General features: G+C 53.0%; 59 protein-coding genes and 1 tRNA gene (2 of these 60 cut by a window edge). 25 read left to right on the top strand and 35 right to left on the bottom strand.

What is annotated here, in order from left to right:
• The 3 genes in view from ABFZ83_RS12935 to ABFZ83_RS12945 are tightly spaced (each overlapping or abutting the next) and all read left to right on the top strand, a layout consistent with a single transcriptional unit that may run on beyond the window.
• On the top strand, positions 1 to 481 hold the 3' portion of the coding sequence (locus tag ABFZ83_RS12935) for a hypothetical protein (protein WP_411816970.1). Its footprint begins 20 nt before the window's first position; the window shows 481 of its 501 coding nt (coding positions 21-501); the start codon falls outside the window, past its left edge; the stop codon is at positions 479 to 481.
• The gene (locus tag ABFZ83_RS12940) at positions 466 to 852 is read left to right on the top strand and encodes a hypothetical protein (protein WP_411816971.1); all 387 of its coding nucleotides are present in this window, start codon (positions 466 to 468) and stop codon (positions 850 to 852) included. The genes ABFZ83_RS12935 and ABFZ83_RS12940 overlap by 16 nt, the downstream gene beginning before the upstream one ends.
• A complete protein-coding gene (locus ABFZ83_RS12945; protein WP_411816972.1) occupies positions 816 to 1,337 on the top strand; it encodes a hypothetical protein in 522 nt (173 codons plus the stop codon). Before ABFZ83_RS12940 ends, ABFZ83_RS12945 begins: the two co-directional genes overlap by 37 nt.
• Here the strand turns inward: ABFZ83_RS12945 and ABFZ83_RS12950 are convergent.
• Positions 1,334 to 1,684, bottom strand: coding sequence for a hypothetical protein (locus ABFZ83_RS12950; RefSeq protein WP_411816973.1), 351 nt, complete (start codon positions 1,682 to 1,684; stop codon positions 1,334 to 1,336). The genes ABFZ83_RS12945 and ABFZ83_RS12950 overlap by 4 nt on opposite strands.
• Positions 1,685 to 1,875: 191 nt before the next feature.
• Here ABFZ83_RS12950 and ABFZ83_RS12955 point away from each other — a divergent pair, with 191 nt between their 5' ends.
• From ABFZ83_RS12955 to bioB, 4 genes are all read left to right on the top strand, one after another.
• Positions 1,876 to 3,015, top strand: coding sequence for a glycosyltransferase family 4 protein (locus ABFZ83_RS12955; RefSeq protein WP_411816974.1), 1,140 nt, complete (start codon positions 1,876 to 1,878; stop codon positions 3,013 to 3,015).
• Positions 3,015 to 3,542 carry a GNAT family N-acetyltransferase gene (locus tag ABFZ83_RS12960; protein WP_411816975.1) on the top strand — a complete coding sequence of 176 codons (528 nt, stop codon included), beginning with the start codon at positions 3,015 to 3,017 and terminating at the stop codon, positions 3,540 to 3,542. Before ABFZ83_RS12955 ends, ABFZ83_RS12960 begins: the two co-directional genes overlap by 1 nt.
• 123 nt (positions 3,543 to 3,665) lie before the next feature.
• Complete coding sequence (locus ABFZ83_RS12965) at positions 3,666 to 4,094, top strand: SET domain-containing protein (protein ID WP_411816976.1); 429 nt, start codon at positions 3,666 to 3,668, stop codon at positions 4,092 to 4,094.
• 118 nt (positions 4,095 to 4,212) lie between these two features.
• Positions 4,213 to 5,169 (top strand): biotin synthase BioB, encoded by a 957-nt coding sequence (bioB, locus tag ABFZ83_RS12970; RefSeq protein ID WP_411816977.1) that lies wholly within the window; start codon positions 4,213 to 4,215, stop codon positions 5,167 to 5,169.
• A 66-nt stretch (positions 5,170 to 5,235) separates the two neighbouring features.
• On the opposite strand, the gene rplS is transcribed toward bioB, so the two are convergent.
• The 4 genes from rplS to ABFZ83_RS12990 are packed head-to-tail and all read right to left on the bottom strand — an operon-like array spanning position 5,236 to position 8,191.
• The gene (rplS, locus tag ABFZ83_RS12975) at positions 5,236 to 5,625 is read right to left on the bottom strand and encodes a 50S ribosomal protein L19 (protein WP_411816978.1); all 390 of its coding nucleotides are present in this window, start codon (positions 5,623 to 5,625) and stop codon (positions 5,236 to 5,238) included.
• A complete protein-coding gene (trmD, locus tag ABFZ83_RS12980; protein WP_411816979.1) occupies positions 5,622 to 6,365 on the bottom strand; it encodes a tRNA (guanosine(37)-N1)-methyltransferase TrmD in 744 nt (247 codons plus the stop codon). Before trmD ends, rplS begins: the two co-directional genes overlap by 4 nt.
• Positions 6,366 to 6,389: 24 nt before the next feature.
• The gene (rimM, locus tag ABFZ83_RS12985; RefSeq protein ID WP_411816980.1) at positions 6,390 to 6,935 is read right to left on the bottom strand and encodes a ribosome maturation factor RimM; all 546 of its coding nucleotides are present in this window, start codon (positions 6,933 to 6,935) and stop codon (positions 6,390 to 6,392) included.
• Positions 6,932 to 8,191 (bottom strand): multidrug effflux MFS transporter, encoded by a 1,260-nt coding sequence (locus ABFZ83_RS12990; RefSeq protein ID WP_411818838.1) that lies wholly within the window; start codon positions 8,189 to 8,191, stop codon positions 6,932 to 6,934. The genes rimM and ABFZ83_RS12990 overlap by 4 nt, the downstream gene beginning before the upstream one ends.
• Positions 8,192 to 8,290: 99 nt before the next feature.
• Here ABFZ83_RS12990 and ABFZ83_RS12995 point away from each other — a divergent pair, with 99 nt between their 5' ends.
• Together ABFZ83_RS12995 and ABFZ83_RS13000 are read left to right on the top strand one after the other, a co-directional pair.
• Positions 8,291 to 8,566 carry a DUF4212 domain-containing protein gene (locus ABFZ83_RS12995; protein ID WP_411816981.1) on the top strand — a complete coding sequence of 92 codons (276 nt, stop codon included), beginning with the start codon at positions 8,291 to 8,293 and terminating at the stop codon, positions 8,564 to 8,566.
• 8 nt (positions 8,567 to 8,574) lie between these two features.
• Entirely contained in the window at positions 8,575 to 10,335 is a 1,761-nt protein-coding gene (locus ABFZ83_RS13000) for a sodium:solute symporter family protein (RefSeq protein WP_411816982.1), read from the top strand.
• Here the strand turns inward: ABFZ83_RS13000 and ABFZ83_RS13005 are convergent.
• The 6 genes from ABFZ83_RS13005 to ABFZ83_RS13030 all read right to left on the bottom strand — a co-directional run bounded on the left by ABFZ83_RS13005 (position 10,332) and on the right by ABFZ83_RS13030 (position 15,093).
• The gene (locus ABFZ83_RS13005) at positions 10,332 to 11,609 is read right to left on the bottom strand and encodes a hypothetical protein (protein WP_411816983.1); all 1,278 of its coding nucleotides are present in this window, start codon (positions 11,607 to 11,609) and stop codon (positions 10,332 to 10,334) included. The two genes, ABFZ83_RS13000 and ABFZ83_RS13005, sit on opposite strands and share 4 nt — an antisense overlap.
• Positions 11,610 to 11,677: 68 nt before the next feature.
• The gene (gene zapE, locus ABFZ83_RS13010) at positions 11,678 to 12,814 is read right to left on the bottom strand and encodes a cell division protein ZapE (protein WP_411816984.1); all 1,137 of its coding nucleotides are present in this window, start codon (positions 12,812 to 12,814) and stop codon (positions 11,678 to 11,680) included.
• A gap of 46 nt (positions 12,815 to 12,860) precedes the next feature.
• Positions 12,861 to 13,877 carry an ACR3 family arsenite efflux transporter gene (gene arsB / locus ABFZ83_RS13015; protein ID WP_411816985.1) on the bottom strand — a complete coding sequence of 339 codons (1,017 nt, stop codon included), beginning with the start codon at positions 13,875 to 13,877 and terminating at the stop codon, positions 12,861 to 12,863.
• Between the two features lie 12 nt (positions 13,878 to 13,889).
• The gene (locus ABFZ83_RS13020) at positions 13,890 to 14,321 is read right to left on the bottom strand and encodes an arsenate reductase ArsC (RefSeq protein ID WP_411816986.1); all 432 of its coding nucleotides are present in this window, start codon (positions 14,319 to 14,321) and stop codon (positions 13,890 to 13,892) included.
• Entirely contained in the window at positions 14,321 to 14,767 is a 447-nt protein-coding gene (locus ABFZ83_RS13025) for an ArsI/CadI family heavy metal resistance metalloenzyme (RefSeq protein ID WP_411816987.1), read from the bottom strand. Before ABFZ83_RS13025 ends, ABFZ83_RS13020 begins: the two co-directional genes overlap by 1 nt.
• The gene (locus tag ABFZ83_RS13030) at positions 14,767 to 15,093 is read right to left on the bottom strand and encodes an ArsR/SmtB family transcription factor (protein WP_411816988.1); all 327 of its coding nucleotides are present in this window, start codon (positions 15,091 to 15,093) and stop codon (positions 14,767 to 14,769) included. Before ABFZ83_RS13030 ends, ABFZ83_RS13025 begins: the two co-directional genes overlap by 1 nt.
• Before the next feature lie 188 nt (positions 15,094 to 15,281).
• Here ABFZ83_RS13030 and ABFZ83_RS13035 point away from each other — a divergent pair, with 188 nt between their 5' ends.
• Complete coding sequence (locus ABFZ83_RS13035; RefSeq protein WP_411816989.1) at positions 15,282 to 16,025, top strand: hypothetical protein; 744 nt, start codon at positions 15,282 to 15,284, stop codon at positions 16,023 to 16,025.
• A gap of 50 nt (positions 16,026 to 16,075) precedes the next feature.
• Here ABFZ83_RS13035 and ABFZ83_RS13040 read toward each other — a convergent pair whose 3' ends face one another.
• On the bottom strand, positions 16,076 to 17,425 hold the full coding sequence (locus tag ABFZ83_RS13040; protein WP_411816990.1) for an ammonium transporter: 1,350 nt from the start codon (positions 17,423 to 17,425) through the stop codon (positions 16,076 to 16,078).
• Positions 17,426 to 17,797: 372 nt separating this feature from the next.
• On the opposite strand from ABFZ83_RS13040, the gene ABFZ83_RS13045 reads away from it, so the two are divergent.
• Positions 17,798 to 18,064, top strand: a complete 267-nt coding sequence (locus ABFZ83_RS13045; RefSeq protein WP_411816991.1) for a hypothetical protein — start codon at positions 17,798 to 17,800, stop codon at positions 18,062 to 18,064.
• Positions 18,065 to 18,066: 2 nt separating this feature from the next.
• Here the strand turns inward: ABFZ83_RS13045 and ABFZ83_RS13050 are convergent, their stop codons facing one another.
• The 3 genes from ABFZ83_RS13050 to ABFZ83_RS13060 form a co-directional block, all read right to left on the bottom strand.
• Positions 18,067 to 18,894 (bottom strand): succinate dehydrogenase iron-sulfur subunit, encoded by an 828-nt coding sequence (locus ABFZ83_RS13050; RefSeq protein WP_411816992.1) that lies wholly within the window; start codon positions 18,892 to 18,894, stop codon positions 18,067 to 18,069.
• A gap of 47 nt (positions 18,895 to 18,941) precedes the next feature.
• A complete protein-coding gene (gene creD, locus ABFZ83_RS13055; protein WP_411816993.1) occupies positions 18,942 to 20,309 on the bottom strand; it encodes a cell envelope integrity protein CreD in 1,368 nt (455 codons plus the stop codon).
• Between the two features lie 92 nt (positions 20,310 to 20,401).
• Complete coding sequence (locus ABFZ83_RS13060; RefSeq protein WP_411816994.1) at positions 20,402 to 21,238, bottom strand: enoyl-CoA hydratase-related protein; 837 nt, start codon at positions 21,236 to 21,238, stop codon at positions 20,402 to 20,404.
• Positions 21,239 to 21,456: 218 nt separating this feature from the next.
• Between ABFZ83_RS13060 and ABFZ83_RS13065 the strand changes: the two genes are divergently transcribed.
• Positions 21,457 to 22,665 carry a TonB family protein gene (locus ABFZ83_RS13065; RefSeq protein ID WP_411816995.1) on the top strand — a complete coding sequence of 403 codons (1,209 nt, stop codon included), beginning with the start codon at positions 21,457 to 21,459 and terminating at the stop codon, positions 22,663 to 22,665.
• Here ABFZ83_RS13065 and ABFZ83_RS13070 read toward each other — a convergent pair.
• The 4 genes from ABFZ83_RS13070 to sdhC form a co-directional block, all read right to left on the bottom strand.
• Entirely contained in the window at positions 22,662 to 23,744 is a 1,083-nt protein-coding gene (locus ABFZ83_RS13070; protein WP_411816996.1) for a dipeptidase, read from the bottom strand. The genes ABFZ83_RS13065 and ABFZ83_RS13070 overlap by 4 nt on opposite strands.
• 63 nt (positions 23,745 to 23,807) lie before the next feature.
• Positions 23,808 to 25,595: a succinate dehydrogenase flavoprotein subunit gene (gene sdhA / locus ABFZ83_RS13075; protein ID WP_411816997.1), complete on the bottom strand. Its 1,788-nt coding sequence runs from the start codon at positions 25,593 to 25,595 to the stop codon at positions 23,808 to 23,810.
• Between the two features lie 3 nt (positions 25,596 to 25,598).
• Positions 25,599 to 25,934 (bottom strand): succinate dehydrogenase, hydrophobic membrane anchor protein, encoded by a 336-nt coding sequence (sdhD, locus tag ABFZ83_RS13080; protein ID WP_411816998.1) that lies wholly within the window; start codon positions 25,932 to 25,934, stop codon positions 25,599 to 25,601.
• Position 25,935: 1 nt separating this feature from the next.
• Positions 25,936 to 26,355, bottom strand: coding sequence for a succinate dehydrogenase, cytochrome b556 subunit (gene sdhC / locus ABFZ83_RS13085; protein ID WP_411816999.1), 420 nt, complete (start codon positions 26,353 to 26,355; stop codon positions 25,936 to 25,938).
• A 234-nt stretch (positions 26,356 to 26,589) separates the two neighbouring features.
• Here sdhC and ABFZ83_RS13090 point away from each other — a divergent pair, with 234 nt between their 5' ends.
• Entirely contained in the window at positions 26,590 to 27,093 is a 504-nt protein-coding gene (locus ABFZ83_RS13090) for a YbjN domain-containing protein (protein WP_411817000.1), read from the top strand.
• On the opposite strand, the gene ABFZ83_RS13095 is transcribed toward ABFZ83_RS13090, so the two are convergent.
• The 3 genes from ABFZ83_RS13095 to ABFZ83_RS13105 form a co-directional block, all read right to left on the bottom strand.
• Entirely contained in the window at positions 27,090 to 28,049 is a 960-nt protein-coding gene (locus tag ABFZ83_RS13095; protein WP_411817001.1) for a hypothetical protein, read from the bottom strand. The genes ABFZ83_RS13090 and ABFZ83_RS13095 overlap by 4 nt on opposite strands.
• Positions 28,050 to 28,172: 123 nt before the next feature.
• On the bottom strand, positions 28,173 to 29,225 hold the full coding sequence (locus ABFZ83_RS13100; protein ID WP_411817002.1) for a YeiH family protein: 1,053 nt from the start codon (positions 29,223 to 29,225) through the stop codon (positions 28,173 to 28,175).
• A gap of 33 nt (positions 29,226 to 29,258) precedes the next feature.
• Positions 29,259 to 29,516 carry a DUF6356 family protein gene (locus tag ABFZ83_RS13105; protein ID WP_411817003.1) on the bottom strand — a complete coding sequence of 86 codons (258 nt, stop codon included), beginning with the start codon at positions 29,514 to 29,516 and terminating at the stop codon, positions 29,259 to 29,261.
• Between the two features lie 126 nt (positions 29,517 to 29,642).
• On the opposite strand from ABFZ83_RS13105, the gene ABFZ83_RS13110 reads away from it, so the two are divergent.
• Positions 29,643 to 30,101 (top strand): Lrp/AsnC family transcriptional regulator, encoded by a 459-nt coding sequence (locus tag ABFZ83_RS13110; RefSeq protein ID WP_411817004.1) that lies wholly within the window; start codon positions 29,643 to 29,645, stop codon positions 30,099 to 30,101.
• A gap of 50 nt (positions 30,102 to 30,151) precedes the next feature.
• Here ABFZ83_RS13110 and ABFZ83_RS13115 read toward each other — a convergent pair whose 3' ends face one another.
• Positions 30,152 to 31,462 carry an amidohydrolase family protein gene (locus ABFZ83_RS13115; protein ID WP_411817005.1) on the bottom strand — a complete coding sequence of 437 codons (1,311 nt, stop codon included), beginning with the start codon at positions 31,460 to 31,462 and terminating at the stop codon, positions 30,152 to 30,154.
• A gap of 43 nt (positions 31,463 to 31,505) precedes the next feature.
• Positions 31,506 to 32,471, bottom strand: a complete 966-nt coding sequence (locus ABFZ83_RS13120; RefSeq protein ID WP_411817006.1) for an aspartyl protease family protein — start codon at positions 32,469 to 32,471, stop codon at positions 31,506 to 31,508.
• A gap of 403 nt (positions 32,472 to 32,874) precedes the next feature.
• On the opposite strand from ABFZ83_RS13120, the gene rpmI reads away from it, so the two are divergent.
• From rpmI to ABFZ83_RS13170, 10 genes are all read left to right on the top strand, one after another.
• Complete coding sequence (rpmI, locus tag ABFZ83_RS13125; protein WP_369312894.1) at positions 32,875 to 33,075, top strand: 50S ribosomal protein L35; 201 nt, start codon at positions 32,875 to 32,877, stop codon at positions 33,073 to 33,075.
• Positions 33,076 to 33,087: 12 nt separating this feature from the next.
• Positions 33,088 to 33,444: a 50S ribosomal protein L20 gene (gene rplT, locus ABFZ83_RS13130; RefSeq protein ID WP_411817007.1), complete on the top strand. Its 357-nt coding sequence runs from the start codon at positions 33,088 to 33,090 to the stop codon at positions 33,442 to 33,444.
• A gap of 177 nt (positions 33,445 to 33,621) precedes the next feature.
• A complete protein-coding gene (gene pheS, locus ABFZ83_RS13135; RefSeq protein WP_411817008.1) occupies positions 33,622 to 34,698 on the top strand; it encodes a phenylalanine--tRNA ligase subunit alpha in 1,077 nt (358 codons plus the stop codon).
• A 7-nt stretch (positions 34,699 to 34,705) separates the two neighbouring features.
• On the top strand, positions 34,706 to 37,114 hold the full coding sequence (gene pheT, locus ABFZ83_RS13140) for a phenylalanine--tRNA ligase subunit beta (protein WP_411817009.1): 2,409 nt from the start codon (positions 34,706 to 34,708) through the stop codon (positions 37,112 to 37,114).
• Positions 37,115 to 37,191: 77 nt separating this feature from the next.
• Positions 37,192 to 37,267: transfer RNA gene (locus ABFZ83_RS13145), tRNA-Thr, on the top strand.
• Positions 37,268 to 37,445: 178 nt separating this feature from the next.
• Positions 37,446 to 38,885 (top strand): hypothetical protein, encoded by a 1,440-nt coding sequence (locus ABFZ83_RS13150; RefSeq protein WP_411817010.1) that lies wholly within the window; start codon positions 37,446 to 37,448, stop codon positions 38,883 to 38,885.
• A 483-nt stretch (positions 38,886 to 39,368) separates the two neighbouring features.
• Positions 39,369 to 39,917 carry a hypothetical protein gene (locus ABFZ83_RS13155; RefSeq protein WP_411817011.1) on the top strand — a complete coding sequence of 183 codons (549 nt, stop codon included), beginning with the start codon at positions 39,369 to 39,371 and terminating at the stop codon, positions 39,915 to 39,917.
• Between the two features lie 40 nt (positions 39,918 to 39,957).
• Positions 39,958 to 40,320 (top strand): SOS response-associated peptidase family protein, encoded by a 363-nt coding sequence (locus ABFZ83_RS13160; RefSeq protein ID WP_411817012.1) that lies wholly within the window; start codon positions 39,958 to 39,960, stop codon positions 40,318 to 40,320.
• Entirely contained in the window at positions 40,236 to 40,616 is a 381-nt protein-coding gene (locus ABFZ83_RS13165; RefSeq protein ID WP_411817013.1) for an SOS response-associated peptidase family protein, read from the top strand. The genes ABFZ83_RS13160 and ABFZ83_RS13165 overlap by 85 nt, the downstream gene beginning before the upstream one ends.
• 556 nt (positions 40,617 to 41,172) lie before the next feature.
• Positions 41,173 to 42,072 carry a hypothetical protein gene (locus ABFZ83_RS13170; protein WP_411817014.1) on the top strand — a complete coding sequence of 300 codons (900 nt, stop codon included), beginning with the start codon at positions 41,173 to 41,175 and terminating at the stop codon, positions 42,070 to 42,072.
• A gap of 185 nt (positions 42,073 to 42,257) precedes the next feature.
• Here ABFZ83_RS13170 and ABFZ83_RS13175 read toward each other — a convergent pair whose 3' ends face one another.
• Positions 42,258 to 42,851, bottom strand: a complete 594-nt coding sequence (locus ABFZ83_RS13175) for a hypothetical protein (RefSeq protein WP_411817015.1) — start codon at positions 42,849 to 42,851, stop codon at positions 42,258 to 42,260.
• A gap of 325 nt (positions 42,852 to 43,176) precedes the next feature.
• Between ABFZ83_RS13175 and ABFZ83_RS13180 the strand changes: the two genes are divergently transcribed.
• Positions 43,177 to 43,422 carry a hypothetical protein gene (locus ABFZ83_RS13180; RefSeq protein WP_411817016.1) on the top strand — a complete coding sequence of 82 codons (246 nt, stop codon included), beginning with the start codon at positions 43,177 to 43,179 and terminating at the stop codon, positions 43,420 to 43,422.
• A 710-nt stretch (positions 43,423 to 44,132) separates the two neighbouring features.
• On the opposite strand, the gene ABFZ83_RS13185 is transcribed toward ABFZ83_RS13180, so the two are convergent.
• The 10 genes from ABFZ83_RS13185 to ABFZ83_RS13230 all read right to left on the bottom strand — a co-directional run.
• Positions 44,133 to 44,345, bottom strand: coding sequence for a helix-turn-helix domain-containing protein (locus ABFZ83_RS13185; protein WP_411817017.1), 213 nt, complete (start codon positions 44,343 to 44,345; stop codon positions 44,133 to 44,135).
• Positions 44,346 to 44,433: 88 nt separating this feature from the next.
• Entirely contained in the window at positions 44,434 to 45,129 is a 696-nt protein-coding gene (locus ABFZ83_RS13190) for a hypothetical protein (RefSeq protein ID WP_411817018.1), read from the bottom strand.
• A gap of 92 nt (positions 45,130 to 45,221) precedes the next feature.
• Positions 45,222 to 46,409, bottom strand: a complete 1,188-nt coding sequence (locus ABFZ83_RS13195; protein ID WP_411817019.1) for a tyrosine-type recombinase/integrase — start codon at positions 46,407 to 46,409, stop codon at positions 45,222 to 45,224.
• Positions 46,410 to 46,913: 504 nt separating this feature from the next.
• A complete protein-coding gene (locus ABFZ83_RS13200) occupies positions 46,914 to 47,315 on the bottom strand; it encodes a TadE/TadG family type IV pilus assembly protein (RefSeq protein ID WP_411817020.1) in 402 nt (133 codons plus the stop codon).
• Positions 47,312 to 47,785 carry a TadE/TadG family type IV pilus assembly protein gene (locus tag ABFZ83_RS13205; RefSeq protein ID WP_411817021.1) on the bottom strand — a complete coding sequence of 158 codons (474 nt, stop codon included), beginning with the start codon at positions 47,783 to 47,785 and terminating at the stop codon, positions 47,312 to 47,314. The genes ABFZ83_RS13200 and ABFZ83_RS13205 overlap by 4 nt, the downstream gene beginning before the upstream one ends.
• A 3-nt stretch (positions 47,786 to 47,788) precedes the next feature.
• Positions 47,789 to 49,054, bottom strand: coding sequence for a TadE/TadG family type IV pilus assembly protein (locus tag ABFZ83_RS13210; protein WP_411817022.1), 1,266 nt, complete (start codon positions 49,052 to 49,054; stop codon positions 47,789 to 47,791).
• Positions 49,055 to 49,253: 199 nt separating this feature from the next.
• Positions 49,254 to 52,016, bottom strand: a complete 2,763-nt coding sequence (locus ABFZ83_RS13215) for a TonB-dependent receptor plug domain-containing protein (RefSeq protein WP_411817023.1) — start codon at positions 52,014 to 52,016, stop codon at positions 49,254 to 49,256.
• 346 nt (positions 52,017 to 52,362) lie between these two features.
• Positions 52,363 to 53,361 (bottom strand): N-acetyl-D-Glu racemase DgcA, encoded by a 999-nt coding sequence (gene dgcA, locus ABFZ83_RS13220; protein ID WP_411817024.1) that lies wholly within the window; start codon positions 53,359 to 53,361, stop codon positions 52,363 to 52,365.
• Positions 53,334 to 54,362: an N-acetyltransferase DgcN gene (gene dgcN / locus ABFZ83_RS13225; protein ID WP_411817025.1), complete on the bottom strand. Its 1,029-nt coding sequence runs from the start codon at positions 54,360 to 54,362 to the stop codon at positions 53,334 to 53,336. The genes dgcA and dgcN overlap by 28 nt, the downstream gene beginning before the upstream one ends.
• Positions 54,363 to 54,471: 109 nt before the next feature.
• Positions 54,472 to 55,006, bottom strand: partial view of a LysR family transcriptional regulator gene (locus ABFZ83_RS13230; protein WP_411817026.1) — the 3' portion only. The gene runs 356 nt beyond the window's last position; 535 of the gene's 891 nt are visible here — the last part of the coding sequence; the start codon falls outside the window, past its right edge; its stop codon occupies positions 54,472 to 54,474.

Genomic DNA, 55,006 nt, shown 5'->3' on the forward strand with positions numbered 1-55,006 from the left:
TATTTACGGGCTAACTTCGCTCGCGACATTGGTTTTTCTTGGGCTATGCGAGCGGGCCTCGGCACAGAGTTCAGGCAATTTGCTCTTTGACGGGCTCATTCTTGATGTTTGTGTTTTGACGATCTCGTCATCGGGAACGCTAACGCCCAATAGTACCTATACCGAGCTTTCAAGTTCAAATGGTGGTGGTTCGCCCGGCGGCGCGACGGCAGTGACAACCAGTTCCGATTTCAATCTTGTGATTGATGCGCCTGCCGGGTTTTCTGCAATGCCGTCCGGTGGTGACGCGAATGTAACCTATGACGCGTCGGTCGATGCTTCGGGGGTGACGATTTTAGGCGGTGTTGGCACGGGTGTTCTTTCGAGCTTGGGTTTGGGGCTGACTAATCTTTCGATCAATGCGAGCGCAACCAAAGCGGCCGGTGTATTCCCCGCGGGGTCCTATCAGCTACCGGTGACGATACGATGCGTTTCATCCTGATCGTCATTACGTTGATGACCTATGCCGGACCGAGCTATGGGCAGGCGCTGTCACCAATGAAAGGCAATATCAAAACCTATACGGATGTTTTTGCCATTCAGTTGCAAGCCATAAACCCCTATGACACCGCGCAGACATTTTCGGTGACGCTGTCAGATGAAGAGGGCAATCCGGTCACTGATATAGAGTTGTCTCCGCGTGTTCTGCAAATCCCACCCAATGGCGCGCGGTCATTCTTCGTCTGGGGGCTCGTCAATAAAGAGCGGCGCGTCATGGTTTGCCTCACATCAGCCTATTTCACAAATGGCGTCGGCGCACAAATAAGGGGAGAAGTATGCGGAAAATATCAGGTCTCACGATTGGCGCTATAAGTGCGGCGGGGCTCCTATCGGCGGCTCAAGCACAGGACGCGTCACCGCAATATTACCCACCCTATGTGCCGCCATCACAAAGCTCGATTTATAATCAGAGCAGCGTGTTTTTGCCGACCCCGCCGGTGGCGCATGGTCAAGACAGTGTCCGCGGGGCGTCCGGTCTTTCATGCCAGTCGGCTGTGGCGAGTGGTGGTCCTTATCTCGATATTGGTATGATCGGCGCGCAGGATGTTTTTGACCGCGAGACGGCCACGGTCTATGGGCGAATAGTTGTGCCCCTCGGAAAACGGCCGGACCGACCGGATTGCACCAAGCTTTATGATCTTGAAATCGCACGCTTGCGGATGGAGCTTGAGCTTCTGCGGATGGGTCTTCCGCCCGGTATGATGGCGCAGCAACCTTCACCAGATACATCGGGTGAAGCTGTAATGGTCGATCCGGTTGGTGCGCAGCCGGTAACCTTGATTTCGCGTGAACCCTAACGGCCTGAACTATAGAACCCTTGAGTGTATCGGCGTGTCGGATAGGCGTCGCCCGAATAAAATCCTTGGGTCCTTAGATGGCGAAAGCTGCGCCATGTGTGCCGGATCTCGATTTTCTTCACGACCATCTGTTTCCCGGATGGTCGCGGTGCGGCTTCATCCCCCAAAAGCGCAGTTGAGCCGCGAAATACATGCACGCCATTCACATCTTCATAGCGAACACCGCTGGTCATTGCCTGTTTGGATACGCCGCCAGCCGTTGTCAGAATTTTTGATCCCGGATGGGCGAACGCCGTGCTGCCCGAAAAAGCGACCAAAACACCAAGAAACATTACCAATTTACGCATCACACTCACCATACTCAGTTCGTTCTGGTTAATGGTGATCTGCCGCGCAGCGATCTGCAACTTTAATTCTTGCGATTGGTCATGATTTTAGGTGTTCATACGCCCGCAGGATGTAAGCTTAAATTGCCACTCTCTTAACGGGCGATTTTCCGGGTAGAAATTTTTACGTGCATCAGGATAAAAACCGCAGAATGAAGTATCTTTATTCTCATCGAACCCGGTCTGCTGACGGGCAATATGTTCATATTGCATCGCTGACCCATGCGCTTCAGTCGCGGGGCGCAGAGATTGTCATGGCGGGGCCGGATGACGGTAAGCGCCGGCAACTTGATGCGGATAATAGCGGTGGCGGTCTTAAAGCACTTTTGCCAGCGCCCGTTTATGAATGTGCCGAATACGGATATTCTTATATTGGTTATCGGCGACTCGCGAAACTTTTTGCAGAGCACGCGCCGGACATTCTCTATGAGCGGTACAATCTTTTTTATCATGCGGGGGCTTGGCTCAAACGCCGGAAAAACCTGCCCATGATTCTTGAGGTTAATGCGCCTTTGGCGGATGAGCGCGCGGCCCATGGCGATTTATCGCTTCGTGCCTTTGCCCGCAAAAGCGAAGCTGCGATCTGGCGAGCCGCGAACGCGGTCTTGCCGGTGACAGATGTATTGGCAAGACGGGTTGCGGCTGCCGGTGTTGATGAAGCAAAAATTCATACGATCCAAAACGGGGTCGAGCCGGCATTTCTCGATACGCAAAACCCCAAGATCATCCGTGCGCAATATGGTTTGAGCGATAAGCTCGTGCTCGGTTTCACCGGTTTCGTGCGGGCCTGGCATGGCGTCGATAAGGTTGTGCGTTATCTGGCGCAATCGCCGCGCTCGGATCTGCATTTGTTCATTGTTGGCGATGGGCCTGCGCGCAACGACCTGGAGCAATTGGCGCAGGCGCTCGGTGTGGCGAACCAGGTCACCTTCACCGGTGTGGTCCAGCGTGACGCAATGCCGGCGCATGTCGCGGCGTTTGATATTGCACTACAACCCGCCGTGGTCGATTACGCCTCGCCCTTGAAACTTTTTGAATATATGGCGCAGGCGAAGCCCGTGGTTGCTCCGCTTGCGGCAAATATCCAAGAGGTCGTGACCAATGGCAAAGACGGGATATTGTTTGAACAAGATGGTCTTGAAGCTGCGCTTACCGAGGTGATCAATGATCACGATCTCCGCCAGCGCATCGGTGCCGCGGCGCGCGAAACAATCGTCAAAGGCGATTACACTTGGGCCGGAAATGCCCGTAGGGTTGAGGCGATCGCCGATAGTCTGCTCGGAGTAAAATAATGACCATTCGTATAGAAACAGAACGATTGATTTTACGCCCTTTGGAGCCGCGCGATTGTGAAGATCATATAGCGATGATGTCTGATCCATTGGTGGCTGAAACCCTAGGTGGACTGCAACCTCGTGACCTTTTGTGGCGGCAATTCGCATCTTATCTGGGACATTGGTCGATCCGCGGCTATGGTTGGTTCTCAGTCGAGGAGCGCAATTCTGGCGCATGGCTTGGCCGGGTTGGTCCGTGGATGCCAGAAGGCTGGCCGGGCCTCGAATGTGGCTGGACAATCGCGAGTTCCGCCTGGGGCAAGGGCTACGCGCCGGAAGCGGCGATTGGCGCGGCCAAGTGGATTTTCGCTCAATTTCCTGACCTGCCGCGCATCATCTCAACCATCGATCCAAGCAACACAAAAAGCCAAGCCGTGGCCAGAAAAATTGGCGAGTCAAAAACTCACGAGACTTTCGATTTTAGCGGATTTACGTTGGACGTGTGGGCGGCTGATCGCGCGTCATGGTTGTCCCGGTTCGGATGATTGAACCTTTCTGAAAAAATTCGCTTGAAATTTTCTTCAATATAGCGATTTGATTTGTCGCCGTCGGCCGTTCGAACGCGCGGGGCTGCCGTCCCCATTGTCCGGCTTGGAGATATATCTCAAATGATGCTTGTACCAACCTTTGTCGCCGCGAGCGACGTTGAAGGCGTGGGCGTTTTTGCCGCTGAACCGATCAAGAATGGGGCATTGATCTGGCGCTATGAGCCGGATTTTGACCGATTGGTGCCAGCGTCATGGCTCAACGACCAAACGCCGATGATGCAGGATTTTTTGCGGAAATATGCTTATCCCGCGCATGACCGTCCGGACATGCTGGTCATTGAAATCGACAATGGACGGTTCATGAACCATACGCTTGAGCCGAATACGGACTTTACAAAAGTCGTCGAAGGCTATGCGATCCGGGATATTCGCGCAGGCGATGAGCTATTGTGCAATTACCACGAATTCGACCCGGAATTTACCTTATTGCCGTCGCTGGTCGCCAGCTTTTCGGTTCAGGCGGCGAAACCTAACGGCCATATCGCCTGACCCGCTGTGGCGGGTGGTGGTTTCAAATTTCGCCACCCGTAACATTCCGCCGTAATAGGCGTGACCTTGCCTTCGCAACCCGCTATGAAAAGCGCAGTTGTGAAGGTAATCGAGGCTTATGGACGGCGAAACAAGACCAAAAACCGCACGGTGGATGCGCGAAGACGTCGAGGCGTTAATGGCGCTTCCATTCGCGGAGCTGATATTCCGCGCGCAAGAAGTTCATCGTGAAAATTTCAACCCCAATCAGGTTCAGGCCTCGCGGCTCCTGTCGATCAAGACAGGCGGTTGCCCTGAGGATTGCGGCTATTGCAGCCAGTCTGCACATTTCAAAACCGGCCTTAAAGCGTCCAAATTAATGGACAAAGAAAAGGTTCTCGCGGAGGCAAAACGGGCCAAGGCCGAGGGTGCCTCGCGCTTTTGCATGGGCGCGGCATGGCGCTCGCCAAAAGACCGTGACATGCCCGAGCTATGCGACATGGTGGCGGAAGTGAAATCGCTCGGTCTCGAAACCTGCATGACCTTGGGCATGTTGAGCGAGGATCAGGCGACCTCGCTGAGTGATGCGGGGCTGGATTATTACAACCACAATATCGACACCTCGCCCGAATATTATGGCAAGGTGATTTCTACACGCACCTTCGAGGACCGTATTGAAACCCTCGACAAGGTCCGTGGCGCGGGCATGAAGGTTTGTTGTGGCGGCATCGTCGGCATGGGCGAAAAAGTCGAAGACCGCGTGGGCTTTTTGCTGGCGCTTGCGAATATGTCACCGCCGCCGGAATCGGTGCCGATCAATTCGCTGATGCCGATCGAAGGGACCCCGCTTGGTGACAGCGAACCTGTGTCTGCCCTTGATTTTGCGCGGCTTATCGCCGTTGCGCGGATATTGATGCCGACATCCTATGTTCGTTTATCGGCTGGCCGTGAGCATATGAGCGACGAAGCGCAGGCGCTTTGTTTCCTTGCCGGTGCCAATTCGATTTTTGTTGGTGATGAGTTGCTGACGACGAATAATCCGGGTCAGGACAAAGATAGCGCGCTCTTTGACCAACTCGGCTTAGAGCTGATTTAATCGTAAACCTCACGCACAAAAAACGGGGCCACAGGGCCCCGTTTTTTTAACCGTAATTGCCTGAGCTTATTTCTCGGCTTTTTTCTTCTTCGCAGTTTGGCGGCGATCAACCTTCTCTGCGATACGTGCAGATTTACCGCGACGCTCACGAAGATAGTAAAGTTTCGCGCGGCGAACTTTACCGCGGCGGATCACTTCGATTGAATCGACGAGCGGTGAATAGATCGGGAATACCCGCTCAACGCCTTCGCCAAATGAAATTTTACGAACGGTGAATGCTTCGTTCAGCCCGCCGCCTTTGCGTGCAATGCAAACGCCTTCAAATGCCTGAATACGCTCGCGCTCGCCTTCTTTAATGCGGACATTGACTTTAACTGTGTCGCCGGCACCAAACTCAGGGACAGTTTTGCCAAGCTCTTCGATGTGCTCTTTTTCGAGCTGTTCGATGATGTTCATGTCTTCGGTTCCTTGTTGTTGCTGCGCCGGATAGGACCGTCAGTAGAAAACCTCTCCCAGAGGTCCGGTCGTCTCGTTCGCGTTATTTCTTTCCGTTTTTCGTCCCGCCACTCGGCAATTCTTTTGTGATCACCAGACAGCAAAACTTCCGGGATAGCCCGGCCTTCAAATTCTCTCGGGCGCGTATATTGGGGATATTCCAACAACCCGCCTTCAAAGCTCTCTTCCCCAAGGGAAGAAGCGGAGCCCAATACCCCGGGGATCAGCCGGACGCAAGCCTCTATGAGCGCCATTGCGGCGATTTCTCCGCCTGCGAGCACAAAATCTCCGATTGAGACCTCTTCGACCTGTCTCGCCTCGAAAATTCGCTCGTCCAGCCCTTCAAAACGACCGCAAATGGCGATCAGGCCCGGCTCTCGGCTCAGGTCATGGGCCATAGCCTGCGTCAGGGGCTTTCCGCGGGGCGAAAGATAGATAATCCGGCGATCGTTTCGGGGGACGCTATCAATGGCATTGGCCATGATATCGGCCCGCATCACGAGCCCGGCCCCGCCGCCGGCGGGCGTATCGTCAACCGAGCCATATTTATTGTCGGAAAAGTCCCGAATATTGACTGTATCGAGCGCCCAATGGCCTTCGGCGGCCCCGCGCCCCAAAATCGAGGCGTCGAGCGGGCCGGGAAATAGCTCAGGATAAAGGGTTAATACTGTCGCGCGCCACATAATGGCGTCAGATGACATGGCGGCGGCGTTGGCGCAAGTCGCCTAGGATTTTTGAGGTTCGGGCGCAGGGTCTTCCGGATCGATGGCGACGCGCGCGACGACCACCCGTCCACCTGCGATATCAACTTCTGGCACCATGGCCTTGGTAAAGGGCACCAGCCTTACGCCCTTAATGCCGGGAATTTTGGTCAGTTCGATCATGTCGTCAGCGCCAAAATTATAGACCGCTTTGATGCTGCCCAGGGGCGCGCCGGTTTCGTCTTCGGCGCGAAGGCCCACGAGATCATCGAGGTAAAACTCATCTTCCTCAGGGGCGGGAAGGGCGTCTCGATCGACGTAAAGACGGCTTCCTTTGAGGGATTCCGCGTCCTCACGAGATTTTATCTCTGGTGCGCGCACCAGAACGAAATCACCTTTCATCTGGCGAATGACGGTCAGGGTGAAGCGTCGCTTGCGATCTTCGGTCTCGACCGGGCCATAGGCCGAAATGCCGTCCGGTTCAGCCGTAAATACTTTGACCTTGGCTTCCCCCCGAACGCCATGGGCACCTGCAAGGGCCCCCAGGCAAACACGCTTATCTGTCGTCATGGCGTGCTCTCTGCCTCTTCGCCGACACCGAACAGCTTTCCTTGTTCGGTCCACAAAGCGAATGCGAAGGCAATCAAGCCGAGCAAGGTGAAACCAAAAATGACAGGCATGGTCGTTCCGTCATAGAAATGACCAATCAGCCCGCCTAAAAAGCCCGCAATGGTGGTTCCCGCAAAACCATTTGCTGCCGCTGCGGCTCCGGCATTATGGCCCATGGGCTCCATCGCCAAAGCGGTCGCATTCGGGCCAATCAGGCCGAGCGAGAAGAACGAGATCACCATAAAGGCCATGAATAGCATGAAGCTTTCGCCAAATAGGATGGCGAACAATAAATGTAACGCATTCGAAATGACAAAGGCCAATAGCGCCCCATGCGTGAGGCGGCGCATGCCGAATCGCGAAACGATCCGCGCGTTGAGTAATGTCGCGGCCCCGAGCCCGCTGGCGATGACCCCAAACGCCAAAGCGAAGTTTGATCCAATATCAAAGGTCTCAAGGAAGATCTGCTCAGACGCGCTGATATAGCCAAAAAGCGCCCCAAAGCAGGATGCGGCCGCGAGCGTATAACCGATCGAAATTCGGTTCGTCACAAATTCAACGTAAGAAGCCGTGATAGGGCCGGCCCGTAGCGGCTTGCGGTCCTCTGCGGCCATGGTTTCCGGCATCCGTAACCAAGTCCAGATCGCCAGAATGAACCCATAGATCAGCAGCGCGACGAAAATCCCGCGCCATGGGGCAAATGCCAGAACAATCTGACCAAAACCCGGTGCCAGGATCGGCGCGGCCATAAAGACGGTCATCGCCAGCGACATGACTTCCGCCATTTTGCGGCCAGAGCACTGGTCCCGGACAATCGCTATCGCTGCGACGCGGGTCGCCGCCGTCGCAACGCCCTGAAAGGCGCGGGCTGCGAGAAGTAGTGTAAAGGTAGAGGCGACCACGCTGAGAAGCGAGCCGACAATATACCCACCCAATGAAATCATCAGGACCCTTTTGCGCCCGAAACGGTCAACAATCGGTCCGAAAAATAGCTGGGCAATCCCATTCCCAAGGACATAGACAACGACGATGAGCTGCCGGTCATTGTCATGCGTGGCTCCCAGTTCGTTTCCAATCTGCCCAAGTGCAGGCAGCATCATATCGATCGCCAGCGCATTCAATGCCATTGCCGCAGCGATGAACGCTACGAGTTCAACATAAGGGATTGATGCACGTATCGCGGATGTTTCAACGGAGGGTTTTGATTGGATATCCATCACAGCGGGTTACTCGTCGCATATCGATTTGGCAACAAGAAGATAGGCAGGGGCGTTAAACACCACTAATCTCTACCAAAAAATAGATATGGGGTGGTTATGCAGAATGAACCGGAAGCGGCAAAATTGACGGCTGCGGGTTACTGGCGAGAAAACATAAAACTTCTTTGCGGGTTATTGGCGATTTGGTTCGCCGTGTCTTTCGGTGCGGGAATAATATTCGTCGATCTACTGAACCGTATCGATATTGCGGGCTTCAAGCTTGGCTTCTGGTTTGCGCAGCAAGGGTCAATCATCACCTTTGTAATCCTCATTTTTGTTTATGCGGTACGTATGCGCACGATTGAAAAGCGCTATGGCGTAAGTGACGAATAGGTCAGGTCATGGACGCACAAATTCTCACTTTTGTTTTTGTTGGGCTTTCATTCGCGCTTTATATCGGTATTGCGATCTGGTCGCGCGCACGGTCAACCTCAGATTTTTATGTGGCTGGCGGGCATATTCATCCGGTGGCGAATGGCATGGCGACCGCCGCGGACTGGATGAGCGCGGCGTCATTTATTTCAATGGCAGGGATTATTGCCTTTGCCGGTTACGACGCCAGCGTTTACCTGATGGGGTGGACTGGCGGGTATGTTTTGCTGGCATTATTGCTCGCGCCATATTTGCGTAAATTCGGTCAGTTCACCGTACCTGATTTCATTGGTGAACGGTATTACTCGCGAACCGCGCGGGTCGTTGCAGTGATTTGTCTTATCGTCGTTTCGTTCACCTATATCGCCGGGCAGATGCGCGGGGTGGGGGTTGTCTTTTCGCGCTTTCTGGAAATGCCCATTGAATGGGGCGTTATCGTCGGTATGGGTGTTGTGTTTTTCTATGCGGTGCTGGGCGGCATGAAAGGCATTACCTACACGCAAGTCGCGCAATATTGCGTGTTGATTTTCGCCTATATGGTTCCCGCGATATTCATCTCTATGCTGATGACAGGAAATCCTGTGCCGCAATTGGGACTTGGGTCGAATGTTGCAGGGGAGTCGGTTTCGGTTCTCGACAAGCTTGATTTGGCGCTGACTGATCTTGGTTTTTCCGCCTATACCGAGGCGGTAAAGTCCAAAATCGATATCTTTGCAATTACCCTTGCGCTTATGACCGGGACTGCGGGTCTGCCCCATGTGATCGTACGGTTTTTCACGGTGCCCAAGGTTTCTGATGCGCGCAGGTCTGCAGGCTATGCGTTGGTGTTTATCGCCTTGTTATATACGACGGCACCGGCGGTGGGTGCATTCGCGCGGTTAAACTTTATCGATAGTGTGCACGAAAAGTCCTATGCTGAAGCGCCGCAATGGGTGAAGAGTTGGGAGCAAATCGGGCTTATCGCTTGGCTCGATAAGAATGAGGATGGTGTCATTCAATATGGTCCCGGTGCACCCTTTGAAGGGCGTTCCGAATATGTCGAAGGGGTAGGGCCGCATGGCGAGCGGCTCCTCGCGAATGCGCCAACCGTAAGCGCAAATGAGATATCCGTTGATCGCGATATTATGGTATTGGCCAATCCCGAAATTGCGCAATTGCCCGGCTGGGTGATTGCACTGGTTGCGGCCGGCGGCGTTGCTGCGGCATTGTCCACTGCCGCGGGGCTGTTGTTGGTTATTTCAACGGCGATTAGTCACGATCTATTAAAGAAAACATTCCGCCCACAGATCACAGAAAAAACGGAGCTTATGGCGGCGCGAGCGGCGGCCACTGTGGCGATTATGATTGCCGGCTATCTGGGCATTAATCCGCCAGGTTTTGTGGCGCAGGTTGTTGCCTTGGCGTTTGGCCTTGCGGCCGCGTCGCTCTTCCCGGCGATACTGATGGGTATTTTCTTTAAGTGGATTAATCGCGAAGGGGCCGTTGCGGGAATGGTTGGCGGCTTGGTCTTTACCCTTGGCTATATCATCTATTTCAAATCGCCCTGGTTTGGCGCGGTGAATAGCGCCGAGAATTGGCTGTTCGGCGTTTCGCCAGAGGGTATCGGGTCCATCGGTATGGTAATTAATTTCGCCGTGGCGATTGTCGTGTCACGATTTACCGCGCCGACACCAGAAAAGGTTTGCGCCATGGTCGAAGATATACGAATGCCCGTGACGAAAATCGCTTAATCGTCGATGTCGGTCTCAACGCCAATGCTTTCGAGGGCGCGGCGTCGATCATAATCACTCGAAATACCTGCCGCCGCAGCCTTATAGGCTTCGGTCAGCATCGGCATGTTGCGGGCGTCGCTGGCGAAATTTTCGAGCGCAAGCCGCCGGTCATGATCGCTGTCGATTTCATTGGTGGCGTCAATCAGCGCGCGGGTGATTTCGGGCGGTAGATCCTCATCCGCCGCATCCGCGAGGGCGAGGCGTTTGTCGTGATCGGAGTCTATTTCTGCGAAAGCGCCTAACCAGGCGTCAGCGACTTTGTCATTACCGGACAAAAGGGGTGCCGCATCGACAAGCAGAAGACGCAGGTCATGGGCGCTATCCATTTGATCGCGTGCGATCAACAGTAATTCGGCAATGTTTTTTGGCGACGCTTCCGGATGCGCCAAGATGACTTCTCCGGCCAGACGAAGATCATGGTTGCTATCGATCGTTTCAATCAATTCAAGAGAAAGGTCGATCGCGTCCGCATTCATCGAATGTTCGCCAACCGTCTCGATCAGTCGCCGCATGTCGTAATCGCTGTCGATGTTCGAAGCTGTTTTAAGAAAATGCGGAATGTCTTCGGCGCGAATAGTTTCCTTAATGAGTATCTCGCCGAGAATGGTCCTTAGGGTGCTATCGGAATCGATCGATGAAAGCGCGTCGAGAAGCGCATGAAGTTCCTCTTGATTGAGATCGGCTTGTTTCAAAAGCTCCGTTGAATAACGTTCGCGCGTATGATCGCCATAAAGCGTATCGAATATTGAAAGAACTTCAGAAACCCCACCTTTTTCCAATAAAGCAGCAACGCGTTCTTCTGCGCGCACGCCGCTCGCGCTTAAAAAGCTGGTCAGCAGCTCGCTAATGGAAGCATCGGTCTCAGGGCCATTTTCCTGTTCGTCCTCGCCAATGTAATAAAACTTTTTGACGTCACCGCCATCAGGGACAAAGACCGCCTTTTCGGAGAGGCCGTCTTTTTCACGGATGATCGCAAGCTTATGGTCGAGTGATTTGATGTCATCGGCAGTTTCATTGAGCATGAACGAGCCTCGCCAAAAGGCTTCCATGCGCAAATCGTCACGGCGCAAAGAGAATGCGCCACGGTCGCCGGTGACGACGAGCTGGTTTCCTTCGGTTTCGGTCATATCAAAATCTATGGCGGGTTCGCTGTTGTCCAGCGTCACGCCGTAAATGATCGATATAAGTAACGAGCCCCCAACAAGCGCGCCCAACGTTCTCAGGCGATCCATTGCTCTGCTCCTGCAAGAACTAAAACTGAAAGAGAATATAATGGCTTATTCAATAAATCCATTGGCCCCTAGTCCAAATCGGGATCAACCGAAGCGGTTCTGAGATATTCTGCGCTGCGCATTTCCATAAGGCGAGAGGCCGTCCGTTCGAACTCGAACGCGCCGTGCCCCTCGGGGTATAGCTGATCTGGTTCGGCGGCAGCGGAACAGACCAGTTTGACCCGCGCATCGTAGATCGTATCGATGAGGGTCGAAAACCGTTTGGCCTCGTTTCGCCGTTCCGGGCTCATGACCGGTATATGGTCAAGATAGATCGCGCCATAGCGCCGAACCAGTGCCAAATAATCGGATGCGCCACGCGGCTTTTCGCACAGATCGGCAAAGTCGAAACGCGCCGCCCCACGGGCCGCACGCGGGACAATCAGTTTGCGCCCCTTTACGACCACCTCTTCTTCGTGTTCGTGGCCGCCACTGATCATGCTTAACCAGGCCGCGTCCATGGCCTTATCCGCGGCAGGTCCTAAAGGTTGGTAATAAACCGGTGCCTCGCTTAGCTTGGCGAGGCGGTAGTCCTGTGCTGATCGTAATTCAATGACGTCGAGATTGTTTTTCAGGATCTCGATAAAGGGCATGAAGAGTTGTCGGTTGAGGCCGTCCTTATAAAGATCATCGGGCACCCGGTTGGACGTTGCCACGACCACGACACCATAATCGAACAGGGCCGTAAATAACCGCCCCAGGATCATCGCATCTGCAATGTCGGTGACGAAAAATTCGTCGAAACATAAAAGCCGTGCATGTTTGGCAATGTCGTGTGCAACAGGCGGCATCGGGTCATCGGGTGAAGCGCGATTGACGGCTTTATGGCGGCGTTTCTCAGAAAGGCTCAGCGCGCGCCAATCGGCAATCCGCTCATGGGTCTCCGCCATGAATTCATGGAAATGGACCCGTCGCTTATGTTTGTATGCGGTGTTGTTGAAGAATAGATCCATCAACAGGGTTTTACCGCGACCGACATCACCCCAAATATAAACGCCCCTTGGCGGAGCTTTGCGCGAAGAGAAAAATCCGCGCTGACGACCATTATAGGATTTCAGTTGCTCATGCAGAAGCTGCAGCCGGTCGGCTGCCTCTTCTTGGGCCGGATCATTGTCCAGCGCGCCCGACTTGACGAGCGCATCATATCTTGGTCTCGGCCCTTTCATTGCTTCGGGCTATAGCGCGTTGCGATGAAGGCCGAAAGTCCATGGGTTAGGGAAAATATCTTTTGCTCTTATTTGCGATGGCGACGAGGGACAGCATGACCGGGACTTCGACCAAAACGCCGACAACCGTGGCGAGGGCTGCGCCGGATTCAAGGCCAAACAGGCTGATCGCAACCGCAACGGCCAATTCGAAGAAATTTGATGTGCCGATGAGTGCGCAAGGGGCCGCGATATTGAACGGCACCCGCCAGAGCAACGCTGCAATAAAGGCGATGGCGAATATGCCATAAGACTGAACGAGCAGCGGCGCAGATATGAGCGCGATTGCCAGCGGGTTTTCGAGAATGACTTTGCCCTGAAATCCGAACAGCAAGGCGACTGTTCCCAAAAGTGCGACGATCGAAAATGGTTTCAATCGTTCACTGAAGCGGGCAATTTTTTCCGGATTTGCTTTGGCGTTAATTACCGTCCGCGTGATCGCCCCTGCCAAAAGGGGGGCAACAACATAAAGCCCGACCGATAAAATAAGCGTCTCCCACGGGACGACGATATCAGTCACGCCCAGCAAAAGCGCTACGATTGGTGCATAGGCAAAAACCATGATCGCGTCATTGACGCTGACCTGTGCGAGCGTGAAATTCGCATCGCCCTTGGTCAATTGCGACCAGACAAACACCATCGCTGTGCAGGGCGCTGCCCCTAATAAAATCAGCCCAGCGATATAGGCGTCTGCATCCGCGGGCGGAATCAACCCGGCAAAGAGATGTTTGAAAAACAGAACGCCCAAGGCGGCCATGGTGAATGGCTTGATCAGCCAATTGACGAGGATTGTAATTATCAACCCTTTGGGGCGTTTCAACACATCGCCCATGGTCGATAAATCGACACCGATCATCATCGGGTAAATCATTGCCCAGATCAAAACGGCGATAACGAGATTGACCTTGGCAAATTCCAATTGCGCTAGAAGACCAAATATTCCAGGCAGCATTTGGCCAAGCGCAACGCCAGCAACAATACTCAGGCCTACCCATAGGCTAAGGTAGCGTTCAAAAATCGACATTTGGGAAATCCGTTATTTTTGTTCGGTGAGAAACCGGTCTATCGCGGACCGAATTTGTTCGAAAACTTGCTTGAAGGCGGCTGGCTCATTTTCGGCACCCGCCGGGTCGGGGAAACCCCAATGCAAGATGGTCGGCGTTTGTCCTTCCCGCCGCGGCCAGATGGGGCAGGTCTCGCCCGCAGCGTTATCGCAAACCGTGACAATAACATCCATGATGGGGGCACCGGTGTCGGCAAACGCGTCCCAGCTTTTCGAGCGCGGCTCGTTCGCTGGCGCGATGTTATGGGCGGATAAGGTTTCGATTGCGTAAGGGTTTACGGTGCCCGTGGGCGAAGACCCGGCAGAGTAGGCACGCCAATTCTTTGCGCCCGCATGGTTCATATAGGCTTCAGCCATGATCGAGCGCGCAGAATTGCCAGTACAGAGAAACAGTATGTTTTTCATCAGGTTTTAGCAGGCGCGCAACATGCGGAAGGTGATTGATCTTGTTTCACATCAGAAACGAGTTCTGGGTCATTGCCAAAGACATCCGATGAGCCGAAGGTGTGAAATAGCTCCCAAACCGCGCCTTGTGGGTCGTGCGACCAATATTTGTCGCTTTTCGCGTAGCAACAGGTCGCATCGCTCTCGATAGAAAGGGGCGCAGCGATTGCGCGAAGCCTTTCGGCAGTGGATTCGAGCTGTTCTTCGTTTTCGAGCGAAATACCAACATGATCGACGCCGGTTTCATCGCTGCGGCTTGAAATCGCAATATTGGCGCTAGGCTCATCAAGCATCCATTTCGCGTAATCTTGTTCTTTCCTTGCCGGTTCGGACCCGAAAAGGGCGGTGTAATACTTGATGGATTGCTCAAGGTCTTTGACCCGCAGGTGGATATGTAGCCGTTTCATCAGCATGCCTCCTTGATGATATAGGGGCCGCAGAGGCGCTTATCGCCGCCACAGCAATCAGCCAGCAAAAATTCGATCAGGTCGCGTAGCCCGCCATAATCCGCTGCATAAATGATGCTGCGGCCTTCTTTGCGGGCGTGGATAAGCTCGGCGCGTTCGAGCTCCTTTAGGTGGAAAGACAGGGTCGGTGCCGCGAGGCCGAGTTCTGTCGCAATCGCGCCCGCCGCCATGCCGTTGGGCCCCGCCTGCACCAAAAGCTTGAGTGTCGAAAGTCGGGTTTCCTGCGCTAAGGCAGAAAAGGCGCTGACGGCGTTATCTGTATCCATGGTTTGTCATCCTCGCGCAGTGTTTTTCGCGATATTTCCATATTTGTATAATTCAATAATTATGGAAATATGGAATAGAGTCAACAGACGGGCAGGAAATTTTCTCAAAGCCCAGAAAACAACGGCAAAGCTTATCTTAATCAAGGCCGTATAGATAAAGGGGCGAAGCCTGAACAGGACCGGCCGTCATGCCTTATCGTTCGCTAAGTGCGGATCATGTCATCGTCACGATTGAAAAGCTGCAATCGCGGATCGCAGAGCGCTTTCCCGGTTCCGGGCTTGAGCGGGTTGCCAGCGAGCTGTCGGAGGTCGCTAAGCGTTGCGCCGAAGAATCAGAGCGGTTGCGCGAGCCCGTCATCCCCATTCGGCTTTCGGTTTATACGATCTGGACAATTGGCACCTTCGCGCTTGGGTGGATTGCGCTGACCCTTCATTTTGATGTGGCGAAATTTGATGCTGCAAGTTTGGTTCAGGTTCTTGAGCCCGCAATGAACATCGCCGTTCTGGTCGGCCTTGGTGTTATGACGCTTGGTCGGCTGGAGGAGCGGTGGAAACGGGCCAAGGCGCTTGATTATCTCCATGAGCTTCGGTCCATCGCCCATGTTGTCGATATGCACCAGCTCACAAAAGACCCCTATCGGCGATTGTTGCCGACGACGGCGTCTTCGCCAAATGTTAGTTTGGAAGGGCCGTTGCTTGAGCGATATCTCGATTATTGTTCGGAAATGTTGTCGCTCACCGGCAAGCTCGCAGCGCTATTTGCGCAGTCTTGTCGTGATTCTGAAGTTGTCGCGGGCGCTGGTGATATCGAACAATTGACAACGGCTCTGTCGAGAAAGATCTGGCAGAAAATTATGGCTTTCAGTCGGTATGATGCGGCTAGCGTCACCGAAATACCGGCAAATCCGACAAAAATTCAGCTTACGTCATAAAAAAAACCCGACAGCGAATGCTGCCGGGCTTTCGTGGGATGCGTTCCTGCTTACTCGGCAGGGTGCACATTGCCTGTCGCGGAAAAGTCCGGCCAGGCGGGGGCTCCGATCTCTGAATCGTCGAGACCCTTTTCTTCTTCTTCGGCAGATGCGCGGATGCCAACGATCATCTTGAGAAGCAACCAAATTACGAGGCTGACGGGGAAGACGAAGAGCGCATTCGCACCAACGCCAACCGCTTGACCAAGGAAGGTCGCATCAGAATTTGTAAGCGGCACCGCCATGGTTCCCCAGACACCACAAAAGAGGTGTGCGGGAATGGCACCGACCACATCATCTATCCGCATCGCTTCGAGCATTGGCGTGACAACAAAAATGATGCCGCCGCCGATAGAGCCGATCAAAGCCGCCTGCCAGATTGCAGGGGTCAACGGTTCGGCGGTGATCGCAACGAGGCCGCCAATTGCACCGTTAAGCGCCATCGAGAGGTCAATCTTGCGTTTAAGCAATGTACACAGAACAACCACCGTAATGACGCCGGTCGCAGCCGCCATGTTTGTGTTGACGAAGATATTCGATACGGCAATAGCGTCGCTTAGCGAGCCAAGCGCCAATTGCGAGCCGCCGTTAAACCCAAACCAGCCGAGCCAGAGGATGAATACGCCCAGCGTTGCGAGTGGCAGGCTTGATCCGCGAATGGCATTGATCTGTCCATTTGGGCCATATTTGCCGCGACGAGGACCAAGCGCCAATGCCCCCGCGAGCGCCGCCCATCCGCCTGTAGCATGCACCAGTGTAGACCCGGCAAAATCAGAAAAGCCATAGCGCGCATCAAGCCAGCCGCCGCCCCACTCCCAAGACGCCTGAATTGGGTAGATCAAACCGGTTAGAATTGCGGTGAATAAAAAGAACGGCCACAAACGAACGCGCTCGGCAACTGTTCCGGATACGATCGATGCGGCTGTCGCCACGAACACCATCTGGAAGAACCAGTCTGATGATGCTGAGTATCCGGTTTCGAGCCCCGCGCTATCATCCGCACTCCATGGCGCTAAGGTGCCAATCCAGCCACCTTCTTCGACGCCGTATATAATGTTGTAGCCGATAAGCCAAACCATAACGGTGGCTATCGCAAACAGGGTGATATTCTTTAGACAGATTGTCGCTGCATTCTTTGAACGCACCAAACCAGCCTCAAGCATGCAAAATCCGGCCGCCATAAACATGACCACCATCCCCATAATCAGAAACAGCATTGTATTGAATACAAACGCCATCTCCGGTGCCGACGCTGCTTCAACAGCTTCGGCGGCTGGTTCTTGTGCAAGTGCGCTCGCGCCCAGCACGCTCAAAGCGGCAAGTCCCGACATTGCCACCATTCCCACGGTTCTTTTTTTCATAAAACAGCCCCTCAGACATTTTTGTTGTGCGGCACCGGGTACTCCGTGTGGGTCCCAATGTTCGCGGTCTAGTGATCCGTAGTAGGATGATGAGCGCAAGTTCGCTGCGGCGCAACATGAAAACTTGATAAAAATCGACCAATACGGCAATTTCGACTAAAATCGCCGATAAATAGAATATAACGTCTAATTATATCGAGTTTTATGCCAAAAATTTTTGAGGAATGTTGTGTTGCAACAAAGCTATTGCCATCCTGCTTACGGCATGTGTAGGCTTTATCCGCTTGGGGATTGCCGAATAAACGCTGCGTCGTGAAGTGCGGGCGCGGCGGTATTGCGCGGCTTTTGTTTGTGTGCGGATAAGAGGGGGCTATGCAAAAAGAAGAGGTATCTGCAGTCCTGTTGCAGGATATTCAATCAAATATGGCGCTATTTCAGATTGGCGGACTTCTTTTGTCCCTTTTGTTGGCAGTAATCGGTGTTGTATTGGCGATCCGCGCCTATGCCGTTCTTAGCGAAGCGCGCGAGCTTTATTGGGCGGCGGATAATGGCGCAGAAAAAATGCGGGAACCGGCAATGGCCGTCCCGCATCAAAAACCCCGTAAAATAAGGTCAAACCGCCTTCGCGGCTTAATGTAATCTTATTCGGCGGCGGCCGGTGCGCCTTTCGGATCAGGGCGATTGACCATCAATTTTTTGATTTCAGCAATCGCTTTTGCCGGGTTCAGGTGTTTCGGGCAGACCTGCGCGCAATTCATGATCGTGTGGCAACGATAAAGCTTGAATTCATCCTCAAGCTTGTCGAGGCGTTCATTCGTCAATTGGTCACGGCTATCCGCGAGCCAGCGATAAGACTGAAGAAGTGCCGCCGGGCCAAGATACTCTTCTTTGGAATCCTCTTTCTCGCCATTCCACCAATAAGATGGGCATGACGTCGAGCAACATGCGCAGAGAATGCACTCATAAAGACCGTCAAGCTTCGCGCGGTCTTCCTGTGTCTGATTCCATTCGGTCTCAGGCTCTTCAGTTTTTGCCTGGAGGAATGGCTCGATATAAGCGTGCTGCTTGTAGAAATTGGTGAGGTCGGTGACCAGATCCCGGACAACGGGCTGGTGCGGCAATGGGTAGACGTGAATATCGCCGTCACCAAGCTCATCCATCGCCTTGGTGCAGGCGAGGGTGTTCGAGCCATTGATGTTCATTGAGCAAGAACCGCAAACGCCCTCGCGGCAAGAACGCCGGAAAGACAGGGTCGGGTCCATCTCATTTTTGATCTTGATCAGGCCATCGAGCACCATCGAAACGTCCGAAACGTCGACTTCATAGCTGTCGACGCTCGGATTTTCTGGGGTAGACGGGTCATAGCGGTAAACGCGAAAGGTGCGGGTGTTCGTTGCACCGTTCTTGGCAGGGTAAGATTTGCCATTTTTGTTGATCTTGGAATTTTTCGGCAGTGTCAGTTCAACCATTTACCGGAGACCTTGTCTAAATGCTTTGCTCGCCCATGCGTGCGTATCTATGCCTTATCGCGTCCGCCATACCAATCAAGTCGTCGCGTTACGAACATGGTCAATGCGATCGCACCAAAGGCCGTAACAGAGCCGATCAGCAGGGCGTAATCCTCTGATTTCATGAGTAGATATATCAGACCATAGGCCGCTGAAAAGGCAGCAAATGCGATTATGCCGCGCATTTTGCTGTGAAACACCGTCGCAGCATAGGCCCCGGAAAGGCTAACCGTGGCCACTGCCGTCACGGCGAACGCTGCGTCAAAGCCGATATGTTCGGAAAATGCGAGAACCATCAGGTAAAAGATCACCTGCGTAAGCCCCAGCAGAATATATTGCGCCGGGTGGGCTCTGGCGTCGGTGGTGGCTTCGAACAAAAAGAACGTCAGAAAAACAACACCGAGAAACATCAATGAATATTTGAGGGCGCGATTGACGCTTTTATAGGGGCTCGCAGCGGATACGAAGCTGACACCGAAAGATTTCCCTTGATCGAGAAATGCGAGATTACCCTCGACCGGGAAGCTGCGCGGCAGATTTCGGGCGAGGTAAGGGATGCGCCATTGCGCGGTAAACCCTTGGTCAGTGATCTCGCGACTGTCCGGGAGATATGCACCTTGAAAGCTCGGGTCGGGCCAATCCGACTGCATAGAGACCCTTGTATCCTCGCCCGCGGGTGCAAATTGGAGTGCCCCGCCGCCAGACATGGGCAACGCCAGCTCAAACTCGATGGTTGCTGAAGGGTCGGTGATCGGCAGCATCATGCTTATCCCGGGCAGGGAGATATTGTCGCCGCGACGCCCTGACTCGAGAACCGTTAAGCTGATACCTGGTTCAAAGGTTGCTTTGTGTTCGCGACCATTAATTTTGACGGAGAGATTGTCGCGAATGCCCTTGAGGGCCGTGTCATCCCGAAATTTGATCGCAAGAACCGCCTGCTGCCAATCAAATTTCGCTTCGCCGTCGGCAATGGCCGGGGGCACAAGGGTACTAAACTGGCCTTTCATTTCTATATCGGCGTCATAGATCGTCGCGTCATAAATTGATCGGCGTCGTTGCGTCGCCGAGATCTTGCTATCGATATCTAGGCTTTGCGGGGTGAAGGCAAAATATTGCGTGCGCTTTACCGGTACTTCAAACTTTTCGAGTTTGTCGGTTTCGATCACCGCCGGAACAATAATCAGGGGGCCGCTAATCGTTTGCTCTCCGCCAGCCAGCTGGTAGATCTCTTGCTTAACGCTTTCTGCGCGGGTCGAGCGTTCGAACACCAACCCATAAACCAGCATGGCCGGTATCCACAAAAGGAAGGCAAGCGCGCCCACCAAAATCAGCTTTAGGCCTAAAGACCTGTTTTTGAATGTCTCGTTGATATTCATAATGCTGCCTTTTCGATCTCCCCTACAGCCATAATTGCCCTACGCGGCGTGATTGTTCCGCATAAGGCGTAATCAAGGAAATTCAAAGGCAGTTAGATGCCCTTTTTTACCGGGGCGAGGTCATCATATTGCGGCTCACGGTTTTCTGACTTGGAGATATAACTCTCTTTTATATCTTCGGTCCGGAACATGGCCGCGTTCCAAAGCGCGATATAATCAAGTGTATCTTCGGTAGTGTGGTCGCGAGAGTAGTTAATCAGTTTTTTACAGCCCGCAATTGCCAGTGGTGCATGACCGGCAATGCGTTTTGCGATCTTCATCACATTTTCAAGCAGCTCTTCCGGGGTTTCGTAAACTTCGTTTACCAATCCGATCTCTTTGGCTTTCGTCGCGGGCAGGCGTTCAGCGGTATAGGACATTTGCCGCGCCCAGCCTTCTGGTATGATCTTGGTCAGACGCGGGAAGGTGCCGACATCCGCGGTCATGCCGATGGCTGTTTCCTGAACGCAAAAGAACGCATCTTTGCTTGCGTAGCGGCAATCGCAGGCGCTGATAAGGTCAACGCCCGCACCAACTGCGCCGCCTTGTACTGCTGCCAAAACAGGTTGGCGCGCATTTTCAAGCGCCGAAAAAGTATCCTGCAGGGATTTCACATTATAGCGGAACGCTTCGGCAGCGACTTCGCGATTTGCAGGAGGCGCATCAAGCGCGCCGCTCATAAAGACGGAAATATCCATCCCGGCGGTGAAGTGTTTTCCCTCCGCTGACAGAACAATCACACGCGCTTCGGCATTATCGGACACATTATTGACTGCTTCCGGCAATTCTCGCCAGAATTCTGGAATGAATGAGTTGAACTTATCCGGGCGGGAGAATCGGATATGCGCAATACCATCTTCAATTGTGAGATTAAAACAAGAATGGCCCATAGTCCGCGCTCCTTCGATATGGATTCTGACTTTGTGGTTTTCCGTGATATAAAGGTTAAAGCCAATAGGCGATCGCAGTTGCAAGGGCTGAGGTCGCTGGCAGTGATGGAATAAGGTTTGGCATCAATTATGCTTGGAATGGCGGGAAACTGTTGGTTTTCGGGCGATTTTGCCTAATCGGTGCCGGATTGAACCGGTAGAATTTTGTAAAGCGGTACATGGCGCAGGATAAAGCGGCAGATGTCATCAACTTTTCGGCTCCGCGTGAAGCGGCGGCGAATGACGGCGAAACTGTAGGTGTATTTCTCGCTGCCAGTCGAATTGCGGCGGGCATTTCCATTGAAGAATTAAGCGATGCCATCAAGGTAAAAGCCACGCATCTGCAATCCATCGAAGCGATGCGGCCCGATCTGCTGCCGCCATTGCCTTATGTGATTGGTTTCGTGAAAGCGTACGCCCGTCATCTCGGTCTTGATGCTGACGAAATCGCAGACCGTTATCGTGTCGAGGCGGGGGGGGCAACGCCGGTTCCGTTAAATGCGTCGCCATCAGGGAAGTCCGCAATCGTCGCGGAGGATGGCGCGCAATGGGTTTCTATTTTTGCCGTTTTGGCGATTACGCTTTTTGTTGCGTGGGTCATTTTCCAGATATTGCTCGGCGGTGGTCGCGAAGAGGCAACGCCGGTTGTACCTGAAAAGCGCGTAACGCTCGGTGCGCCAATCGATGCACCGACAACAGCACGTCCGGTGAAAACAGCGGAACAATCGACAGAAGCGCAAACGCAGACACCTCAAGCGGTGCCTGTAGAGACCGCGGCAGTTGAACCGGATCCCGTCGAGGCTGACACGGCCGCGCCAACCCAAGACGAAGCAGGACCAACAGACATCGAAACACCGGCGCAAAGCGAAGCGGTCGTTGCTGCCGTCGAACCGGTTACGACCCCAGAAGAAACAAGGGCGGAAGCGCCAACGGAACAGATTGTTTCGCGCGAGCGGGCACCTTTACCGCGCAGCGAGCCGAGCAGCATCATTACGCCGGAACCGACAGCACCGGTTGCACAATCCGTTGCGCAGCGAACCCAGATTACGCCGCCAACCGGTGAACGTGTAAGACGGGCATTGCCTCGGCGTCCGACGCCTGCGGCCCCGAAACCAGTTATAACGCCCGCTGAGCTTTTGCGCTCTTCCGCGCCGCGTTACCCAGACCGTTGTGCGGGGCGGGCCGTGGCGCTTGAAACGGTGACGGTCAATTTTGACGTAAACACCGAAGGCCGTGTGTCGAATGCGAAAATCGCATCGTCGACAAATGAATGCTTCAATAACGAGGCCTTGCGCACACTGACGCGCTGGCGGTTTGAGCCGAAAACCGTTGATGGCAAAACGGCGATCGATACCGGCAAAACGGCCACGTTGAATTTCCGGCGTTAATGCCCGAAAACCTCGCGGAACAGGCGCATCCAATTGCCGCCCAACAGGTTCTCTAACTGGCGCGTTTTCCATCCCCGTCTGTCGAGCACGTTGATGACATTGCGGAAACGGTCCGGCGTATCGAGCTTCGGGATATAGGGCGGCCACTGAACGTCATAGCTTGGCTTGAAGAATTTTAGACGCGGCTCGTACCATTCTTCTTTGGTGGCCCAGCTTTTCAATCCGCGCACCGGAAAGTCGGTTGATAGAGCGATGTGATCAAAACCGGCAACATTGACCGCATGTTCGATATGATCCGCATAGGTCTCTATGGTCGTGTCTGTGCCGGGATTTTTTCCGATGAAATAGCCAAGCGCGGCAATCCCTGCGACGCCGCCTTTGTCTGCGAGGGCCTTGAATTGTGCATCGGTTTTGGCGCGTGGATGGTTCGGGCGCAGGGCTTCGGCCATCGTATGGGTATAGGCAATGGGTTTTTCTGAAAATGCGACGGCGTCAAGCGTGGTTTGGTGGCCGCTATGGGAAACATCAACCAAAACGCCAATTTCGTTCATGCGTTTTACGACCTCGATCCCGAAATCAGAAAGGCCCGCATTGGTTCGTTCGGTCGATCCATCACCTAACCGATTGCGTGTGTTATAGGTCAATTGGAAACACCGCATGCCGATGGCGTGAAGGACATCGACATTATCGACTTCCCCTTCGAGCATGGTTGCGTTCTGGAAATTCATCATCACGGCGAGTTTGTTTTCGCGCTTGGCGCGCTCAAAGTCGCTGGCGGAAAGCGCCATCATATATCGATCCGGCATGTCTTTAATGCGTTTTCTCCAATCCATGATTTCATCGATCGCGGTCTGAAGATCGTTGCGATCAAGCGAGGTAATCATGCCGGTATAGCCGGAATCCCGAACCGCCTGATGTTCAACATCATCCCATTCATGGCCGAATGACAGGGCGTCAATTACGATGGCTTTGTCGTAAAGGCGATCCAGCGCCTGTTTCGATTGCGCAGCACTAGCCGATGAAATGGATGCGGCGGCACCAGCCGCAAGGCGGAATGTTTCGCGTCGCGTGAGATACATAAAAAAAGCCTTCCCGAATTTTCGGGAAGGCTAAACCGTTTTTATCGGATCGTAAAAGGGGGCTTAGTAAACCCGTTTTTTCGGTTCGATATAATCCATCTCGTCAGTGAGCGTGTAATTGTGAACCGGACGATAATCGATGGTGGCCTTACCATCAGCAAACCATGCGGCGGTGTGCTTCATCCAGTTTGCGTCGTCACGATCAGGGTAGTCTTCGCGGGCATGGGCACCGCGCGATTCCGTGCGGTTGGCCGCGCCTTCCATGGTGACGATGGCCTGGCCGATCATATTGTCGAGCTCAAGCGTTTCCACGAGGTCGGTGTTCCACACGAGCGAGCGATCTGTGACGCCGATATTCGGCATAGAGTCATAGACTTCCTTGATCTTGGTGCGGCCTTCTTCAAGCACTTCACCGGTCCGGAACACCGCGCAGTTGTTCTGCATGACGCTTTGCATATTGGCGCGGATCGTCGATGTCGGTGTATCGCCTTTGGCATTACGGAAATGATCAAGCCGCGCAAGCGCCTCGTCGGTTCCGCGCTGTGGCAGGTCGCGATGGGCACCCTGCGCCTTGACGACTTCACCGCAACGAATACCGGCTGCACGACCAAAGACCACAAGGTCGATCAATGAGTTTGAGCCGAGGCGGTTAGCACCGTGAACAGAGACACATGCGGCTTCACCAATTGCCATCAGGCCGGGCACAACCGCGTCCGCATCATCGCCGCGTTTGGTGACGACTTCGCCGTGATAATTGGTCGGAATACCGCCCATATTATAGTGCACTGTCGGGATAACCGGGATCGGTTCTTTGGTGACGTCAACGCCCGCAAAGATTTTCGCCGATTCCGAAATACCCGGAAGACGCTGCGCAAGAACGGCCGGGTCAAGGTGATTGAGGTTCAGATGAATGTGATCCTTGTTCGGACCGACGCCGCGCCCTTCGCGGATTTCGATGGTCATTGAACGAGAAACAACATCGCGCGAAGCTAGATCTTTTGCCGACGGTGCATAACGCTCCATGAAGCGTTCGCCCTCAGAGTTCGTCAGGTAACCACCTTCGCCACGTGAGCCTTCGGTGATCAAAACACCTGCGCCATAAATGCCGGTCGGGTGGAACTGAACGAATTCCATATCCTGAAGCGGCAGACCTGCGCGCAGGACCATGCCGTTACCATCGCCCGTGCAAGTATGGGCAGAGGTGCAAGAGAAATAAGTCCGGCCATAACCACCAGTGGCGAGGATTACCATTTTCGCCTTGTAACGGTGGATGCGTCCGGTATCGAGTTCCCAAGAGAGCAGACCGGCGCATTCGCCTTCGTCTGTCATGATCAAATCAAGGGCAAAATGCTCGATGAAAAATTTGGCGTTGTTTTTGACGGCCTGGCCATAAAGCGTATGCAAGATAGCGTGACCGGTCCGGTCAGCGGCTGCGCATGTCCGTTGTACCTGACCTTCGCCAAAATTGCGGGTCATGCCGCCAAAAGCGCGCTGATAGATTTTGCCTTCTTCCGTACGAGAGAAAGGCACGCCCCAATGTTCCAGTTCGTAAACCGCCGCCGGGGCGTGTTTGCAAAGATATTCAATAGCGTCCTGATCGCCGAGCCAGTCTGACCCCTTTACGGTGTCATACATGTGCCAGCGCCAGTCATCTTCGCCCATATTGCCAAGCGACGCGGAGATCCCGCCCTGCGCCGCAACGGTGTGCGAGCGGGTTGGGAATACCTTGGTGACACATGCGGTTTTTAGGCCAGCCTGCGCTGCGCCGAGTGTTGCCCTTAGGCCGGCACCGCCAGCGCCCACAACGACAACATCATATTCGTGATCGATAATCTCGTAATTGGAAGTCATTCGTCAGCCTGCAAATGAAATGTTGAAAACGGCGAAAAGGGTGCTGGCGATAATGCCGACAGCAACAAGCCAGTTCAAAAGAAGTAAAACGCCGCCAAGTTTGGAATGGATGTAATCGACAATGATCTCCGCAAGGCCGATCCGCATATGCAGCGCGCCGATAATGATAAAGACCGAAAGAAGAATGCCGTTCACTGGATTGGCGAGCCATGCCCGCGCAACTTCGTAATCAGCACCAAGATGCGACACAACGCTGATCAGGAACCAGATACCGAGTGGGATCAAAAGCGCAGCGGTCGCGCGCTGAACGATAAATGTTGAAGTGCCTTTATGTGCCATCTTACGCAGCTCCTCCCGCAGAATATCCAACAAAAAGGATGATCGCTGCGAGGACGATCGAGCCGATATAAATTGCCCATGCAGTTTTGGTTGCCGTCGCTGGCGCGAGGCCGCGTCCGGTATCCCAATAAAGGTGGCGAAGACCGTTCATCATATGGAATGACAAGGCCCAGACATAACCGGCAACAATGATGAAACCGATCGGAGAGCCGACAAAGCCAGCGACAGCGGCGAATAGAGCCGGATCGAAGGCGAGGGCATAGGCCCAGACCGTAAGTAACAATGACCCGCCATAAAGAACCATGCCGGTTCCGCGGTGGGTGATGGACGCTGCCATCGTGACAGTAAATTTCCAAATTTGGAGATGTGGCGATATGGGTCGCGGTGATTGCGGCCGTTCGGGTAATGCGCTGTTGACCATGAAAGCCCCGTAAATTCAGGCGGAAAAAGGTTTGGCGAACATAGGCCGCCCCTTCTTGGTGTCAACGCGGTAAGTTGTATCTCTTTGTGATAAAATCATGCAGATCCGGTGGCTTGCTGCTATTTTCTTGGGCAACACCCCGAGAATCCTGCGTGACCATTGCCATGGGCTGGCCTTTTCGGTCATGCTGTCACTGGTTAAGGGGTGCCGCGACGGCTGAGTATGGGGACGGGAATGAACAAGCGATTTTCAATGGCGATGGGTGCGGCTTTGGTATTGGCCTGCGCGCCGGGGGCATCTGCGCAATCCTTAGGGTCTGTCACGGCAGACCAGTTAGAGACGGTGTTAAGCGCGGCGGATCTCAGCCCGAATATGATGGCGGACAGTCAAACCGGGGCACCGGTTGCTGCTGGGCGTGCCGGTGATTTTGGCTTTTATGTCCGCGCGCTTGGTTGTTCGGGTGCGCCGACGGCCTGCGAGACCTTGGTGTTTTTCGCCAATTTCGAGCTGGGCCGGGATGTCACCGAAAGCGATTACCGCATCGTCAATAGCTTCAATGACAGTCAGGTCTTTGGCCGGGCTTATGTTCTGGAAGGAACCAATGAAGTCGGCGTTGATTATGTGATCGAGTTGGGCGGCGGTGTTTCCGAAGCCCATCTCTCACAAAATATCAGCCGGTGGGCCGATGTGATCTCGGCATTTGTAGCGAAATTCCAGAGCGGTTCTGCCGGCGCTTAGGCTGCGCTTCCGATCAATTTTTTCAACGTATCCGGCAGCTCTTTTTCGTGCTGGCGCATCCGTTCGATCAACCGGCGCTCATTGGCGTCGAACCCGCCATCTTTGCCGATGCGCGATGCCAGCCATTCAGCTTCGGCCTTGGTGATTTGCTCCGCATCGGTGGCGGCCGCATCCCGTTGGTCGTTATGGGCACCGGCCACGGTTTCGCTGGCATAGGCGTTTTTCACGGCGCTGAACCCGCCCGAGAGCATGCGTTTGAAAAAGCCGCCCACATTGGTCGAATGATCGCGCGCCCATGCATTGCGGCGGAAGGCTTCTTCTCGGCTGGGCGCGGTATATCCTAGATGCGCCATCAGATGATTGATGATGCCTTGTACGAAAAGTTCGGTCCAGGCGGGGCTGTTGCGCGCATTTTCCGTGGCGTCATTGATGTCGAAAAGCAGTTCTGCTTCGGCTCTGGTAACGGCGACATTGCCATCACCGCCGGCCGCAAACAGATAGCGGCGCAGGATGATTGCGTCGTGCTTCTCGACAATTGGCCCGCCTTCTTTTTTGAGAATGCTTTGCTTGATCTGATCGCCGACAAAGGCCGCAAAGTCTGACGGCGTTGCTTCGGCGGTTTCCATCAATTTGACCATGAGTGCGATCTCAAGGCCATTAGCGTGGCCGTTTCTGAGGACGCGACTTTTCAGCGATTCAAATTCCTGTTCGGTCAAATAGCCCTGCGGTTCTTCTTCGCGCAGGTAAAAGTCCGCTGCGACTTCGGCAAAGAATTGAAACCATTCCGGCTCGCCATCGGGTGCTTTGTCGCCAAGCGCGAATAACGCATCGAGCTCTTTTGTTGAAACGACACCATCCGCAAAGACTGTGCGGCGTAAAAACAAAACCTCATCCGCCGATACAAAGCCGTCGGCTCCGATTGCGGTTAGGCGGGTTTCCAGTGACTGGTCAGACATTGAGCGCGCTCCAGAATGTAAATCTGGGCGCAGTGTGCCGGAACAGAGTTAAGATCGAGCAAAAGAATTCAGTGATATTCGTGCAAGATGCTGCGAGGGATTAAGTGCGCATTAACCAAAGCATCAATGCGGCAGCATGCGTGCGAAGAGTAATACCGACGCGGCCACAAACACGGCCAACAGCATGGTCTGAAGAACAAGCGCGGCGACCGGTTTTGGTCCAACCTCAAAAAGATCCTTGAGCGAAGTTTTGACACCCAACGCGGACACGGCGACCACAAGCGAGAAGCGCGACATCTCGGAAATGCCGCTGCGCCATGCATCCGGCACCAAGCCAAAACTATTTGCGGCCATCAACGCGGCAAAGCCCAAAAGAAACATCGGAAATGCCCGGCCTGAGGCTTGTGCGCCGTTATTTTGCGGATCTGACGATTTGCTTTGGCGCGCAAAAATCATCGCGATGACAAATACGACTGGCGCAAGCAGCGTAACCCGCATCAGCTTGACCACAGCGGCGACCGATCCTGCCTCATCAGAGACAATATACCCGGCCCCTATAACCTGCGCGACGTCATGAATGGTTGCCCCAAGAAACACACCGGCCTGCATGTCCGTAAGGCCCATGGCATGCGTGATCATCGGGTAAAGAACCATCGCGATCGTCGAGAGGCTGGTCACGCCAACCACCGTCAAAATCAGATTACGTTCGCTTTCTTTGTTCTGCGGTAAGACCGATGCAATCGCCATGGCGGCGGATGCGCCGCATATGGCTACGGCACCAGCAGACAAAGTGGAATGAGAAGAGGAAAGGCCGGCAGACCGTCCGATCATCCATCCTAAGGTGAGCGTTAACGTCACCGCAGAAACGACGAGCATTGCGGTCGCCCATCCGAGCCCCGCAATTTCGGTAAAGGTCACCGAAGCGCCAAGAAGAATTACGCCAAGTTGCAAAATACGTTTCGAGGCAAATTGAATGCCTGGCGCGCATTTTTCGTCCGCCGCGAGGAAATTAAACGCAATCCCGAATAGGATCGCATACAGCATAACCGGCCCGCCATAGCGCGATGAAATGAAAAGCGATGCCATCGCAACGGTTCCGCTTAATAGGATACCGGGGGCGACGCTTTTTGCTCTTTCTTGAAGACTCGCTGAAGGCTGTAGGTCGGTCGTGCTCACGCAGTTTTTGCTTTCTGGGGCTTGGTTCGCGCCTTATTCGGCGGCGTGGCTTTTTTCGGTATTAAGCGGCGGCATCGATGTGCGCCGATCACGGTGTGTTACCATGCGGTGGTGCAATTCCTGAACGCAGGTCCGGCCCGTGCGCTCGAACAGGAAGGGAAAAAACCCGTGCAGCAAACACGCGATCCCTGCAACCACCATTTTTGAGCCAAAACCAAAAGCAGAGCCCATATGCTCGAAATAGGTCTCGCCAACACTAGCTGGATGCTCGGTAAAAGACTTCTTGATCATGGTCCCTCGGATCTCCCGTTTGAATTGATCCAAGGATATGTCAGCTTGGTTGAAAATTTATACTATAGTTTGGATAAGAAAAACTAATGATTGCGAGTTTTTTCTAATAAGTGTATAAATTTTAGAATGGATCATACGGATAAATCAATTATCGCGATACTGCAACGCGATTCATCGACCCCTGTTAGTGAAATCGCCGATTCGGTCGGGCTTTCCGCGACTCCCTGTTGGCGGCGCATAAAAAAGCTTGAAGATGAAGGAGTTATCACCAAACGGGTGGCGCTTGTGGATCGGCAACGGCTGAACCTCCGGCTGACGGCCTTCATCTCGGTAAAGACTGCCCATCATAGCGAGGCGTGGCTTGGTAAATTCGCGGAATCGGTGCGGCGGATCCCGGAAATCGTCGAGCTACACCGCATGAGCGGTGATACAGATTACCTGATGAAGGTGGTCTGTCCGGATATGGCACGCTTCGACAAGGTCTATAAAAAGCTGATTTCCGTCGCCGAGTTTTCGGACGTTAAATCCAGCTTTTCGATGGAAGACATTAAATCCACCACCGAGTTGCCGCTGGACTATGTATAAAAACGGCCGCCACGAGGGCGACCGTTTTACGTTCTGCTCGGGTGGGAGCCTTATTTCTTTTTGTAGGCGACGCCTTCTTTCATGACAAAATCGATATCTTCGAGTTCTTTTATATCGCTCAAAGGATCGCCTTTCACCGCAACAAGATCGCCGAATTTGCCCGGCTCCAAGGTACCAAGAAGATCGGATTTGTTGAGGTTCGCCGCGCCGTTGACGGTCGCTGCGTGAATGGCTTCCATCGGTGTCATTCCGGCTTCCACCATGAGGCCAAATTCGCGGGCATTATCGCCATGTTTCGAAACGCCGCTATCGGTTCCGAACGCGATCTTCACGCCGCCATTGTGGGCCCGGCGTGCCATGTCGATCATGGCTGGGCCAGCCTTTGCGGCTTTTACGCGCTGCGGCGGCAATAGGTGTGAGTTTGGATCATTTGCCCATTCCGCAACAGTGACACCGGCGAGAATTGTCGGCACCAAAAATGCGCCGTTCTTTTTGAACAGGCGAATAGAGTCCTTATTGAGATATGTTCCGTGTTCGATCGAATCGACGCCCGCTTCCAGCGCGGCATTGATACCATTCACCCCATGGGCGTGGGCTGTGACCCGGCGGCCCATCGCATGGGCGCTGTCCATGATGGCTTCTAATTCGTCATCAAAGAATTGCTGCTCAAGTCCGGCGGCTGTGTTTGACAGAACGCCGCCCGTTGCTGTGAGCTTGATGTGGTCGGCCCCGCGCCGAACTTGATCACGCACCGCTTTACGGCATTCGACCGCCCCATCGCAGACACCTTTGGAATGAAGGATGTGGCCGATTTCATCCGTGTACCCTTGCGTTCCGTCGCCGTGACCACCGGTAACCGAGATCGTTGCGCCCGAGGCATAAATCCGTGAGCCAACAACGTCGCCGCGCTCTATGCCGTCACGCAGGGCAAAGATCGCATCGCTTGACCCTGCGCCAACATCGCGAACGGTGGTGAAGCCGGCCATCAACGTGGTGTGGGCATAGCCAGCACCTTTGATCGCTAAATCGGCACCGGACATCTGTACCCGGTCGAGGCGGCCATTTGGGTTGTTTTCGTGCGTAATGTGAACATGCCCGTCAATCAGGCCAGGCATTACGAAATAATCTCTGAGGTCGTGAATGGTGACTTGGTCGTCATCACCCGCGCCAACCGCGCTTTCGTCGATAAAGCCATCGGCAACCCGCTCGACCATTCCGTCTTTTATGACGACGGTTTGGTTCTCGGTCACGGCTTCGCCGGGTTTGGCCAGTAATCGGCCGGCATGCACCAGGGCATAATCTGCTGCTTGAGCGCTGGTAAACATCGCGCAAAAGCCAATCGTTGCGATCAGACGATTCATTTCGTCTCCTCTTTCTGTATCACCATTATAATTTTGGTTTTGGTTAGCCGGTCGTCGGCCCACGTACGGGGCCGATATACAGCTTTTCATCTTCAAAATCGAACATGATGCTGCGATCCGTGAAAAGATCTGCGCCTAGCAAACAGAAGGGCCTCGAACTTTTACCGAGTTCTTTAAATATGGGCGCGTCGTAAACGAGAAAGATTTTATTCCGCCAGATCGCATTCCCCAAACGGAGGCGCGTGATTTTAATTGGGCGAACCCGCGCGGTGTTTTCAAAAATATCATTGATACGCGATCCGGTCGACATGGTGCTGCGGTTCATATTGACACGAATGCCCGCCATCATTGCGCGCAATGCAGCCGTATTAAAAATTGTCCCCGATGCACCAAGATCGACAATACACGGAATGTACGATCCGCGCACTTGTACCTTCACCGTATGGAGGGGCATAGCTTTATCGGAGATGCTGATCGGTTTTAAATTGGTCCGTGACCACCCTTTCGACGACGGGCGCGCATCACCACCAGATTCATACAAACGGATCAGCCGGTAATTCGCGTCGATATGCACCTTATAGCGGGACAGAAAATCGAGCCCCAAGACCCCCTGAGGCGGCGTATTCGGCGGCAGCCAATCCGGCAGCAGAACGCCGACATGGTTTTCCAGTCGTGCGCCGCCAAAATCGATCGTTCCCAAATTATAGGCGGGCAATGCCTTCGCCCCGGTCAGCCCCAAAATGCGGATGTCCTCCCGGTCTGCGGGGGTAAAGGCTTGATATCGGGCAAGGTTCTCAAAAGCGGAGGTAATTGTCGCGCCGGAATCGACAATAAAGTGATATGGCCCCAGCCCATTCACGGTCGCATCAACAGTGATCCAGCCCTGATAGCGCAAGCGATAAGGGATTTCGGCCAGTGTTTCGTTCTCAGCAATTGATTGGGCAACCGCAAGGGGACCGGTCGCGATGCTCGCGATGGCTAAAAGTACCAAACTTATTACACGTTTCATCTGCGCCCCATCTCCCCTTCGATGGTCAGCGCCGGCATTTGCCGGGCTGCCTGCGCGCCCTTACGCCCTAGATTATGTCAGGTGTTATTCGCTTGTCACTCATTCTAGGCTATTCTGGAGACAGCCTGAGCCTCACGCTCGGTAAAGTGATCATGGAGGCCGTAATATGATCCATATCGTCCGCCGCTTGGCACCTGCGGTTCAGCGCGTTTTGATGATAATCGCGATTTTTGCGCTAATTGCGGGGATTTTTCTGGCAATCCGCTAGAATACCCCCTTGCTATCAGCGCTTCGCAGGGTATAACCCCCGCTTTCTCAAACGGTCGCCGGGCCCCGATTTCGGGAATGGCATGCCTTGGCGGCCTTGTTGCACGTCCGAAAGGACCCTTTAAGGAATTGCGAAATGCCCAAGATGAAGACGAAATCTGGCGCGAAAAAGCGCTTTAAAATGACAGCAAGCGGCAAAGTGAAAGCCGGTGTTGCAGGCAAGCGCCACGGCATGATCAAGCGTACGCCAAAGCAAATCCGCCAAAATCGCGGCATGGATGTGCTTTCGGATGCTGACGCGAAGATCGTCAAAAAATACATGCCCTATAACCGCTAAGGAGACGCTGTCATGTCACGAGTCAAAAGAGGCGTAACAGCCCACGCCCGCCACAAAAAAATCATCGGCAAAGCCAAAGGCTACTATGGCCGCCGTAAAAACACGTTCCGCGTTGCTAATCAGGCCGTCGAAAAAGCTGGCCAGTACGCCTATCGCGACCGTCGTGTCCGCAAGCGGAATTTCCGCTCGCTCTGGATCCAGCGCATCAATGCTGCCTGCCGTGAGCTCGGCTTTACCTATGGCCGATTTATCAACGGGCTCGATCGCGCTGGCATCGAGGTAGACCGTAAGGTTCTCGCGGATATTGCTGTGCACGAGCCCGAGGCATTCAAGGCCCTCGCGGAAAAGGCAAAAGCGGCGCTCGCTTAAAGCCTGATTTCAAATCATCCCGGAAAGTCCCCGCGATGATCGAAACAGCAAAAAAACCGCAATTGGGTCGTCAGCCACAGAAACTGCCGGGTGACGCCCACTAACAATATCGCTAAAGCGTCATTCGGAAACGAATGACGCTTTTTCTTTTGGAACATAGATTGGAGACAGGTCGACATGTCCGACTTGAAGGCCCTTGAAACCGACCTCTTGGCGAAAATTGATAGCGCCGAAAATGCTGCTGCGCTCGAAGATGTACGTGTTGGCGCGCTCGGCAAGAAAGGGGTTGTCTCTGAGCAGATGAAAACCCTTGGCAAAATGAGCCCGGAAGAGCGCAAGGAAATGGGCCCGGCGCTGAATGGTCTGAAAACCCGTATTGCCGATGCCATCGAGGTTAAGAAACAGGCGCTCGAAGAGGCGGCGCTCAACGCGCGTCTGGCCTCAGAGAAAGTCGACGTCACCTTGCCGATCCGGCCCGAAGTCAAAGGCAAGATCCATCCGGTTTCGCAAGTGACCGAAGAAATTGTCGCTATATTCTCCGCGATGGGTTTTGATGTCGCCGAAGGGCCAGACATCGAGGATGATTTTCATAATTTTACGGCGTTGAATTTTCCCGCTGATCACCCGGCGCGCGAAATGCACGATACGTTCTTTTTTGAGCCGCGTCAGGACGGAACGCGCCAGATGCTCCGTACCCATACATCCCCGGTGCAGATACGGACGATGCAATCGCAAAAGCCGCCCATCCGGATCATCATTCCCGGCCGGACCTATCGTTGTGATTCCGACCAGACGCACACGCCGATGTTCCATCAGGTCGAAGGGCTTGTGATCGATAAAAATGCGCATATGGGCCACCTCAAAGGAACGCTCGAAGCCTTTGTCAAAACCTTCTTTGAAATCGATGAGGTAAAAACTCGCTTCCGTCCGCATTTCTTCCCGTTTACTGAGCCATCGGCGGAAATGGATATCGGGTATGAGCGCGTCGGCAAGGAAATTCGATTTGGTCAGGGTGCGGACTGGATGGAAATCCTTGGCTGCGGGATGGTGCACCCGAACGTGCTTGTGAATTGCGGGTTAGATCCTGACGAGTATCAAGGTTTTGCCTGGGGGATGGGCGTTGATCGTCTGGCCATGTTGAAATATGGCATTCCGGATTTGCGCGATTTCTTTGCCGCTGATGCGCGGTGGTTAGAGCATTATGGGTTTGATCCTGTCGATCAACCGAATTTGGCGACAGGTTTAAGCAGGTAACAGAACAATGAAATTCACATTAAGCTGGCTGAAGCAACATCTTGAAACAGACGCAAGCCTTGACGCTATCGTTGACGCGATGGTCGCTGTCGGCCTTGAGGTTGAAAGCGTTGAAAACCCTGCGGAACGTTTGGCCGCCTTTACGATTGGCGAAGTGCTGCATGCGGAAAAACATCCCGATGCGGATAAACTAAAAGTTTGCCGGGTCGCCACAAAAGATGGTGAAAAGCAGATTGTGTGCGGCGCGCCCAATGCGCGCGCTGGTATCAAGGTTGCTTATGCGCCTGTTGGGGCCTATGTGCCCGGCATTGACGTTACTTTGTCCAAGGCGAAAATTCGCGGCGTTGAAAGCCACGGCATGATGTGTTCAGTCCGCGAGCTTGAGATGGGTGATGATCATGACGGCATTATCGAAGCGCCAGAGAGCGCGTCGGTGGGTGAGCCAGTTGCCGAAGTTTACGGTCTAAATGATCCGGTCATTGATTTCGAAGTTACGCCAAATCGGCCGGATACGAATGGCGTGAATGGCGTGGCGCGTGATCTCGCGGCTGCGGGCTTTGGCACATTAATCACCCCAACCCCAGAGCCGGTCTCGGGCGAATATCCCTGTCCGCAAAAGGTCGAGCTACATTTTGATGATGCCACCCGCGACGCCTGTTCGGCTTTCTCTGGCCGGTTGATCAAAGGCGTTAAAAACGGCCCGTCACCGAAATGGCTACAGGATCAATTGCGCGCGATCGGATTGCGGCCGATTAATGCATTGGTCGATATCACCAATTACATTTCTTATGACCGCGCGCGGCCACTTCATGTTTATGATGCCGACAAATTAAAAGGCGCAGTTGTTGCACGCATGGGTGAGAAAGGCGAAAAGTTTCTTGCTCTCGATGGCAAGGAATATGAAATTGACGACACCATGTGTGTCATTGCCGACGAAAATGGTGTTCTCGGCCTTGGCGGTATCATGGGCGGAGAAGAAACGGGGTGCACAGAGGAAACAGTCAATGTATTCGTCGAGTGCGCCTATTTCGATCCATTAAGAACCGCAAAAACGGGCCGCAAAACTGGAATCACTTCTGATGCGCGCTACCGTTTTGAGCGCGGTGTCGATCCGGCATTTGTTGTGCCTGGTCTTGAAATGGCGACGCAACTCATCCTTGATCTTTGCGGCGGTAGCCCCAGTGAGATCGAGCTTGCGGGTACTGTTCCAACCCCCGATAAAACCGTTCTCTTCCCCCCATCAGAGGTCAAGCGCCTCACCGGCATGGATGTGCCGCCAGAGGGGGCGGAAAAGATTTTGAGCGCGCTTGGATTTACGGTGTCGAAAAGTGATCCGTGGCAGGTGGATGTTCCCACATGGCGCCCCGATGTCGAGGGGAAGGCCGATATTGTCGAGGAAATTGCGCGTATTGTCGGCTTTGCGCACCTTCCCACCGAGACCCTTCCGCCGTTGAAATCTGTCGAAACGCCAAAACTCACTATCGGGCAGGATCGTCGCCGATTGGCGCGTCGTGCGCTTGCGATGCGCGGCATGTTTGAAGTGGTGACATGGTCGTTCATGGACGAGCGGCATGTTGGTCTGTTTGCGGATGAAAAGTCGATGCGCGAGAAAGGCCTGGTTCTTGCCAATCCGATCGCATCGGACCTTAGCGTGATGCGTCCGACCATTTTACCAAACCTGATTAGCGCTTTGGGGCGTAATGCGGATCGTGGGCGCGATGATCTCGCACTCTTCGAGGTCGCGCCGGTCTATAATGGTGATCAGCCCGATGATCAGGCGAGTGTTGCGACGGGCGCGCGTCATTCATCGCCCTCGCGCCACTGGCAGGGCACTAATCCGTCGGCAGATGTTTTCACGGTTAAGGCCGATGCAATTGCCGCTGCTGATGCGGCGGGTGCGCCGGTCGCCAGCCTTCAGACAACGGAGGATGCGCCAAGCTATTTCCATCCGGGTCGTTCTGGTGTGTTGCGTTTGGGGCCAAAGGTGATTGCGCATTTCGGTGAAATTCATCCGGGCGTTCTCAAGAAAATGGATGTCGATGGTCCGGTCTATGGCTTCGAAGTGTTTCTCGATGCCATTCCGTCACCAAAGAAAAAGCCAACCAAAACGCGGCCTGCGCTCAATGCATCTGAGCTGTTACCGCTCACGCGCGACTTTGCTTTCGTCGTGGATGAAGCCGTGACCGCCGAAACGCTGCTCAAAGCGGTGCGCGGCGCAGAGAAAAAGCTGATCACGGGCGTCTCTCTGTTCGACGTTTATCAGGGTAAAGGCGTCCCCGAAGGCAAGAAATCCCTCGCGGTCGAGGTCACGATCCAGCCCCGTGATAAAACCCTCACCGACGAGGAAATCGAAGCCATCTCCGCCAAAGTTGTGGCGCAGGTCGAGAAAGCCACCGGCGGATCGCTCAGGGGCTAAAATCAGACGGGCAAGGCGTCAAAATCGGCTTGCGGAACGCCCGCAGCCAAGCTATGACGCCTTCCCACCCCTATCGGGCCGCATTAGCTCAGCTGGTAGAGCACATCATTCGTAATGATGGGGTCAGGTGTTCAAGTCACCTATGCGGCACCATTTTGTTCAATAAAAACAATAAGATATAATTTTTTCAAATCAAGAACCCGTCCCGTCAATCGTTGGCGCTACCACAGCGCTACCAAGAGGCGCGAAGTGTTCTGGACTAATGATGCGAAAAGGACAGTAATGATGCACACTGCACCCTAAACCATTCATATAAATCGAAAGGGCAGACGTGGAAAACAAACCTTCATTTCTTAGGTCCGGTGAGCGCGCAAGGCTCTTTCCAGTTCTCGCAGAAACGTCCAAAGAGGGGCGAACTCTATCCGTTGTCCTATCTTCTATCGCCTATGTGGAGGAATTCGGGGCCGCGCTATTGGCAACCATTGGCCAACGTAAAGGGGCAAGAACAAAAATCGATGTATATACGGAGATTGTTTTCGCGAAAACGGACACAAAAATCCGTCCGGACGGTCTGATAGTGCTGACTACTGGAAAGAGGCAGTGGACGGCTTTAGTCGAGGCTAAAGTAGGGAATGCAGATCTGCAAATCCCGCAAATTGAAGCCTATTTGCAGCTCGCTCGTGATAACGGAATTGATGCGGTTGTTACCTTATCCAATCAATTCACAGCCCAGCCTAATCATCATCCGCTTTCACCCTCAAAAGGGGCGATGCGTAAGGTTGAGCTTTATCATTGGTCTTGGATGTTTATTTTAACGCAAGCAACGCTACAGCTCTCGTCCAATTCTATCAGTGATGTGGATCAATCAAGAATCCTAGCGGAGCTTGTCCGGTTTTTGTCTCATCCAAGTACTGGGGTGAAGGGCTTTGAGCGTATGCCTTCCGCGTGGACCGAAGTTGTCGCAGCGGTTCGAGGCACCGCACCACTTCAAAAAAATTCTGACAGTACTTTCGAAGTTATAGAGGCATGGCATCAAGAGGTGCGCGATTTATGCCTGATTATGAGTCGTCTGCTCCAAACCCAAGTTGAAGTTAAACTATTGCGTAGCCATCGAGCCGATCCAAAGTTGCGGAAAGAAGATGATGCGGCATTTTTAGCATCGGACAAGCGAGTAAGGTGTACGCTTGATATTCCCGATACAGCGAATTCGATTATGATCGAGGCAGACTTGCTTACACGATCAATAATGATGTCCATGAGATTGCTCGCTCCAAGCGATAGAAAATCATCAGGAGCCCGTCTTAATTGGCTGATAAAACAGTTATCGAAGACAAACTCTCCTGAAGTTTTCATCCGTGCTATTTGGCCAGGAAAGGCTCAAGCAACTCAATCTTCGTTACTAGAAGTTCGAGAAAATCCCGATAAATTAATTGCTGTCCGTGATAAGAAGATGGTTGTTACTTCGTTTGAGGTTTTATTTATTCGTGAGCTTGGGGGTAAGTTTTCTGGCGTACGTACTTTTATTGAGGGCGTGGAAAATGCGGTTCCTGATTTCTATGAAAACGTAGGTCAACATTTAAAAGCGTGGACACCCACCGCCCCCCAACTAAAGGGGAAAACCGAACCGTCGGATGTGTCACCACAGGCGATTTATCGTGAAGCTGAGTTCCCTCCATTAGACGTTGGCGTTTCGATCACGGACACCGAAAAACCAGAAACGGAACCTCCTTACGCGGATTCAGAAAGTGAATACGACCGTTCAAAAAAATAAAACCTAGTCAAATGGGTTTACGGCATTCCCCCTACAAATCCGCTCGTGTCATCATTCCTGATTAGCGAAAGTCGCGCGCGACTATGGCCGCAATGCGGGCGGCGGCATTTCAGTTCGCGCGCGACTTCCGCAAGCGTAACGTCACAATGATCGACTTTAAGCAACAACTGCACAGGGCTTTACAGCCACGTATGAAGGCACTTCATGCAGGTTGGATCACGGATGCAAAGAAGCCGTCAAAGTCTAAATATAGGCGTCCTATCGTCTCCGGTTTGCGCACGGCGTTAGTCCTCAAGCTATGTGGACCGCCCGTCCGTCCACATCCGCCGCCACCGAAGCAGAACAATAGGAGAACAAAAGGCTCAAGTTAAAATCAAGCTATCGGCAAATTGTCGCCACCGCCGGCGGGCTTAGTGGAAATGGAACTTGCGGCACGGGCTTGTTGTATTAAAAGGCTTAAGAGCCATGTTGTGGGGGTGGGACATGTTTGAACTAGATCAGCTATATGCTGTTACTCAACATTCGATATTCCGTTATGTAATTCTTGGATTGGCCGCAATAGGGATTTTATCCCTGTTTTACGTTATTATAAAAATAGCTCATTATACGTACATTGTAATGTTTAAGCCCATTAGTAAGTTAAAGAAATTAAAAATCATAGACGACTATGATGGCAACTACATCGTCATGCATCAAAGCGACTTAAAGGGTACAAATTTTAAGTCAGGTGACTTTATTAAACTAAGAATGAAGAATGGATTAGCATACAAAAAAATTGAAGGTGAGCTTCATCGTGGAAAAGGAAATACGATAAATGAAGGGAGCATAATGCTTCCGGAAACTGTCATTGAAAGCTTGTTTGGTGACATTAGAGTCCCAGAAGTTGCGGAATTTTCCATCGGACAAAGTACAAGCCTTTGGAACAGTCCTGACACGTCAGTAAGAATCGGTACGAGGGTCACTGTGTATGTAACAATAATCACGACAATTATCTCTGTACTGATCGAGATTTGGTCTGCCAAAGCGCTCTAAATAATCAGTGCTGGAAGCGCGACTTAAGCTTGAGGTAAGTATGTGCAACCGATATGCCAATAAAGGCTCTGTTGATGAGATCCGCCGCCTTGCCGCGTTGATGGAACACGATGTGGCAAGCACTGCGCAGACCGACAATTATGGCGGTCAAGAAAACATTTACCCCGATCAGGATGCGCCGGTGCTGCGGCCAGCCGGAACGGGCAAGTTAGAGCTTGCGATGTTGCGGTGGGGCTTTCCCCCTATCCCCGGCCAAAACGCGCCGATCACAAATATTCGCAATCTCAAAAGCAAATGGTGGAGCGACGTAAACCGCGAATGGATGACCAAGCCCGAGTATCGTTGCCTTGTTCCGTTTACAGCCTTTGCAGAGCCGGTGCGCGATTCAACTTGTTCACGGTGAAGGGTGTCGAGATAGCGTTCTTTGCTGGCGTGTGGCGGCCATGGAAGGGTGAAAGATTAGCTGAGCAACCGGGTAAGAAGCGCCGAGCGCGCGAGGAACGCGAATGGGAACTGTACGCATTTCTCACAACAGAGGCGAATGATCTAGTTCGGCCAGTGCATGAGAAGGCGATGCCGGTTATTCTCACCGATCCGAAGGAATGCAAGGCGTGGTTAGGCGGTGGGGTCGAAAGTCTGGAACAGCTCCAGCGCCCATATCCCCCGCAGAGCATGGAAACGAGATCAGCCAAGAGCTAGCTAAAGCATGAAAAAACTTTCCGAATGAATGTCAGGTTTTGTCAGGTTGTCTCGGAAATCGAAACCAAGCGATGGCGTCGATAAAGCCTTGCTGAAAATCAAGGCTATTCGCCTACCGGGCACTTTTGGGGGTATAATTGCGGGTATCGGTTCATCGCTGAGAAGTGACTACAATTAGCAAACCGCTCTGGCTCCTCAATTCTTCCAAAACCGTTCATCCAGCTCGCCGACAATTCTCCAGAACCGTTCGCCCGCCACTTCATCTGCGCGAGAAAGGCGGTGGTAGGTCTTACACCGCATCCATTTCGCTATGGTAGTCGCTCAATACAACGAACTTGGGGCGTCACACTATAAAGCTGCCTTGCGACCACATGAATGACTTCGCGTTCGCGCAGTTGACGATGATCCTCGCCAGGACGATTCCGTCCGCACAAAAGTAAGTTTTCCGGCTTTTGGAAGGTCTTATGCGGCTTTCGCCGGATCGTTTTTCCTGCAGCACTGGTATTGTATTCAAATATTCGATATTTGAGCTATCGGGGTTTATCTGGGGGCAGAAATGATTTGGGGCTATTTCCTCAGCGTTCTATCCATTCTAGGCATAGGGATTTCATGCTATCTAATGTACCCTCTGGAATCTAAGGGCCCGGCTTTTATCGCCTGGATTGTTCTGACCATTTCTGTCGGTCTGGCGGGAGCAGCCTATTATCTAATGGATCGCCGCGATTCACCGACTTATGCCTCATGGCGCATTAAAAAATTTTTCAACGGTCAACATATTCCAAACGCTGGAAGCCTTGTCGGGCGACTTACATACAGTTTTCTTAGGATACTCTTTCTATTCTTGTTACCCGCGTGCCTTATCGCCTTATTCATATTCTCATTATATTCGGACGGCGAAGTTTCAACACGCTTGCCTTGGTCAACCGCCGCGGACATGACGCATTGGTTGGGAAAACCAGACATCCAAAACGGGCTCTGGATTGAACTTCTTGGAGGTGCCTTTATTGGCGTCATCGGCTTTGCTTTAGCTGAAGCGCATCAAGTCCAGCAAAGAAGGGACGTGCTGGCAATCGCGCGTAGCGTAACATTTGTTTTGGAAAGGCGTTGCACGGAGCATCTTCGACTGGAAATTCCCGAAAAGGGCGACATTCCAGACATTATAATTACATCATCAATGCAACTTGTTAGTGACTTCGAGGGCATAACTCGAAATGTCGAAGCAGTACTGACTCACCCCGCAAGCGCGTTCCACATTCGACTGGCCATCCCGATTGTCAGGCTGACCGATTATTTGAAGAATAAAACTCTTGAGATAAAGGAACTCTCACCCGGCCTCGAATCACAGAGCGCTGATAGCGCACGAAAATCGGCGAGTGAGATAAGCGCATTTGCTAAACACTTCAGCTCTCAGGAGAACATGGATCGGTTTCGTGATTTGGCGTTTGCAATTGGATAGAACTTGTAGGAATTTCTTAATAAGATTCCTCCCGATTGCTCCTCAGCGCGTGTAGCACCTTGGTAGCAAGGGCGGAAACTCCATAAAAAATTCCGGATAAATTTCATTGCTCTTGCCTAAACGAACATCGGATTGACAATCCTATATCCCAATAATCACGGAGGCCGCTGCTGGAAAAATGAAACTCAGCGCTTCCAGAACCGTTCATCCAACTCGCCGACAATTCTCCAGAACCGCTCGCCCGCGATTTCATCTTTGCGAGAGAGGCGGTGGTAGGTTTTCCATCGCATCCACTTTGGTTTTTTGGGGAAGGGTTCATCCATACTACCTGATGCGCCAAGGTTTATGCGAACGTCCTGAGCGCGAGAAATCAGCCGATTGGGGCCATCCTCATACTGGCTCGGATAGGTCGCCCGGTGGCATACTCGGCATCTAAAATATTCACCGCCGTAAATCGCCCGGCAACGGCGCCGGCATGATAAGCAGACAATCCAGAGGCGCTCACCGCCGAATTTCTGCCCGGTACGCGCGAGGGGGATTTCTTCACGGATAGGGCGCCAATCGTCGCCCCGGTCTCTCACCCGGTAATCGAGAATGAAGCAGCTTCGCCGATAATCGACGTTGACTGACGCGACGCGCTCGCCATTGCGGGACCAAGTCAGCAATTGGCGCCCGTTTTCGCGCAGCATGTTCAGCCGCCGCAAATCGACTAGATCGATCTTGCGCAATGATGTCAGTTTCGTGGCGTCGCGTCCGCCACCGCTGCCCCATCCGCCCATTTTTTATTTTCTCGAAATCATGTGGCTAACCTGAGTTTTCCCGCCTGATAAAAAAGAGAGATTGGTTCCAACGACAAAAGTTTTTTGAGGGCATAATTCACAGGAAGTGTGTAAGCGCCGGTCGTTCGCGTCCAGCCCGGTCATGCAGCGAGCCCCCCACCACCTCATTTTTTCAAGTGTGGAAACGTAAAGTGTTGTTTCCTTCGCCGGTCGCAAGTCCCTTTCCCGCTGCTTGGGCGATGCCCCCGCCACGGGCCTTCTATTCCAGTTTTGTCACCCCCTAAAAGGGATACTACGTATGGTAGACTCTATAGGCAGTCCTCAAATGGACCGCAAAAATCAGGGAATTGGCGCTGACGAGTACCCCAGCGGAACGAAAGCGGTAGCGATTCATTTTTTCAGTCCTCAAATGGAACGCTACGCGGCTTTGCGTTCCGTATCGGTACCGACCTTTAAATTTTCCGTGTTCGATTTCCACTCTTTCCAAGCGTTCGTTGCTTGCGAAAATTTAGGTACATCGATTGTTTTGGATGTGACGGCCCAGGTTGCGGCGCGACGGCCGTACCAGTGACCTTCGCTCATTCGGACGATGAAACCTTTCTCTGTTAGTTCATCAAAGGCGCGTTTTATGGTAGTTTTCCCTAGCTGTAAAAGAGCTGCAGCATCAGCATAGGCTAGGCTTAGGTCGCCATTATTTCGCCCGTTATATCGAGAATGTAATTCTATGTAGACCTTCACGGCCCCACCGCTAAGCGAACGCCACGCCACTGACTTGGCCATCGTGTAGGGGATGGGGACGAATTGCCCCCCCTTTTTAGAGCGGCCTTTATTGCTATGTGGCGGCATTGCGGACCGCCCGCGCCGCGCTGAGATTTCTCAGGGCTTGCGCTTTTTGTTTGTCGGTGGCTGGGGCGCGGTATGGGTTTTCACCCATCCTGAAAGCCCAGAGAGCGCATGGCGATGAGGGGCATTCCGCGACGGCCATGGCGCTCCCACCGCAACAATCGAGACAGTGACGCCGTATGGCTCGGATCGGGTTGCGTTTTGCGGCGGTGGGTTCAGTCATGGCGCGCACCGTCGCCTAGAATGCCGAACGCAATCTCACAGATCGCCCGAGCAGTGGAGCCATCGATTCCAAATCGTTCGCGTACTAAATGAATCCTAAGCGCCATTGCGGCGTTGATTTCGGGCAAAGGGGTATTGTCCCCGCGTGCGGGTTTTCCTAAATCAGTCATAGTTTTAATTCCTTGGCCCTTGCCGCTGTGCGGCGGGGGCCTTTTTCTATGCGGCCTGCGAGGGCTCACTTGTTGATGTTTTCAGATTAGCGGCGATGTGTTCATCCAGATCGGATTTCCGATATCGGACGGCGGCGCCAATCTTGGTAAAATGTATTGCAGGCACACCACTTACACGCGACTTGGCAAGAAAACTTGCGGAAACACCAAGGTAGTCAGCTGCTTGTGCGGTGCTCAGCAATTTGTTGTCATCAGGCATTGCAGTTCCTTTCGATGTAATCCGAGGTAACTGCATCCAAATCTAGGTAATGAACGAGGTGTTGCGCACGTGGTTATGTGCGCAACACTTATTTCTTGTTTCGCCATTCCCGAGCAAAATTATCTAGGTCTTTCTGGATCGGCGCCAGCTTCTGAGCTTCCTCAATAATATCGTCGTTTGGAAATAAGCGTAAAATTGTAGACGGCTCAACTTCTAACGCTCTGGTAATGCTTCGGACGCTCGGAGTCACTCCGCAATTTATCATATCTATAGCCGTAAACAGTGCGGCAGATTTCCGCGCCTTTTTGAGTAGCGATTTATCGTAAGCATTTCCGGAGGGGCAAAGCTGCTCGCGAATAATGGCGAACAAAGAATCAGGAATTGACTCACCTTGCGAGTGGATTGTCGTTAAAATAATCTGAATGCAATAATTGACGAAAGAGTCCGAGACTTCCTCTTTCCTCGACTGCAAATGGGTGCGACCTGCTCGCGCAGATTCAGACCTCCTTTGTAGCAATCGAGCGATTGTAATGCATACAGTGTCGATAGACTCGATGTCGCCATCTATGGCGCCCATGAAGTCCAGTATATCAATTCCAAAACGTTCTAAGTCTTCTTGGATTAAACAAACGCGTTCAAACAAAGAGACGCCAATTAATTTATTTCCCAGACGCTCCGGATGGTCGATGAACTCCAAATAATCGTCCAAAGTCGGCGCAATTTCTAATCCCTCATAGAGCGTACAACGAAAACGAGGGGGTTCTTTTTTTTTATCTGAAGGCATAACTCCGTACTCCAAAAGCAGTATGAAACCCTGCGTAGATGCGTTGCTATGGGGAAAGTTCGGCGGCCAAACTTAGCCGCGCCGAATCATATTTATCCCCTCTTACGCATAGGGATGATCCTCGCTTTTCCACCGCTCATGCTGGCTGCTATTGAGGCGGCAACGGAATTTGCAGCGGCTTGGCGCGGATCATCAGCAAAATGAGCATAACGCGCGGTGGTCTGGGGTTGTGAATGCCCGAGCATAGAGCCAATCAACGGCAATGACATGCCGCCCGCTGCGGCCACGCTGGCGAAAGAATGCCGCAGATCATGAAGGCGCACGTCAGCCAATCCGGCTTCCGTCCTGATGCGGCGCCATGGCTTCTGCAGGTTCACTAGCGCCGCGCCTCTCTTTGCGCCGCAAATGACGTGGGGGTTATCCGATTGCCGGGGGAGCGTTGATAGAATCTCTTTGGCGGGCGCCGGTAGGGCGATGGTTTTTGCGCCAGTTTTTGAATCGGGCAGACGCAAAAAGCCCGCGTCCAAATCAACAAATTCCCACCGCAAAGTCAGGATTTCGGAAAGCCGGGCGCCGGTGAAAAGCAACAGCCGTATAGCGGCGGTGACGTAAGGGCTTTCTCCGAATTTTTCCGCGTGGGAGAGTGCGCCCCCAAGTCGCGCCAGTTCATCCGGCGATAGAAACCGTTCGCGAGCGATTTCCTTGTACTTTTTAACGCGACGGCATGGGTTGGAATTTTCGGGTCGTAGCCCCCAATCCTCCGCGATATTGAACATGTGCGATAATAAAGCCAGATAACGATTCGCCGCGTAAGGGGTTTCCTTCATGGATTGGTGAAAACGCGCAATGTCGCCACGCTGAATATCTTTGACGCGATACTTCCCCAATGCAGGGCGGATATGGTTTTTTAATGCGCGCGTTTCTTCCTTCGCGGTGGACGCCTTTTTGTGAAGCGCCGCGTAGTCCTTTAGATAGCGGTCGGCGAATAAGTCGAATGAATCAGCTTCACGGTCGGCTTTGGCTTCTAACGCCGGGTCGAGTCCGTCGCGGATTTTTGCTTTAAGACGTTCGGCCTCGCTGCGGGCTTTTTCAGGGGTCCAGCCGTCACCGTGTACGCCGATGGTTAGCCACCGTTGCACGCCACCGCGCCGATATTTCAGAACATAGCTGCGGGCGCCGCTGGCCCAGACTCGAACGCCAAGCCCCTTGATCTCGCCATCCCATATAGTTTCGCCCGGCTTTGCAGCATCTACGCGTCGTTTTGTGAGTTTTCCGGCCACGGCCCCCTCCTGAAATTTGGTAGCGCATAGATGATTTTTCTCGCTGCGCTACCACTGCGCTACCAATTTGGGTCTATCTGCAGGAATAGCAAGGCATAGAAATGCCTATTTTATATGATATTTTACACGAATAGGAATGTGGAGGAACAGCCAGAAATGTGTGAATTCAACATTCGTAATGATGGGGTCAGGTGTTCAAGTCACCTATGCGGCACCATTCACCCAATAAAAATGGCCCCAGCGGCTGAGTAACAAATGGTCATGAGCGTTGTAAACATCGCGTCAGTTATCTGACGAGTTCGCAATATAAGCAATAAGCCAGAGAGAACGCCGTAACATCAGTTACGGCACCACCAAATGGGAAGTCCATTACACACCTCTAGCAAGCGAATGATTGTCGTCGCGCGCCTCGAACGCGATTACAGAGCGGTGTGTTTCTGGCGTGAATTTTTCTATTTCCGCATCGCGGGGCGGAGCCAGGCGCTTGCGCGACATCCTAAAGGCTCAAACGCCGCGGCCGTAGCAAGTTGTTTTGAGGTCGATGCTGTCCAGACGATCGGTGATGGCGACCATTGTATCATGCGTATAGGTCACGGTGATTTCTTTGAAGTCTTCACCGGAGATTGTTTCTGTACGCATGGAGATCGAAAGGTCGGACAATTCGCTGGCTTTGAATTTGCTTTTTACGGCAGTTTCAATCGCGTCTTCGTCGCTGGCACCATGAATGAGGATTTGGCGCGCGCCGGCTGTGCAGGCGGCGCTAACCCGGCTTTGGTCGTAAAGGGCCAAACCGGTTTCTAAGATACCGAGGACAGAGATAAAGATTAGCGGTGACACCAGCGCGAATTCAATCGCGGCGGTTCCGTCACATGCATTCGCAAATCTATTTTTCCCAAGAGGCGTCATTGTGCTTGTACTTGAATGTCTGCTTTTAACGTCATGTGTGGAATCAGGATCGGCGAATAATTTTCGCTCGCGGATATGGAAATAAACCGCGCCGGAGATGATCCGCTACAGCTGCCGCCACAAGAAATTTCCGTCGCGCTTCCGGGGCATCGGCAAACTTCGGTGACGGTTACGGTGGGCCTTGCTTCGCCCACATCCAGTGCTTCGCTTTTGCTGTAGCCAGTGGCCGCAACGCTGACAAGTTCGGTCACCCGGTCTGAATCGTCTTCGCCGCTAATGACAAACTCCGCGCCGGTTCTGACGGATTGGTCCAAATTCATCTGTTTACTGAAAGCAATGCCGATATCGAGAATTGAAATCACAGAGAATATGAAAAGCGGGGCCGTGATGGCGAATTCAACCGCTGATGTTCCGCGTTTGCAGCGCGTAAAAGATCGGAAAACCGGCTTTAATGTGCGTTGTGTTTTCATAATCTATTCCACAAGTGCGATGTTGCCAGCAGTTGTAATGTCCGTCGTGCCGCTATTCGAGCAATCGGTGTCAAATTCAGAGCTGCCCCAGAATTCGACGGTCATGCCAACGACCTGCGTGCATTCACCGGAGCCGAACCCGCTCGAGTTACCAGAATATTTTACGTCCGCAGAGGGGGCGTAAATAGCGCCAACAACGGCAACGCCGGCGTTACCTGTTAGGTCCATATCGCCACCATTGTTCCGTGCACCATAGATCGCGATGCCTGCATAAGGGCCCGTAGTCGGGGCTTTTATGTCCAGATCGAATGAGCCATTGACCTTGACGGAAACATTCTCGCCAAGATAAAGCGTCACGCCTGTTCCGGTAATGCTGTTATTTCCGTTCAGACGCAATTCACCAGAACCATCGAAGACATAGACACCGGGCGATAGGTTTACGTCGCCCTCGACTTTCTCGTTTCCGGATACTGTATAGCAGCCGGGCGAGGGGTTTGTACTTCTATTCTTTCTTGAAAAATCAGAGAACGAACTACATCCACTCGCTGTTGGTTCTGGTACGGCAGCATATGGATCATTCGTTGGTGTTGTTCCGGTGCGTGGATTTCCGCAATCAAGATCAAGCACATTATGACTATCGTCAACACCGCCCGGCGTATTCGCACACTGAGCTTCGAAATCTGCGCTATTACCAGTGGTTTTTATAGCTGAGGAACTTGTGGAGTTTGCTGAAATGTTACACCCGTCAAGTTCGACATCCGTAGAGCCGCCAATCGATATGGCACCCGATGCTGTCGGGCTTAGCGCAAGAACACAGGCCAGATCGCCAGCCATGGCGCGTGCGGTAGCCATCGTAGTGAACTGAATATCCCCTTTGCCGAACAGGGCAGAAAAACGCCGCGGAATAGAATGGGTCAGAATGAGCTGCGTGGCCATCACATCGCCAGTATAATCGCCTTTAATTGGCGGCATGTAGACTTCGGCCCCTGTGTCATCACCTGCATATCCGCCCGCCGCAGCGACCGCGACCGCAACGGCTTCAAGTTCAGACTTGAGGGCGATACCGGAATTTCGCTGGGTAGCCGCAGAATAGGCGGCCATGTCTGTGGCGTTTTGCACTTTCTGTTTTTGCAAAAGCCAATAACCTGCCTCAGCACCGAAGGCGAGACCGGCAATTACAATTGGGACCAGGATCGCAACAACAATTGCCGCAGCACCGTCAGTGTCTTTTCGAAACGCGCAAAGGCGTGTGTAAACTGATTTCGCCATAAGGTTACCTAGCATTCTTGCTGAGGATCCTTCATACCAAAAACTGCCCTAACACTTTGTTCCAAGATAGCGAGGAATAACGCCTATTGCGGAAAGGGTTTGTTAACCTAAATTGCGGGTCGGTTATTCGTATAGATACAATTGCGCGTAAAAAAACGCGCCCGAACTGAATCGGGCGCGCTTGGTGCTGTGGCGCGATTTAGAGGTCGGCGCGAAGGCGGAAATAATAGAGCCCGCCAGAATATCCGGCTGGTGCAACCGGAGGATATTGTGAACCGGCGACGCCTGCATTGGCCGCCGATAATGCATCAGGATAGGAGTCAAAGACGTTTTGAACACCGGCGATGATTTCGACCCCTTCGACGATTTCCAGTCCCGCTTCGAGATCGACGGTAACTTGTGCACTACCATTATGTGGCAAGTCACATGACGGGAATGGGCCGTTATTCACCGCATCAAGATGGCATTCAAAGAATTTGCCGTAGAAATTAACTCTGGCGAGGCCGCGGAAAATACCTTGATAATGGTTGAAGGTCATATTCCCGCGAACGGCCGGTGTTGAGTCTTCAATCTGACGTGCCCGGCCCGTCGAAAGCGGTGCCGCCGTATCAAGACCGAGGTCAGTGACTTTGGTGTCGGTCCAGTTAAAGGCCAGTGCCATGTTGGTGCTTGAACCTTGATAGAGTTCAAAGTCCGTGCTGGCGACGATATCGATCCCTTGGGTTCTTGTGTCGAACGCATTCTGGAAGAAGCCGAAGCTGGTCAGGTCTTCGGAGCCAGCGAAGTCACTTGCATTCAGAATGCCGTTCGCATCAAGACTAAAGAGAATGACACTGGTGATGCCATCATCAGAATTGATCATCATGTCGCCATTCACATCAGCTGTAACGCCCATATCTGCGGCACTCAGCCCGGCATCAAGCCCAGCGGCGAACAAAGCCCCGCGGAAGTCTTGCTGGTCCGAGATTGCGATACGGTCTGTCACTTTGATGCGGAAATAATCGACCGTGATTTCGAAATTCCCGAGCCCAAAGCCAACACCGGCCGTAAAGTTCTTGGACTCTTCTGGACCGAGGGTCGGACGCGAGCCGGTAGATGCCTCAAGCTGGTCGGCGATGAATTGCCCTGCCGCGCTCGAAAGCGGTAATGTGCCCTGATCTTGCAGTTGTCCGCCAGAGAACTGCGTCGTGATGTTGGTCACATTTGCCTGACCTGCCGTTGGCGCGTGGAAGCCAGTTGAGTAGGTCGAGCGAAGGGTAACCCCTTCGTTAAGTTTAAATAAGGCACCGACCTTATAATTGATCGTGTCACCAAAGGAGTCATAGAAGTCCTCATAGCGGACCGCGCCCTGAAGCGTGAATTGATCCGTGATGTCCGTTTCAACTTCGGTGTAGATCGCATAGTTCTTTTGCGATGTGGTTCCAGCACTTGCGGGGGTAAAGCCGCCAAAGCCGTTCGAACTGGATGAGAATCCCTGCCCGCCCGGATAGGCCATTGACGGTGCCGCGAGCGGCCCGATCTGGAATGATGCTGGATCACCTGCACGGATGGTGAATTCCTCTTCACGATGCTCAAAGCCCATCGCGAGAACGATATCAGAAGCGAACATATCGTTCGGGATCGCATAGGCGAAGTCAGCGTTGAAGTTCAGGTCTTTTTGCGTATAGCCGCCAGGTCTGAACTCTGTTGGTGTGTTGGGTCCAAGGCTGGCATTCACCGTGTTGTTGATAAAGAAGTTTATGTCGTTTTGGCCATAGGTAACCGAAAGGTCATAAGACAATCGGCCCAACAAGCCACGGAAACCGCCGACGACCGATTTGTCTTCGAGGTTGCCGCCAAAGCGCGGGGTAAAGCCGCCGGGGAAGAGTTCGTTAAACACGAAACAATCGGGATCGGCGGAAACCGCTGCGAGCGCTACCGGATCAGGCACATTGTCAGTGATCGTGATCGTGGGGCACATGCCGGACCCGTCTGCGGTCAGGTCACCCACCAGCAAGGTAGCGCCGCCGTCATTTGAAAAGACGCCTGGGCGCGTATTGGGATTACGGAAGAAGAAGCCCCCTTCTACTTCGCGTTCCGCGTAGTTGCCGAAGGTGTACATCTCAATGGCTTCGGAGAATGGCACGGCCATATTCGCGAAGATTGTGAAATCGTCGTTGACGTTTGGCTGGCCCCAGATTTGTGCCGGATTAGCAACCGCAGTATTGCCCGCTGCGATAAGGGCCGCCGCGTCGTCCCGTTGAACGGACCGGCTCGTGGCGTCAATTTCTCCGTACTCGCCGCTTATGTTGAAAAAGCCGCCCTGACCAACCGGAATGGGAAGCCCAAGATTGGCGGAGATGCTGTACTGATCGCCATCGCCTTCATAGGTTTGGCCCCATTCGGCTTCGAATGATGCGCCGTCTGGTGCGTCCTTCAACACGAAGTTGATGACGCCAGCAATCGCGTCTGATCCGTATTGAGATGATGCGCCGTCACGCAGGACTTCGACCTGTTTCAAGGCGATCGTCGGAATAACCGAAATATCGGGCCCTTGCGATCCGTCTGATAACCCGCCCCCCAGGAAGGTGATCACGGCCGCGCGGTGTCGGCGTTTATTATTGACGAGAACCAAGGTCGAATCAGGTGGCAGTCCGCGTAGGTTTGCCGGGCGGATAAGCGTCGCTGCATCCGAGATTGGCTGTGTGTTGACGTTATATGAAGGCACTGACGTACGGAGTATATTCTGAATGTCCGTATCGCCTTGATTGAGCAACTCATCGCCGCCGATAACGTCAACCGGGGCAGGGGTGTCAGCGGCAGAGCGCGCATCGCGCCGTGTACCAACCGTTATCACTACATCGGAACTACTACTACTGGCACCGCTAGATTCGTCTTGCGCAAGAGCAGTCGGCATTGAAACACAAAAGGCGGATGCGGCAATTACGCTCGCCGTCGTGGTACGCAATAGCATTCTTTTCATGATTATTTCCCTCTGATGTAGTTGATTTGTTGGCGTTCTCCAAAGTTGGTTGTCATGCATGAACGGATAAACGTTAGGTTGCGGTGTCATCCGGGCCAAGAACGTTCGTCAGCGAATTTTCCGCAGTTTGTAGACGATTTAGCCAATTATGCAGAGCATAATGCTCTGAACCCGGAGAAGTTATTGTTTTGCATAGCATAACATTGCGCGACAGATTCCGTTGCAAATGTGCAACTAAATCGCGCAATCATAATGTTCGGTGGCAAATCGTCGTCTCTTGCATAGCAATACCCTTTTTTATTGCGACGCAAATAGAGGTGTGCGGAGGGAATCGATCAGTAATCTGTCAAATATAGATCGTGTTTCCCCAAAGTGATTCTTTTGGCAGCGATAGTTTGGCATCGGATAATATCACACCGCCTTGGCGATCATTCGCAATCCATAAGGGTCCATCTAGATCGGCAAAATCGGCCTTTTGCGCGATATGGAGCGCCGGTGCGATCGAGAGCGAGGTGCTCACCATACAGCCGATCATAACGCCAAAATCGAGTTCACGGGCACGCGCCAAAAGGCGCAAAGCTTCGGTTAAGCCGCCAGTTTTATCGAGCTTAATATTGACGATCTGGTAGCAGTCCTTCAGTGCCTCAAGCCCTTCTGATGTGTGGCAAGATTCGTCGGCGCAGTTGGGGACTAATGGAACAAACTGTTTAAGGCTTTCGTCCTCTGCGGCGGGCACCGGTTGTTCAACAAAAGTCGTTTTCAGATCAGACAAAAGCGGCTGCAAGTTTTCCAATAAGTCTGCATTCCAGCTTTCATTCGGATCAACAATCATCTGCGCATCAGGGATCACAGCTCTTACGGCGCGCAGACATGCGGCCGGGTCATTCGCATCCACTTTGACTTTGATGAGGGGGGCGCCTTTTAGCGGTTCGGCGGCCGCGGCCATTTTCTCCGGGGTGTCGAGACCAATCGTCACCGCTGTGGTGACCGGATTGAGTGTGCCGACGTCAATGAGGGACGAAACCGATTGACGCGCAATTTTTGCTTCGAGGTCCCATAATGCGCAATCAACAGCATTACGCGCGGCCCCCGCTGGCATCAGCGATAGCAATTCGTCGCGGCTGGCACCGTCACAAATCGCATCTGAAACAGCATCAATTTGTTCGGCGACACTCTCGCAGCTCTCACCATAACGCAAATAGGGCACACATTCTCCGTGTCCGGAAAAAGACCCTTCGGTAATTTCCACATAAACGACATCCGCAGCGGTTTTGACACCGCGCGAGATTCGAAATGGTGATGAAAGAGGCCAGCTTTCTATGCGGCAACTGATTTGTCGAAGCATTCAATCAACCTGTCTGCGATCCGGTTAACCCCCATCGCAATTGGGTCCTGACACGGAAGGCCCAAGCTTTGTTCGATCTCGTCGCATGCCTTTCGTGCCTGTTCCGGGCTAAGGCGCGAAGCGTTGACGCATACGCCGACGGCAATGGCATTCGGATTTGTAACTTTTGCGGCTTCAAGATTTGCCTTTAGGCATGTGGCCAGGTCCGGTAAGGGCCGGCCCGGTAACCCGCGCATATGCGGGCGATCAAGCTCGTGGCAAAGGACCAACGCATCGGCCTGCGCGCCATGCAAGAGACCGAGCGAGACACCGGCATAGGATGGGTGGAAGAGAGACCCTTGCCCTTCGATCAGGTCCCATCCGTTATCCTCGCGCGCTGGCGAAATCATCTCTACGGCACCAGAGATAAAATCAGCGATGACCGCATCAATTGGAATACCGCTTTGCGCGATCAAAATACCGGTTTGCCCGGTTGCGCGAAAATCTGCGTTTATGTTCCGGCTACGAAGTTCTTTCTCCAGGGCGAGGGTGGAGTACATTTTCCCGACCGAACAATCGGATCCGACGGTCAATAGCCGTCGTCCCGCGCGCGGTTCGCCATTGCCGACTTTAAGATTGGCAGGCGGTTGGCGGATGTCGAAAAGTTTCCTGTCGTTGCGTTCTGCTGCTGCGACGATCTCCGGATGAGATTTTAGCCGGTCATGCAACCCTGAGGCGACATTCAATCCGGCATCAAGCGCGGCGATTGCGTCTTCAATGATTTGTGCACCCATCAAGCCGCCAGCATTGGCGATTCCAATGACGAGGGTTTTTGCACCTTTGGCGACTGCATCGGTAAAGCCAAGTTGCGGCAGATTGAGTGTTACCGTGCAGCCCTCAGCGCGATATTCTCCAACACATAATTCCGGACGCCATGCGGCAACGCCGCGCGAGGTTTTAACCGAAAGCTCGTCTTTGGCATCACCCAAATAAAGTAGGTACGGAGTGGGAATTGTTTTCATCTAGCGCCATCTAATGTTTCGCGTATCACGGTTCATAGGTTCGGATATTACCGTTAGCGTGAAAAGCATTATCTTTAATGGTTTTCATAGCTTAAGGTTATTTGCCCGGCTAAAACCGGCTCGATGCAATCTCCGCTTCCAAGACTTCGATAAATTTTTCTGCGGTTCTTGAAAGCGGGCGGTCTTCTAAATGAACGCAATAGACCTTGATTTCGGCTTCGTCGGTCAGGGGCCGGAAATAAAGATCATTGCGCTGACTTGCGCGCGCCGTGAATTCATCGACAACAGCAACCCCTGCGCCGTGGCGAACAAGCGCAGCCGCGACATAATAGGTTTGAACGAAGATCGTTGCGTCACCAAACGCATCCACGCTTAATTCATTGCTGAACAAATTGCCGACGACGCCAGCGCCTGTCAGGCGAATAAGGTCATGCCCCTTAAAGGCTTCCAGCGAAATACGATCAGGGGGATTGAGTAAATCCTCTTTGCGGAAAAGCCCCACAAGCTCTCCGGTTCCTACGACCATTTCTCGCAGGCGAGGGTGATGGGGCGCATCAAACCCAACTGTAAGGTCGGTTTGGCGCTCATAGAGCGATCGAAGAACATCGTTGTTATGAAGGGTTTGTAACTCGACCGAGACGTCT

Origin of the sequence: Hyphococcus formosus (assembly GCF_046736345.1) — a bacterium.
In the GTDB taxonomy this organism is placed as follows: domain Bacteria; phylum Pseudomonadota; class Alphaproteobacteria; order Caulobacterales; family Parvularculaceae; genus Hyphococcus; species Hyphococcus formosus.

Excerpts from the sequence above, each read along its gene's own strand:
- ABFZ83_RS13200 (WP_411817020.1), bottom strand. The coding sequence starts at position 47,315 with ATGACGCCTCTTGGGAAAAATAGATTTGCGAATGCATGTGACGGAACC.
- ABFZ83_RS13035 (WP_411816989.1), top strand. The coding sequence starts at position 15,282 with ATGCCTTATCGTTCGCTAAGTGCGGATCATGTCATCGTCACGATTGAA.
- pheS (WP_411817008.1), top strand. The coding sequence starts at position 33,622 with ATGTCCGACTTGAAGGCCCTTGAAACCGACCTCTTGGCGAAAATTGAT.
- ABFZ83_RS13205 (WP_411817021.1), bottom strand. The coding sequence starts at position 47,785 with ATGAAAACACAACGCACATTAAAGCCGGTTTTCCGATCTTTTACGCGC.
- ABFZ83_RS13165 (WP_411817013.1), top strand. The coding sequence starts at position 40,236 with ATGGATGACCAAGCCCGAGTATCGTTGCCTTGTTCCGTTTACAGCCTT.
- creD (WP_411816993.1), bottom strand. The coding sequence starts at position 20,309 with ATGAATATCAACGAGACATTCAAAAACAGGTCTTTAGGCCTAAAGCTG.
- ABFZ83_RS12995 (WP_411816981.1), top strand. The coding sequence starts at position 8,291 with ATGCAGAATGAACCGGAAGCGGCAAAATTGACGGCTGCGGGTTACTGG.
- ABFZ83_RS13000 (WP_411816982.1), top strand. The coding sequence starts at position 8,575 with ATGGACGCACAAATTCTCACTTTTGTTTTTGTTGGGCTTTCATTCGCG.
- ABFZ83_RS12990 (WP_411818838.1), bottom strand. The coding sequence starts at position 8,191 with ATGGATATCCAATCAAAACCCTCCGTTGAAACATCCGCGATACGTGCA.
- ABFZ83_RS13175 (WP_411817015.1), bottom strand. The coding sequence starts at position 42,851 with ATGGGCGGATGGGGCAGCGGTGGCGGACGCGACGCCACGAAACTGACA.
- ABFZ83_RS13030 (WP_411816988.1), bottom strand. The coding sequence starts at position 15,093 with ATGGATACAGATAACGCCGTCAGCGCCTTTTCTGCCTTAGCGCAGGAA.
- rpmI (WP_369312894.1), top strand. The coding sequence starts at position 32,875 with ATGCCCAAGATGAAGACGAAATCTGGCGCGAAAAAGCGCTTTAAAATG.
- ABFZ83_RS13020 (WP_411816986.1), bottom strand. The coding sequence starts at position 14,321 with ATGAAAAACATACTGTTTCTCTGTACTGGCAATTCTGCGCGCTCGATC.
- ABFZ83_RS13215 (WP_411817023.1), bottom strand. The coding sequence starts at position 52,016 with ATGAAAAGAATGCTATTGCGTACCACGACGGCGAGCGTAATTGCCGCA.
- ABFZ83_RS12950 (WP_411816973.1), bottom strand. The coding sequence starts at position 1,684 with ATGCGTAAATTGGTAATGTTTCTTGGTGTTTTGGTCGCTTTTTCGGGC.
- ABFZ83_RS13180 (WP_411817016.1), top strand. The coding sequence starts at position 43,177 with ATGGACCGCAAAAATCAGGGAATTGGCGCTGACGAGTACCCCAGCGGA.
- zapE (WP_411816984.1), bottom strand. The coding sequence starts at position 12,814 with ATGAAAGGGCCGAGACCAAGATATGATGCGCTCGTCAAGTCGGGCGCG.
- bioB (WP_411816977.1), top strand. The coding sequence starts at position 4,213 with ATGGACGGCGAAACAAGACCAAAAACCGCACGGTGGATGCGCGAAGAC.
- ABFZ83_RS13025 (WP_411816987.1), bottom strand. The coding sequence starts at position 14,767 with ATGAAACGGCTACATATCCACCTGCGGGTCAAAGACCTTGAGCAATCC.
- sdhD (WP_411816998.1), bottom strand. The coding sequence starts at position 25,934 with ATGGCACATAAAGGCACTTCAACATTTATCGTTCAGCGCGCGACCGCT.
- rplS (WP_411816978.1), bottom strand. The coding sequence starts at position 5,625 with ATGAACATCATCGAACAGCTCGAAAAAGAGCACATCGAAGAGCTTGGC.
- ABFZ83_RS13120 (WP_411817006.1), bottom strand. The coding sequence starts at position 32,471 with ATGAAACGTGTAATAAGTTTGGTACTTTTAGCCATCGCGAGCATCGCG.
- ABFZ83_RS13160 (WP_411817012.1), top strand. The coding sequence starts at position 39,958 with ATGTGCAACCGATATGCCAATAAAGGCTCTGTTGATGAGATCCGCCGC.
- ABFZ83_RS13070 (WP_411816996.1), bottom strand. The coding sequence starts at position 23,744 with ATGTATCTCACGCGACGCGAAACATTCCGCCTTGCGGCTGGTGCCGCC.
- ABFZ83_RS13045 (WP_411816991.1), top strand. The coding sequence starts at position 17,798 with ATGCAAAAAGAAGAGGTATCTGCAGTCCTGTTGCAGGATATTCAATCA.
- ABFZ83_RS13190 (WP_411817018.1), bottom strand. The coding sequence starts at position 45,129 with ATGCCTTCAGATAAAAAAAAAGAACCCCCTCGTTTTCGTTGTACGCTC.
- ABFZ83_RS12965 (WP_411816976.1), top strand. The coding sequence starts at position 3,666 with ATGATGCTTGTACCAACCTTTGTCGCCGCGAGCGACGTTGAAGGCGTG.
- sdhA (WP_411816997.1), bottom strand. The coding sequence starts at position 25,595 with ATGACTTCCAATTACGAGATTATCGATCACGAATATGATGTTGTCGTT.
- ABFZ83_RS13005 (WP_411816983.1), bottom strand. The coding sequence starts at position 11,609 with ATGGATCGCCTGAGAACGTTGGGCGCGCTTGTTGGGGGCTCGTTACTT.
- sdhC (WP_411816999.1), bottom strand. The coding sequence starts at position 26,355 with ATGGTCAACAGCGCATTACCCGAACGGCCGCAATCACCGCGACCCATA.
- rimM (WP_411816980.1), bottom strand. The coding sequence starts at position 6,935 with ATGACGACAGATAAGCGTGTTTGCCTGGGGGCCCTTGCAGGTGCCCAT.
- ABFZ83_RS13065 (WP_411816995.1), top strand. The coding sequence starts at position 21,457 with ATGGCGCAGGATAAAGCGGCAGATGTCATCAACTTTTCGGCTCCGCGT.
- ABFZ83_RS13090 (WP_411817000.1), top strand. The coding sequence starts at position 26,590 with ATGAACAAGCGATTTTCAATGGCGATGGGTGCGGCTTTGGTATTGGCC.
- trmD (WP_411816979.1), bottom strand. The coding sequence starts at position 6,365 with ATGTCATCTGACGCCATTATGTGGCGCGCGACAGTATTAACCCTTTAT.
- ABFZ83_RS13210 (WP_411817022.1), bottom strand. The coding sequence starts at position 49,054 with ATGGCGAAATCAGTTTACACACGCCTTTGCGCGTTTCGAAAAGACACT.
- ABFZ83_RS13095 (WP_411817001.1), bottom strand. The coding sequence starts at position 28,049 with ATGTCTGACCAGTCACTGGAAACCCGCCTAACCGCAATCGGAGCCGAC.
- ABFZ83_RS12955 (WP_411816974.1), top strand. The coding sequence starts at position 1,876 with ATGAAGTATCTTTATTCTCATCGAACCCGGTCTGCTGACGGGCAATAT.
- ABFZ83_RS13105 (WP_411817003.1), bottom strand. The coding sequence starts at position 29,516 with ATGATCAAGAAGTCTTTTACCGAGCATCCAGCTAGTGTTGGCGAGACC.
- ABFZ83_RS13170 (WP_411817014.1), top strand. The coding sequence starts at position 41,173 with ATGATTTGGGGCTATTTCCTCAGCGTTCTATCCATTCTAGGCATAGGG.
- pheT (WP_411817009.1), top strand. The coding sequence starts at position 34,706 with ATGAAATTCACATTAAGCTGGCTGAAGCAACATCTTGAAACAGACGCA.
- ABFZ83_RS13185 (WP_411817017.1), bottom strand. The coding sequence starts at position 44,345 with ATGCCTGATGACAACAAATTGCTGAGCACCGCACAAGCAGCTGACTAC.
- ABFZ83_RS13155 (WP_411817011.1), top strand. The coding sequence starts at position 39,369 with ATGTTTGAACTAGATCAGCTATATGCTGTTACTCAACATTCGATATTC.
- ABFZ83_RS12940 (WP_411816971.1), top strand. The coding sequence starts at position 466 with ATGCGTTTCATCCTGATCGTCATTACGTTGATGACCTATGCCGGACCG.
- ABFZ83_RS13060 (WP_411816994.1), bottom strand. The coding sequence starts at position 21,238 with ATGGGCCATTCTTGTTTTAATCTCACAATTGAAGATGGTATTGCGCAT.
- dgcN (WP_411817025.1), bottom strand. The coding sequence starts at position 54,362 with ATGAAAACAATTCCCACTCCGTACCTACTTTATTTGGGTGATGCCAAA.
- ABFZ83_RS13115 (WP_411817005.1), bottom strand. The coding sequence starts at position 31,462 with ATGAATCGTCTGATCGCAACGATTGGCTTTTGCGCGATGTTTACCAGC.
- ABFZ83_RS13040 (WP_411816990.1), bottom strand. The coding sequence starts at position 17,425 with ATGAAAAAAAGAACCGTGGGAATGGTGGCAATGTCGGGACTTGCCGCT.
- arsB (WP_411816985.1), bottom strand. The coding sequence starts at position 13,877 with ATGTCGATTTTTGAACGCTACCTTAGCCTATGGGTAGGCCTGAGTATT.
- ABFZ83_RS13110 (WP_411817004.1), top strand. The coding sequence starts at position 29,643 with ATGGATCATACGGATAAATCAATTATCGCGATACTGCAACGCGATTCA.
- ABFZ83_RS13050 (WP_411816992.1), bottom strand. The coding sequence starts at position 18,894 with ATGGTTGAACTGACACTGCCGAAAAATTCCAAGATCAACAAAAATGGC.
- ABFZ83_RS12945 (WP_411816972.1), top strand. The coding sequence starts at position 816 with ATGCGGAAAATATCAGGTCTCACGATTGGCGCTATAAGTGCGGCGGGG.
- dgcA (WP_411817024.1), bottom strand. The coding sequence starts at position 53,361 with ATGCTTCGACAAATCAGTTGCCGCATAGAAAGCTGGCCTCTTTCATCA.
- rplT (WP_411817007.1), top strand. The coding sequence starts at position 33,088 with ATGTCACGAGTCAAAAGAGGCGTAACAGCCCACGCCCGCCACAAAAAA.
- ABFZ83_RS12960 (WP_411816975.1), top strand. The coding sequence starts at position 3,015 with ATGACCATTCGTATAGAAACAGAACGATTGATTTTACGCCCTTTGGAG.